The 55,964-nt window shown below is 66.4% G+C and carries 52 protein-coding genes, 2 tRNA genes and 1 pseudogene (2 of these 55 cut by a window edge); 14 read left to right on the top strand and 41 right to left on the bottom strand.

What is annotated here, in order from left to right:
* The 19 genes from carB to rpsB form a co-directional block, all read right to left on the bottom strand.
* A protein-coding gene (gene carB / locus ACAM55_RS10340; protein WP_369655921.1) for a carbamoyl-phosphate synthase large subunit crosses the window boundary here: on the bottom strand, window positions 1–1,064 show its 5' portion. It extends 2,185 nt beyond the left edge of the window; the window shows 1,064 of its 3,249 coding nt (coding positions 1–1,064); it begins with the start codon at window positions 1,062–1,064; the stop codon falls past the left edge of the window.
* Between the two features lies 1 nt (window position 1,065).
* Window positions 1,066–1,623 (bottom strand): ORF6N domain-containing protein, encoded by a 558-nt coding sequence (locus ACAM55_RS10335; protein WP_369655920.1) that lies wholly within the window; start codon window positions 1,621–1,623, stop codon window positions 1,066–1,068.
* Window positions 1,616–2,785 (bottom strand): glutamine-hydrolyzing carbamoyl-phosphate synthase small subunit, encoded by a 1,170-nt coding sequence (carA, locus tag ACAM55_RS10330; RefSeq protein ID WP_369655919.1) that lies wholly within the window; start codon window positions 2,783–2,785, stop codon window positions 1,616–1,618. Before carA ends, ACAM55_RS10335 begins: the two co-directional genes overlap by 8 nt.
* 198 nt (window positions 2,786–2,983) lie before the next feature.
* A complete protein-coding gene (locus ACAM55_RS10325; protein ID WP_369655918.1) occupies window positions 2,984–3,778 on the bottom strand; it encodes a TrmH family RNA methyltransferase in 795 nt (264 codons plus the stop codon).
* A gap of 8 nt (window positions 3,779–3,786) precedes the next feature.
* Window positions 3,787–4,506, bottom strand: a complete 720-nt coding sequence (gene rnhB, locus ACAM55_RS10320) for a ribonuclease HII (RefSeq protein ID WP_369655917.1) — start codon at window positions 4,504–4,506, stop codon at window positions 3,787–3,789.
* Window positions 4,478–5,626, bottom strand: a complete 1,149-nt coding sequence (gene lpxB, locus ACAM55_RS10315) for a lipid-A-disaccharide synthase (protein WP_369655916.1) — start codon at window positions 5,624–5,626, stop codon at window positions 4,478–4,480. The genes rnhB and lpxB overlap by 29 nt, the downstream gene beginning before the upstream one ends.
* A 13-nt stretch (window positions 5,627–5,639) precedes the next feature.
* Window positions 5,640–6,428: an acyl-ACP--UDP-N-acetylglucosamine O-acyltransferase gene (gene lpxA / locus ACAM55_RS10310; protein WP_369655915.1), complete on the bottom strand. Its 789-nt coding sequence runs from the start codon at window positions 6,426–6,428 to the stop codon at window positions 5,640–5,642.
* Window positions 6,429–6,451: 23 nt separating this feature from the next.
* Window positions 6,452–6,919: a 3-hydroxyacyl-ACP dehydratase FabZ gene (fabZ, locus tag ACAM55_RS10305; protein ID WP_307701376.1), complete on the bottom strand. Its 468-nt coding sequence runs from the start codon at window positions 6,917–6,919 to the stop codon at window positions 6,452–6,454.
* Between the two features lie 5 nt (window positions 6,920–6,924).
* Window positions 6,925–7,902, bottom strand: coding sequence for a UDP-3-O-(3-hydroxymyristoyl)glucosamine N-acyltransferase (lpxD, locus tag ACAM55_RS10300; protein WP_369655914.1), 978 nt, complete (start codon window positions 7,900–7,902; stop codon window positions 6,925–6,927).
* 15 nt (window positions 7,903–7,917) lie between these two features.
* On the bottom strand, window positions 7,918–8,463 hold the full coding sequence (locus tag ACAM55_RS10295) for an OmpH family outer membrane protein (protein WP_369655913.1): 546 nt from the start codon (window positions 8,461–8,463) through the stop codon (window positions 7,918–7,920).
* Window positions 8,464–10,899 carry an outer membrane protein assembly factor BamA gene (gene bamA, locus ACAM55_RS10290; RefSeq protein ID WP_369655912.1) on the bottom strand — a complete coding sequence of 812 codons (2,436 nt, stop codon included), beginning with the start codon at window positions 10,897–10,899 and terminating at the stop codon, window positions 8,464–8,466.
* A gap of 38 nt (window positions 10,900–10,937) precedes the next feature.
* The gene (rseP, locus tag ACAM55_RS10285) at window positions 10,938–12,308 is read right to left on the bottom strand and encodes an RIP metalloprotease RseP (RefSeq protein WP_369655911.1); all 1,371 of its coding nucleotides are present in this window, start codon (window positions 12,306–12,308) and stop codon (window positions 10,938–10,940) included.
* Between the two features lie 25 nt (window positions 12,309–12,333).
* Window positions 12,334–13,521 carry a 1-deoxy-D-xylulose-5-phosphate reductoisomerase gene (gene ispC, locus ACAM55_RS10280; protein WP_369655910.1) on the bottom strand — a complete coding sequence of 396 codons (1,188 nt, stop codon included), beginning with the start codon at window positions 13,519–13,521 and terminating at the stop codon, window positions 12,334–12,336.
* Window positions 13,518–14,363, bottom strand: coding sequence for a phosphatidate cytidylyltransferase (locus tag ACAM55_RS10275; RefSeq protein WP_369655909.1), 846 nt, complete (start codon window positions 14,361–14,363; stop codon window positions 13,518–13,520). The genes ispC and ACAM55_RS10275 overlap by 4 nt, the downstream gene beginning before the upstream one ends.
* A 29-nt stretch (window positions 14,364–14,392) precedes the next feature.
* Window positions 14,393–15,136, bottom strand: coding sequence for a polyprenyl diphosphate synthase (gene uppS / locus ACAM55_RS10270; RefSeq protein ID WP_369655908.1), 744 nt, complete (start codon window positions 15,134–15,136; stop codon window positions 14,393–14,395).
* An 8-nt stretch (window positions 15,137–15,144) separates the two neighbouring features.
* The gene (gene frr / locus ACAM55_RS10265) at window positions 15,145–15,714 is read right to left on the bottom strand and encodes a ribosome recycling factor (RefSeq protein ID WP_354399628.1); all 570 of its coding nucleotides are present in this window, start codon (window positions 15,712–15,714) and stop codon (window positions 15,145–15,147) included.
* A 13-nt stretch (window positions 15,715–15,727) separates the two neighbouring features.
* Entirely contained in the window at window positions 15,728–16,450 is a 723-nt protein-coding gene (gene pyrH, locus ACAM55_RS10260) for a UMP kinase (RefSeq protein ID WP_369655907.1), read from the bottom strand.
* 102 nt (window positions 16,451–16,552) lie between these two features.
* Window positions 16,553–17,476, bottom strand: coding sequence for a translation elongation factor Ts (gene tsf, locus ACAM55_RS10255; RefSeq protein WP_369655906.1), 924 nt, complete (start codon window positions 17,474–17,476; stop codon window positions 16,553–16,555).
* Between the two features lie 81 nt (window positions 17,477–17,557).
* Entirely contained in the window at window positions 17,558–18,313 is a 756-nt protein-coding gene (gene rpsB, locus ACAM55_RS10250; RefSeq protein ID WP_369655905.1) for a 30S ribosomal protein S2, read from the bottom strand.
* Window positions 18,314–18,534: 221 nt separating this feature from the next.
* Here rpsB and ACAM55_RS10245 point away from each other — a divergent pair, with 221 nt between their 5' ends.
* The 3 genes from ACAM55_RS10245 (at window position 18,535) to ACAM55_RS10235 (ending at window position 22,695) form a co-directional block, all read left to right on the top strand.
* Entirely contained in the window at window positions 18,535–19,860 is a 1,326-nt protein-coding gene (locus tag ACAM55_RS10245) for an amidase (protein WP_369655904.1), read from the top strand.
* Window positions 19,861–19,910: 50 nt separating this feature from the next.
* On the top strand, window positions 19,911–21,164 hold the full coding sequence (locus ACAM55_RS10240; protein ID WP_369655903.1) for a D-amino acid dehydrogenase: 1,254 nt from the start codon (window positions 19,911–19,913) through the stop codon (window positions 21,162–21,164).
* A gap of 76 nt (window positions 21,165–21,240) precedes the next feature.
* Entirely contained in the window at window positions 21,241–22,695 is a 1,455-nt protein-coding gene (locus ACAM55_RS10235) for an NAD(P)H-hydrate dehydratase (protein ID WP_369655902.1), read from the top strand.
* A gap of 11 nt (window positions 22,696–22,706) precedes the next feature.
* On the opposite strand, the gene ACAM55_RS10230 is transcribed toward ACAM55_RS10235, so the two are convergent.
* The gene (locus tag ACAM55_RS10230) at window positions 22,707–23,471 is read right to left on the bottom strand and encodes an SDR family oxidoreductase (RefSeq protein WP_369655901.1); all 765 of its coding nucleotides are present in this window, start codon (window positions 23,469–23,471) and stop codon (window positions 22,707–22,709) included.
* Window positions 23,472–23,526: 55 nt separating this feature from the next.
* Window positions 23,527–25,794, bottom strand: coding sequence for a ribonuclease R (rnr, locus tag ACAM55_RS10225; RefSeq protein ID WP_369656370.1), 2,268 nt, complete (start codon window positions 25,792–25,794; stop codon window positions 23,527–23,529).
* Between the two features lie 80 nt (window positions 25,795–25,874).
* Between rnr and ACAM55_RS10220 the strand changes: the two genes are divergently transcribed.
* From ACAM55_RS10220 to ACAM55_RS10210, 3 genes are all read left to right on the top strand, one after another.
* Window positions 25,875–25,959 (top strand) — tRNA-Leu (locus ACAM55_RS10220).
* Window positions 25,960–26,528: 569 nt separating this feature from the next.
* Entirely contained in the window at window positions 26,529–26,915 is a 387-nt protein-coding gene (locus ACAM55_RS10215) for a YkvA family protein (RefSeq protein ID WP_369655900.1), read from the top strand.
* A 79-nt stretch (window positions 26,916–26,994) separates the two neighbouring features.
* Window positions 26,995–27,273, top strand: a complete 279-nt coding sequence (locus ACAM55_RS10210) for a hypothetical protein (RefSeq protein ID WP_369655899.1) — start codon at window positions 26,995–26,997, stop codon at window positions 27,271–27,273.
* 328 nt (window positions 27,274–27,601) lie between these two features.
* Here the strand turns inward: ACAM55_RS10210 and rimO are convergent, their stop codons facing one another.
* From rimO to ACAM55_RS10180, 6 genes are all read right to left on the bottom strand, one after another.
* The gene (rimO, locus tag ACAM55_RS10205; RefSeq protein ID WP_369655898.1) at window positions 27,602–29,008 is read right to left on the bottom strand and encodes a 30S ribosomal protein S12 methylthiotransferase RimO; all 1,407 of its coding nucleotides are present in this window, start codon (window positions 29,006–29,008) and stop codon (window positions 27,602–27,604) included.
* Window positions 29,009–29,047: 39 nt separating this feature from the next.
* Window positions 29,048–29,608, bottom strand: a complete 561-nt coding sequence (phaR, locus tag ACAM55_RS10200; protein ID WP_369655897.1) for a polyhydroxyalkanoate synthesis repressor PhaR — start codon at window positions 29,606–29,608, stop codon at window positions 29,048–29,050.
* 87 nt (window positions 29,609–29,695) lie between these two features.
* Entirely contained in the window at window positions 29,696–30,064 is a 369-nt protein-coding gene (locus ACAM55_RS10195) for a hypothetical protein (RefSeq protein ID WP_369655896.1), read from the bottom strand.
* Between the two features lie 170 nt (window positions 30,065–30,234).
* A tRNA-Val gene (locus tag ACAM55_RS10190) sits at window positions 30,235–30,311 on the bottom strand.
* Between the two features lie 48 nt (window positions 30,312–30,359).
* Window positions 30,360–32,504: a bifunctional (p)ppGpp synthetase/guanosine-3',5'-bis(diphosphate) 3'-pyrophosphohydrolase gene (locus ACAM55_RS10185; RefSeq protein WP_369656369.1), complete on the bottom strand. Its 2,145-nt coding sequence runs from the start codon at window positions 32,502–32,504 to the stop codon at window positions 30,360–30,362.
* A 106-nt stretch (window positions 32,505–32,610) separates the two neighbouring features.
* On the bottom strand, window positions 32,611–33,570 hold the full coding sequence (locus tag ACAM55_RS10180) for an alpha/beta fold hydrolase (protein ID WP_369655895.1): 960 nt from the start codon (window positions 33,568–33,570) through the stop codon (window positions 32,611–32,613).
* A 67-nt stretch (window positions 33,571–33,637) separates the two neighbouring features.
* On the opposite strand from ACAM55_RS10180, the gene ACAM55_RS10175 reads away from it, so the two are divergent.
* A complete protein-coding gene (locus ACAM55_RS10175) occupies window positions 33,638–34,408 on the top strand; it encodes a 3-hydroxybutyrate dehydrogenase (RefSeq protein ID WP_369655894.1) in 771 nt (256 codons plus the stop codon).
* 46 nt (window positions 34,409–34,454) lie between these two features.
* Here ACAM55_RS10175 and ACAM55_RS10170 read toward each other — a convergent pair whose 3' ends face one another.
* Together ACAM55_RS10170 and ACAM55_RS10165 are read right to left on the bottom strand one after the other, a co-directional pair.
* Window positions 34,455–35,165, bottom strand: coding sequence for an SIMPL domain-containing protein (locus ACAM55_RS10170; protein ID WP_369655893.1), 711 nt, complete (start codon window positions 35,163–35,165; stop codon window positions 34,455–34,457).
* Between the two features lie 56 nt (window positions 35,166–35,221).
* Window positions 35,222–35,581: a hypothetical protein gene (locus ACAM55_RS10165; RefSeq protein WP_369655892.1), complete on the bottom strand. Its 360-nt coding sequence runs from the start codon at window positions 35,579–35,581 to the stop codon at window positions 35,222–35,224.
* Between the two features lie 172 nt (window positions 35,582–35,753).
* Here ACAM55_RS10165 and ompR point away from each other — a divergent pair, with 172 nt between their 5' ends.
* Together ompR and ACAM55_RS10155 are read left to right on the top strand one after the other, a co-directional pair.
* Window positions 35,754–36,485, top strand: a complete 732-nt coding sequence (gene ompR, locus ACAM55_RS10160; RefSeq protein ID WP_012747691.1) for a two-component system response regulator OmpR — start codon at window positions 35,754–35,756, stop codon at window positions 36,483–36,485.
* 75 nt (window positions 36,486–36,560) lie between these two features.
* Window positions 36,561–37,970 carry an ATP-binding protein gene (locus ACAM55_RS10155; protein ID WP_369655891.1) on the top strand — a complete coding sequence of 470 codons (1,410 nt, stop codon included), beginning with the start codon at window positions 36,561–36,563 and terminating at the stop codon, window positions 37,968–37,970.
* 1 nt (window position 37,971) lies between these two features.
* Here ACAM55_RS10155 and ispF read toward each other — a convergent pair whose 3' ends face one another.
* Complete coding sequence (ispF, locus tag ACAM55_RS10150) at window positions 37,972–38,460, bottom strand: 2-C-methyl-D-erythritol 2,4-cyclodiphosphate synthase (RefSeq protein ID WP_369655890.1); 489 nt, start codon at window positions 38,458–38,460, stop codon at window positions 37,972–37,974.
* Between the two features lie 31 nt (window positions 38,461–38,491).
* Complete coding sequence (gene ispD, locus ACAM55_RS10145) at window positions 38,492–39,205, bottom strand: 2-C-methyl-D-erythritol 4-phosphate cytidylyltransferase (RefSeq protein ID WP_369655889.1); 714 nt, start codon at window positions 39,203–39,205, stop codon at window positions 38,492–38,494.
* Between the two features lie 118 nt (window positions 39,206–39,323).
* Here ispD and mfd point away from each other — a divergent pair, with 118 nt between their 5' ends.
* The 3 genes from mfd to ACAM55_RS10130 are packed head-to-tail and all read left to right on the top strand — an operon-like array spanning window position 39,324 to window position 44,592.
* Window positions 39,324–42,818 carry a transcription-repair coupling factor gene (gene mfd, locus ACAM55_RS10140; RefSeq protein ID WP_369655888.1) on the top strand — a complete coding sequence of 1,165 codons (3,495 nt, stop codon included), beginning with the start codon at window positions 39,324–39,326 and terminating at the stop codon, window positions 42,816–42,818.
* Complete coding sequence (gene serB / locus ACAM55_RS10135; protein WP_369655887.1) at window positions 42,815–43,525, top strand: phosphoserine phosphatase SerB; 711 nt, start codon at window positions 42,815–42,817, stop codon at window positions 43,523–43,525. Before mfd ends, serB begins: the two co-directional genes overlap by 4 nt.
* Entirely contained in the window at window positions 43,522–44,592 is a 1,071-nt protein-coding gene (locus ACAM55_RS10130; RefSeq protein ID WP_369655886.1) for an Ldh family oxidoreductase, read from the top strand. Before serB ends, ACAM55_RS10130 begins: the two co-directional genes overlap by 4 nt.
* 9 nt (window positions 44,593–44,601) lie before the next feature.
* Here the strand turns inward: ACAM55_RS10130 and ACAM55_RS10125 are convergent, their stop codons facing one another.
* Entirely contained in the window at window positions 44,602–44,925 is a 324-nt protein-coding gene (locus ACAM55_RS10125) for a DUF6172 family protein (protein ID WP_369655885.1), read from the bottom strand.
* A 71-nt stretch (window positions 44,926–44,996) separates the two neighbouring features.
* On the opposite strand from ACAM55_RS10125, the gene ACAM55_RS10120 reads away from it, so the two are divergent.
* On the top strand, window positions 44,997–45,224 hold the full coding sequence (locus ACAM55_RS10120; RefSeq protein ID WP_012747682.1) for a hypothetical protein: 228 nt from the start codon (window positions 44,997–44,999) through the stop codon (window positions 45,222–45,224).
* Between the two features lie 7 nt (window positions 45,225–45,231).
* Here ACAM55_RS10120 and ACAM55_RS10115 read toward each other — a convergent pair whose 3' ends face one another.
* Window positions 45,232–46,419, bottom strand: coding sequence for a PLP-dependent aminotransferase family protein (locus ACAM55_RS10115; RefSeq protein ID WP_369655884.1), 1,188 nt, complete (start codon window positions 46,417–46,419; stop codon window positions 45,232–45,234).
* A 139-nt stretch (window positions 46,420–46,558) separates the two neighbouring features.
* On the opposite strand from ACAM55_RS10115, the gene nth reads away from it, so the two are divergent.
* Window positions 46,559–47,206, top strand: a complete 648-nt coding sequence (gene nth, locus ACAM55_RS10110; RefSeq protein ID WP_369655883.1) for an endonuclease III — start codon at window positions 46,559–46,561, stop codon at window positions 47,204–47,206.
* Between the two features lie 18 nt (window positions 47,207–47,224).
* Here nth and ACAM55_RS10105 read toward each other — a convergent pair whose 3' ends face one another.
* From ACAM55_RS10105 to ACAM55_RS10070, 8 genes and pseudogenes are all read right to left on the bottom strand, one after another.
* Window positions 47,225–48,121, bottom strand: a complete 897-nt coding sequence (locus ACAM55_RS10105) for an SDR family NAD(P)-dependent oxidoreductase (protein WP_369655882.1) — start codon at window positions 48,119–48,121, stop codon at window positions 47,225–47,227.
* Window positions 48,122–48,167: 46 nt separating this feature from the next.
* Window positions 48,168–49,052, bottom strand: a complete 885-nt coding sequence (locus tag ACAM55_RS10100) for a helix-turn-helix domain-containing protein (RefSeq protein WP_369655881.1) — start codon at window positions 49,050–49,052, stop codon at window positions 48,168–48,170.
* A gap of 33 nt (window positions 49,053–49,085) precedes the next feature.
* Entirely contained in the window at window positions 49,086–49,637 is a 552-nt protein-coding gene (locus ACAM55_RS10095; RefSeq protein ID WP_369656368.1) for a histidine phosphatase family protein, read from the bottom strand.
* Window positions 49,634–50,428 (bottom strand): adenosylcobinamide-GDP ribazoletransferase, encoded by a 795-nt coding sequence (locus tag ACAM55_RS10090; protein WP_369655880.1) that lies wholly within the window; start codon window positions 50,426–50,428, stop codon window positions 49,634–49,636. Before ACAM55_RS10090 ends, ACAM55_RS10095 begins: the two co-directional genes overlap by 4 nt.
* Before the next feature lie 6 nt (window positions 50,429–50,434).
* Window positions 50,435–51,484: a nicotinate-nucleotide--dimethylbenzimidazole phosphoribosyltransferase gene (cobT, locus tag ACAM55_RS10085; protein ID WP_369655879.1), complete on the bottom strand. Its 1,050-nt coding sequence runs from the start codon at window positions 51,482–51,484 to the stop codon at window positions 50,435–50,437.
* Window positions 51,481–52,920 carry a cobyric acid synthase gene (locus ACAM55_RS10080; protein WP_369655878.1) on the bottom strand — a complete coding sequence of 480 codons (1,440 nt, stop codon included), beginning with the start codon at window positions 52,918–52,920 and terminating at the stop codon, window positions 51,481–51,483. Before ACAM55_RS10080 ends, cobT begins: the two co-directional genes overlap by 4 nt.
* Before the next feature lie 81 nt (window positions 52,921–53,001).
* Window positions 53,002–54,500: pseudogene (locus ACAM55_RS10075) on the bottom strand (efflux transporter outer membrane subunit).
* Window positions 54,501–54,518: 18 nt separating this feature from the next.
* Window positions 54,519–55,964: the end of an efflux RND transporter permease subunit gene (locus ACAM55_RS10070; protein WP_369655877.1), read on the bottom strand. 1,830 nt of this gene lie beyond the right edge of the window; only the last 1,446 of its 3,276 coding nucleotides appear in the window; its start codon lies off the right edge, out of view; the stop codon is at window positions 54,519–54,521.

Genomic DNA, 55,964 nt, shown 5'->3' with positions numbered 1-55,964 from the left:
AACGACGCGGGGGTGGCGCCACCCGTGATCTCGTTGCGCAGCTCGTCGAGCGTGTAGCCCACGGCCAGCTTGGCCGCGACCTTGGCGATCGGGAAGCCCGTGGCCTTGGAGGCCAGCGCCGAGGAACGCGACACGCGCGGGTTCATCTCGATGACGACCATGCGGCCGTCCTTCGGGTTGATGGAGAACTGCACGTTCGAGCCGCCGGTGTCCACGCCGATCTCGCGCAGCACGGCCAGCGAGGCGTTGCGCAGGATCTGGTATTCCTTGTCGGACAGCGTCTGCGCCGGTGCCACGGTGATCGAGTCGCCGGTGTGCACGCCCATCGGGTCCAGGTTTTCGATCGAGCAGACGATGATGCAGTTGTCGGCCTTGTCGCGCACGACTTCCATCTCGTACTCTTTCCAGCCGAGCAGCGACTCTTCGATCAGCAGCTCGTTGGTGGGCGAGGCTTCGATGCCGCGCTTGCAGATGGTCTCGAACTCTTCCGGGTTGTAGGCAATGCCGCCGCCGGTGCCGCCGAGCGTGAAGCTGGGGCGGATCACGGTCGGGAAGCCGACCGACTTCTGCACCGCCCAGGCTTCGTCCATCGAGTGGGCGATGCCGGAGCGCGCCGAGCCGAGGCCGATCTTGGTCATCGCGTCCTTGAACTTCAGGCGGTCTTCTGCCTTGTCGATGGCTTCGGGCGTGGCGCCGATGAGTTCGACCGGCTTGTTGGTGGCCGCGCCGGTGTACTTGTCGAGCACGCCGTGGCGCCAGAGGTCGAGCGCGCAGTTGAGCGCGGTCTGTCCGCCCATGGTCGGCAGGATCGCGTCGGGGCGTTCCTTGGCGATGATCTTCTCGACGGTCTGCCAGGTGATCGGCTCGATGTAGGTCACGTCGGCCGTGGCCGGATCGGTCATGATCGTCGCGGGATTGCTGTTGATCAGGATGACCTTGTAGCCCTCCTCGCGCAATGCCTTGCAAGCCTGCACGCCGGAGTAGTCGAACTCGCAGGCCTGGCCGATGATGATCGGGCCGGCGCCGATGATGAGAATGGATTTGAGGTCTGAGCGCTTGGGCATCTTATTTGTCCTTGGTGAAACCGATGCCGCGGCCGCTGTAGGCGCCCGGCTTCGGTTCATCCATCAGTTGATGGATCGCGGTGAATACATCGCGGAAGTTCTGGTCGTATCGCTGTTCCAGCGCGTTCAGCTTGCGCTTGAGATCGGCGTGCTCCGACAGCATGCTGCGCAGCTTGACGAAGGTACGCATGATCTCGATGTTGACGGCCACGGCGCGTTCGCTGCGCAGCACGCTCGACAACATGGCCACGCCCTGTTCGGTGAAGGCCACGCTTCGGTAGCGCGCGCCGCCCGAGCCCGGCTTCTCGGGTTTTGAGATCACAAGTTGTGATCTCAAATTCTCGACGTCCTGGTTCTCCAGGGTGAAGGCGAAATCCGCCGGAAAACGATCGAGGTTGCGGCGCATGGCCTGCAACAGCACCCGGGTCTCGACGCCATAGAGCGCGGCAAGGTCCTGCGCCAGCATGACCTTGAGGCCCCGCAGCACATAGATCTTGCCCTCGGCATCGCGCAACGCGGCGATGACCGAGACGTCGAGCACCGCGGGTGCATCAGCCACGTGCCTGCTCCATGAGCGCGGTGAAGCGGTCGAACAGGTAGCCGATGTCGTGCGGGCCGGGCGAGGCTTCCGGGTGGCCCTGGAAGCAGAACGCAGGCTTGTCGGTGCGCGCCAGGCCTTGCAGCGTGTTGTCGAACAGGCTGATGTGGGTGGGGCGCAGGTTGGCCGGCAGCGACTTCTCGTCCACCGCGAAGCCGTGGTTCTGGCTGGTGATGCTCACGCGGCCGTTGTCCAGGTCTTTCACCGGGTGGTTTGCGCCGTGATGGCCGAACTTCATCTTGAAGGTCTTCGCACCCGAGGCCAGCGCCATGATCTGGTGGCCCAGGCAGATGCCGAAGGTGGGAATGCCGGTCTCGATGAGTTCCTTGACCGCGCTGATGGCGTAGTCGCAAGGCTCCGGGTCGCCCGGGCCGTTGGCCAGGAAGATGCCATCGGGCTTGAGCTTGAGCACATCGGCCGCGGGCGTTTGCGCCGGCACCACGGTGATGCGGGCGCCGCGCTGCGCGATCATGCGCAGGATGTTCTTCTTGACGCCGTAGTCGAAAGCCACCACGTGGAACCTGGGCGTGATCTGCACGCCGTAGCCCGCACCCAGCTTCCACTCGGTTTCGGTCCACTCGTAGGTCTGCCGGACCGACACCACCTTGGCAAGGTCGAGGCCGGACATGCTCGGCGCGGCCTTGGCGGCCGCAATGGCCTTGTCGATCAGCGCCTGCGTGACCGATTCGCCCGCCGCCAGGCCCAGGATGCAGCCGTTCTGCGCGCCATGGGTGCGCAGGTGGCGGGTCAGCTTGCGGGTGTCGATGTTCGCGATGGCCACCGTCTTGCCGGCCACGAGGTATTCGCTCAGCGTGGCGGTCTTGCGGAAATTGGATGCGACGAGCGGCAGGTCTTTGATGATCAGGCCAGCGGCATGGATCTTGTCGGCTTCGATGTCTTCCCCGTTGACGCCGTAGTTGCCGATGTGCGGATACGTGAGCGTCACGATCTGCTGGCAATAACTCGGGTCGGTGAGGATTTCCTGGTAACCGGTCATGGCGGTGTTGAACACCACTTCACCGGTCGTGGAGCCGGTGGCTCCGATCGAATTGCCTTGAAAGACCGTGCCGTCTGCGAGCGCCAGGATGGCGGGCGGGAAACTTCCCTTGAGAGACAAAAGCACTGGGTTCTCCGGATGGTTACGGTCGCCCGGAGCCCCAGGCGCGTTGCCTGCGGACTGCTGCTTAAGGGGAAGATGGCGTTGAAGGCGGCCGGGCGACGCTATTGCGAGTAAGCCCCCGATTGTAGCTCGGCGGCATCGCTCTCCCGCCTTGCCGGGCCGTAAAACATACGCCGCTCATGCCTTTATGGCATCGGCAAATCAGGAAACGGCCTGCGCAAGCCCGGCCGCACCGCTCGCGTGCAGGCAGATGGCCGCCGCGGCCGCCACGTTCAGCGACTCTTCGCCGCCCGGTTGCGCAATGCGGATGTGATGCGTGGCCCGTGCTTCGAGCGCCGGCGAAACGCCCTGCCCCTCGTGGCCCATCAGCCAGGCGCAGGGGTTCGGCAGTCGCGCCTGGTGCAGCCACTCGCCCCGGTGCGAACTGGTGGCCAGCAGCGGCACCTTCAGCTCGTCGAGCGCGTCGGCTTCCACGCCTTCGATCAGTCGGAGGCCAAAGTGTGCGCCCATGCCGGCGCGCAGCACCTTCGGCGCCCACAGCGCGGCCGTGCCCTTGAGCGCGATCACCTGCTGGAAGCCGAAAGCCGCCGCGCTGCGCAGGATGGAGCCGGCATTGCCGGCGTCCTGCAGCCGATCGAGCACGACGCTTGGCGCGTCGGGCAGGAGCGCAGGCCGGGAAGGCAGATCGAGCACGAAACCCATGGGAGCCGGCGATTCGAGCCCGCTGACCGCGCGCAAGAGGTCATCGTCAACCACTACCGTTTTGATAGCAGCATTCGACCATTCGGCCGGGGAAAGCGGCCAAAACGACTCCGAAAAAATGGCAATGGCGGGCTTGATCCCTCGCGCGAGCGCCGCGCGGCAAAGATGGTCGCCTTCGAGCCAGACGCGGCCGAGCTTGCGGTAGGCGCCTGGGTCCTGGGCCAGCTTGCGCAAGTCCTTGAGCAGCGGGTTGTCGCGCGAGCTGATGTGGCTCGCGCCGGTCGGGGTGGTCATGTGGCGGCTCAGCGCTCGGCGCGCAGGTCCAGGCGCACGGTCTCGACCATCGCAATGGCCGCCGGCACTGGCATGGCGGCTTCGGCCAACGCAGTTGCATCGGCCATTGTGCGCGCCAGCGCCGCGGCCACCGGACTGAACGACCTGCGGTGATGAACGCACGCACCGTGGCGCTGCAGCGCCTCCAGATGCTCCGGCGTGCCGTAGCCCTTGTGGCCGGCAAAACCGTAGTGGGGAAACTCGACGTGCAACTGCTCGCACAGCCGGTCGCGGTGGACCTTGGCCAGGATCGAAGCGGCGGAAATCGCCTTGATCCGGGCGTCGCCCTTGACGATGGCTTCGGCCAGCACGTCGAGCGTCGGCAGGCGGTTGCCGTCGACCAGCACCTTGGCGGGCTTCAGCCGCAGGCCCTCGACCGCACGGCGCATCGCGAGCATGGTGGCCTGCAGGATGTTGTGGGTGTCGATTTCCTCGACGCTGGCTTGTGCCACCGAGCAGCACAGCGCCTTGGCCAGGATCTGGTCGTGCAGGCGTTCGCGTTGCAGCGCCGTGAGCGTCTTGGAATCGGCGAGGCCCCGGATCGGGCGCTGGTCGTCCAGGATGACAGCCGCCGCCACCACCGGACCGGCCAGCGGGCCGCGGCCCGCCTCGTCCACGCCCGCAATGAGGCCCGGGGCGTCCCACACGAGGGCAGCCTGCTCAGCCTTCAAGAACTTTCTGGATCGCATCGGCGCAAAGTGTCGGCGTATCGCGCTGCAGTTGCACGTGCAGCTCTGAAAATTTTTGTTGCAGCGCCTGCGTCTTTTCGGGCGCATCGAGCCAGGCGAGCGTGGCCAGCGCCAGCGCCTGCGGCGTGGCCGCGTCCTGCAGGAGCTCGGGCACCACGAACTCGCGCGACAGGATGTTGGGCAGGCCGACCCACGGCTGGAGCTGCTTGCGCTGCATGAGGCGCCACGACAGAGCGTTCATGTTGTAGGCAATGACCATTGGGCGCTTGAAGAGTGCCGCCTCGAGCGTGGCGGTCCCGCTGGCGATCAGCGTGACGTCGCAGGCCGCCAGCGCCGCATGCGACTGGCCGTCGAGCAAGGTCACGCGTCCGGCGATGCCGCTGGCCTGCAACAGGGCCTCGACCTCGACGCGCAGGCCCGGCAGGATGGGCGCGACGAACTGGAGGGCCGGCCTTGCCTTCAGCATCTGCGCGGCGGCGGCAAAGAACCGGGCGCCCAGGTAGCGCACTTCCGAACGGCGGCTGCCGGGCAGCAAGGCGACGACCTCCGCGTCGGGTGCGAAGCCCAGCGCAGCGCGGGCCGCGCCACGGTCAGGCACCATGGGAATCACGTTGGCCAGCGGATGGCCGACGTAGCTGCCCTGCACGCCGTGTTCGGCCAGCAGCGGGGGCTCGAACGGGAAGATGCACAGCACGTGGTCGGCCGCAGCGCGGATCTTTTCGATGCGGTCAGGACGCCATGCCCAGATCGAGGGACAGACGAAATGCACCGTCTTCATGCCGCGGCCGCGCAATCCGGCCTCGAGATCGAGATTGAAATCGGGGGCGTCGACGCCGATGAAGAGCTCGGGCCATTCGCGCAGCAGCCGCGCCTTGAGCTGGCGGCGGATGCCGGCAATTTCGGCATAGTGGCGCAGCACCTCGATGTAGCCGCGCACGGCCAGTTTTTCTTGCGGCCACCAGCTCTGCAGGCCGTGCGCAAGCATGCGTGGCCCGCCGATGCCCACCGTCTGAAGCGACGGCCAGCGCGCCTGCAGGCCATCGAGAAGAAGGCCTGCCAGGAGGTCGCCGGAAGCTTCGCCCGCGACCAGCGCGAACCGCCGCTGTTCGTCCTTGCCCATGCCGACAGTTACTTCAACGCGCGATGCCGCGCGTCGAATTGGCCAGGAAGCGCTCCATCAGCGCCACGTCCTCGGCCGCCTCGGGCGTTTCGGCCGCCAAGGCGATGATGCCGGCGCGCGCCTCTTCGAGCGTCTTGCCCTGCCGGTACAGCAGGCGGTGCATCTGCTTCACCGCGGCAAGGCGGGGTGCCGAAAAATCGCGGCGGCGCAGGCCGACGACATTGAAGCCGCGCACCGCCAACGGATTGCCGTCGACCAGCATGAAAGGAGGCACGTCTTGCGACACGGCACTGGCAAAGCCGACCATCGCGTGGGCGCCGACCGAGACGAACTGGTGAATGCCCGTCAGGCCGCCGACCGTGACCCAGTCGGCCAGGTGCACATGGCCGGCCAGCGTGGTGTTGTTGGCCAACGTGGTGTGGTCATCGACGCGGCAGTCGTGCGCGATGTGCGTGTACGCCATGATCCAGTTGTCGTTGCCCACGCGCGTGATGCCGCCCGCCCCCGGCACGCCGAGGTTGAAGGTGCAGAACTCGCGAATGACGTTGCGGTCGCCGATGACCAGCTCGGTCGGCTCGCCGGCGTATTTCTTGTCCTGCGGCACTGCGCCGATCGACGAAAACTGGAAGATCCGGTTGTCGCGCCCGATGGTGGTGCGACCCTCGATCACGCAGTGCGCGCCGATGCTCGTGCCGGCACCGACTCGCACGTGCGGACCGATGATGGAGTAGGGTCCCACCGAGACCGAGGCGTCGAGTTCTGCCTTCGGGTCGATGAGCGCTGTCGAATGAACCTGCGTCATGCCTTGTCGTAACCGGCGCAAGATCAGTTGATCTGGCGCATGGCGCACATCAGCGTGGCCTCGCAGGCGAGTTCGCTGCCCACCAGGGCGCGGCCCTTGAACTTCGAGATCCCGGCTTTCATGCGCTCGATCTCGACTTCGAGCGTGAGCTGGTCGCCGGGTTCCACAGGACGCTTGAAGCGCGCGCCATCGATGGCTGCAAAGTAGTAGACCGTGTTGTCGTCGGGCACGATGTCCAGCGAATGGAACGACAGCAGCGCCGCCGCCTGCGCCATGGCCTCGAGCATCAGCACGCCCGGCATGACCGGTCGGTGAGGAAAGTGGCCGTTGAAGAACGGCTCGTTCATCGTCACGTTCTTGAGCGCCGTGATGCGCTTGCCCTTTTCCATGTCGAGCACGCGATCCACCAGCAGGAACGGATAGCGGTGGGGCAGCAGCTTGAGGATTTGATGGATATCGAGCGTCGTCGTCATGATTTTCTGTTCCTGCATCGTCTTCACTTTTTCTGGGGGGCCTTTTCCAGCGCCTTGAGTCGTTCGCGCAGGCTGTGCAACTGCTTGAGCGTTGCAGCATTTTTTTCCCAGCTCGCATTGTCGTCGATGGGGAACATGCCGGTGTACTGGCCGGCCTTGTGGATCGAGCGCGTGACCACCGTCGCGGCCGAGACATGAACGCCGTCGGCCACCGTGAGATGGCCCAGCACGATGGCGCCGCCGCCGAAGGTGCAGTGCGCCCCGATGGTGGCGCTGCCCGCCACGCCGACGCAGCCCGCCATGGCGGTGTGCTTGCCGACGCGCACGTTGTGGCCGATCTGGATCAGGTTGTCGAGCTTGACGCCATCTTCGATGACGGTGTCGTCGAGCGCGCCGCGGTCGATGCAGGTGTTGGCGCCGATCTCGACGTCGTTGCCGATGCGCACCGCCCCCAGCTGCTCGATCTTGACCCACGTGCCCTGGTGCGGCGCCAGGCCGAAGCCGTCGGCGCCGATCACCACGCCTGGATGCAGCAGGCAGCGCTCGCCGACCACGCAGTCTTCGCTGATCGTCACGCGAGACTTCAGGACCGTCCCGGCCCCGATGCGTGCGCCCCGCTCCACCACGCACAACGCGCCGATGCGCGCCGTGGCGTCCACATGGGCTTCGGGATGGATCACCGCGGAGGGATGGATGCGGTCGGCCTCGGGACGCGCATGGTGCGCCTTCCACAACTGGGTGAGGCGTGCGAAATAAAGATAGGGATCAGGAGCGACGATGTACGCCCCCCGTGCCGCCGCGGCTTCGCGCATGGCGGGCGAGACGATCACGCAAGCGGCCTTGGAGGCCGCCAGTTCCTGCTGGTATTTGGGATGGCTCAGAAAGCTGAGCGCATCGGGCTGTGCATTCTGGAGCGGCGCAAGCCGTTCGATGGACAGCGCCGCGTCCCCGTGGAGCTCGCCCCCCAGGGCGCTGACAATGGCTCCGAGCTGCAGTGACACGCCGTTTTCGCGGCGTTACTTGCCGCCCGTTGGCGAAGAAGGAGTCGAGGCGTTCAGCGCCTTGATCACCTTGTCCGTGATGTCGTGCTTCGGATTGATGTAGATCGCTTCCTGCAGGATGGCGTCGTACTTTTCAGCCTCGGCCACCTGCTTCACCACGCGGTTGGCACGCTCGTAGACCTGCTGGAGCTCTTCGTTCTTGCGCGCATTGAGATCCTCCTGGAACTCGCGGCGGCGGCGCTGGAAATCGCGGTCCTGGTCGACCAGCGCGCGCTGGCGCGAAGCACGCTGGCTTTCGGACAACGTGGGCGCCTCGCGCTCGAATTTTTCAGAGGCCGTCTTCAGTGCCTCGCCCTGCGTCGTGAGATCTTTCTCGCGCTTGAGGAACTCGGCCTCGAGCTTGGCTTGCGCGGCCTTGGCCGGCTGGGCTTCACGCAGCACGCGGTCCGGATTCACGAATCCGATGCGAAAGGTTTCCTGCGCCTGGGCCGCGGGCGCGGCAACCAGTGCAAAAACAGGAATCAACAACGCGCCAGCCGCAGCGCGAATCAAATGCTTCATTTAGAAAGACGTTCCAATCTGGAATTGCAAGCGCTGGATTCTATCCTTCGGGATCACGACGAAGCCGGTATTCGGATCCAGCACTTCCTTTTGGGACTTGACGGGGAAGGCGTAGGCAAGGCGCAGCGGACCCAGCGGCGAGATCCAGCTGATCCCGAGGCCGACCGAGGCGCGCAGCTTCTTCTGGGCCTTGTACTGCTCGTCGGTCAGGCCTTCGGCGCGCGAGCCGAACACGTTGCCGACGTCGAAGAAGCCGTAAAGGCGCAGAGTGCGGTCGTTGCCGGCGCCGGGAAACGGCGTGCTGAGCTCGGCATTGAAGACCGCTTTCTTGGTACCGCCCAGTGCAGCGCCTTCGGTCTGGCCGAGCAGCGGCACGTCGCGCGGGCCCAGCGAGTTCTGCTCGAAGCCGCGGATGGAACCCAGGCCACCGGCGTAGAAGTTCTTGAAGATCGGGTAGACCTTGCCGCCGAGCGGCTTGGCATAGCCCACGTCCGCATTGATTGCGAAGGTGTATTGCTTGTTGATCGCGAAGAACTGCTGGTACTGGTAGTTCGTCTTGATGTACTGCATGTCGCCGCCGACACCGAGTTCCAGGTTGGCCCGCTGCAGGCGCCCGGTGGTCGGAACCAGCGCGCTGTCGCGGCTGTCGCGGCCCCAGCCGACGGTGAGCGGCACGCCCCATACGCTCTTCTGGTCGCACTCGGTCACGAAGAGGCCGGTCGCGTCCTTGGAACACTTGAAGTAGCGAAGGTAGGACGCGGGCGTATAGAGGCCCGAGAACGACGTCGAGCTGTTCGGCTCGAATGCATAGCGCTCGAGGCCGGCGCCGAAGAAGACCGTGTCGACTTCGCTGAACGGCACGCCAAAGCGGATCGACGCACCCTGGTTGACCAGCTTGTAGTCGCCGTCGATGTTGGTCGAGTACGGACGCGTGGTCGTGTGGTACAGGCTGATCGTGCGCGAGATGCCGTCCTTCGTGAAGTACGGATCCGTGGTGGTCAGCGACAGCGTGCGGTTGTACTTGCTGGTGTTGACCTGCACGCCCAGGAAGTTGCCCGAACCGAAGACATTCTCCTGCGAGATGCCGAAGGTGAGAGCCACCTTTTCCGCGCTGGAGTAGCCGGCACCGAGCTGCAGGCTGCCGGTGGGCTTTTCCGCCACGTTGACGACCAGGTCGACCTGGTCGGGCGAACCCGGGATCTCCTGGGTCTCCACGTTCACTTCGGTGAAGAAGCCAAGGCGGTCCACGCGGTCGCGCGAGAGCTTGATCTTGTCGCCGTCGTACCAAGAGGCCTCGAACTGGCGGAACTCGCGCCGAATCACTTCGTCGCGCGTCTTGGCGTTGCCACCCACGGCGACACGGCGCACGTAGACGCGGCGCGAGGGCTCGGCCTGCAGCGTCAGGGTGACGCGGTTGTTGACGCGGTCGATTTCGGGGCGTGCCTGCACGCGCGCAAACGCGTAGCCGAAGGTGCCGAAATAGTCGGTGAAGGCCTTGGTGGTCTCGGTGACCTGCTCGCCGTTGTAGGGCTCGCCGGGCTTGATGGTCACTAGCGACTTGAATTCCTCGTCGCGGCCGAGATAGTTGCCGTCGAGCTTGACGCCGGCCACCACGAACTTTTCGCCTTCGGTGATGTTGACGGTCACCGACAGGTCCTGGCGATCCGGCGAGATGGCAACCTGGGTCGAATCGATGCGGAATTCGAGGTAGCCGCGCGTGATGTAGTACGAGCGAAGCGTTTCCAGGTCGGCGTTGAGCTTGGAACGCGAGTACTGGTTGGACTTGGTGTACCAGCTCATGAAGCCACCGCTGTCCTGGTCGAACAGGCTCAGGAGAGTCGATTCGCTGAATGCCTTGTTGCCGATCACGCGCACTTCGCGAATGCGGGCGGAGTCGCCTTCGGTGACGGTGAATGTGAGGTTGACGCGGTTGCGCTCGATGGGGGTGACCGTGGTCACGATCTGCGCGTTGTAGAGGTTGCGGCTCACGTACTGGCGCTTGAGCTCCTGCTCGGCGCGGTCGGCCAGTGCCTTGTCGTACGGCCGGCCATCGGCCAGGCCCACTTCACGCAGCGCCTTCTGGAGCGCGGCCTTGTCGAATTCCTTTGCGCCGACAAAATCGACGTCCGCGATGGTGGGCCGCTCTTCGACGATCACCACCAGCACATTGCCGTTGACGTCGATGCGCACGTCCTTGAACAACCCCAGGTCGAACAGCGCGCGGATGGCGGCGGAGCCGCGTTCGTCGCTGTAGGTGTCGCCGACACGCAGCGGCAGCGATGCGAAGATCGTGCCGGGCTCGACCCGTTGCAAGCCCTCGACGCGAATGTCGCGCACCGTGAAAGGCTCGACGGCCCAAGCTGCCGTGGCCGCCAGCGCGCTGGCCACCACCGCGGCAACGCTACGCAGGCGAAAGCGACTGAAGTTTGTGTTCATCTGTGAATTGGGCCGGCGCGGAAAGGGCCGGCAGAAAGTTAACCAAAGAGCCGCGTGACGTCGTTGAATAGTGCGACCGACATCATGACCAGCAGCAAGGCGACACCGCCGCGCTGCAGCCGTTCCATCCAGGCGTCCGAGACGCTCTTGCCGGTCAGGCCCTCCCAAAGATAATACATCAGGTGCCCCCCATCGAGGACCGGCAGCGGCATGAGATTCAGCACACCAAGGCTCACGCTGATGAGCGCGAGGAACACCAGGTACTGGGTCAAGCCGAGGCTCGCGGACTTGCCCGCATAGTCGGCAATCGTGAGCGGCCCGCTCAAATTCTTGAGCGAAGCCTCGCCGATCACCATCTTGCCCATCATGCGGACGGTGAGGGCCGAGACCTCCCAGGTGCGCACGATGCCGAGCCAGACACCGTCGACCGGCCCCTGCCGAACCGTGACCATCTCGGGTGGCGCACCGACATACGCACCGATACGGCCGACCTTCACGGCGCCCTCCTCGCGCAGTTCGGGCTTGACTTCGAGCTCGATCGACTGGCCGCCACGCCGGACTTGCCAGGTCTGCGCACGCGGCTGGTCACCATCGATCGACGTGCGGATCACTTCGCGCAATTGCTGTCCGTCGACAATGGCCGTGCTCCCCACGGCGCGAACCACGTCGCCGCTGCGAAGGCCCGCGCGGTCTGCTGCGCTGCCGGCCATCACCTGGCCGATCTCGGGCCGGGTCAATGGCGCGATCACGCCGATCTTGCGGAACATCTGCGGGTCGGCGTCCTTGGCTTCGATGCGGCTCAGGGGCAGGACGATCTGCCGCGCGGCCTGCCCGTCTTCGCCCGCCACTTCGAGCGTCAGGTCCCGGCCGTCGAGGGCGCCGCGCGTCATCCGCCAGCGCAGGTCTTCGAACGATTGCACCGGCTCCAGGTCGCCCTCGAAGCCAGCGCGCGTGACGTACTCGCCGCCGCGCAAGCCCGCGGCCTCGGCCAGCGAGGCCGCGACGGGCCGCGCCAGCTTGGCGACGGGCTCGTCCACGCCGATCCAGTTGACGGCCGTGTAAAGCACCACCGCGAGCAACAGATTGGCGATGGGGCCCGCGGCAACAATGGCGGCACGCGAGCGCAGCGGCTGCGTGTTGAAGGCACGGTGGCGCTCTTCCGGCGCTACCGGCCCCTCGCGCTCATCGAGCATCTTGACGTAGCCGCCCAGAGGGAACGCACCGATGACGAATTCGGTTTCCTGGCCCGGGTGCTGCCGCTTGGGCTGCCAGCGGTAGAGGGTCTTGCCGAAACCGACCGAGAACCGCAGGACCTTGACGCCGCACGCCACCGCGACGCGGTAGTGGCCGTACTCGTGCACGGCAATGAGGACGCCGAGTGCAACCACGAAAGCGATGACGGTGAGCATCCGGATCCTCTATCGACTGGGGTTGTCAGGCTGCAAAGCGCAGTGCCGCGGCATTGGCTGCCGCCCGCGCACTGGCATCGAGCGCCAGCAGGTCGGCCAGCGATGCGGGCTTGGAGGGGGCAATGGCCTCCAAAGTTTCCATGTTGACCGCATGAATGCGGTCGAAGCGCAGACGCCTGTCAAGAAAGGCCTCGACCGCGACTTCGTTGGCAGCATTGAGCACCGCCGTGGTTCCAGGCGCCGCGCGCAGCGCATGCCACGCCAGGCCCAAGCCGGGAAACAGCGCCGCGTCGGGGGCATCGAAGCTCAGCGCCGCCATCTGGCGGAAGTCGAGGCGCCCCGCGCCGCTTTCGATGCGCTCGGGCCACGCCAGGCCGACGGCAATGGGCACGCGCATGTCCGGGGTCCCGAGCTGGGCAATCACCGATGCATCGGTGAACTGCACCATCGAATGCACCACGCTCTGGGGATGGATGACCACCTCGATCTGTTCGGGCAGTACGCCGAACAGGTGGCGCGCCTCGATCACCTCGAGCGCCTTGTTCATCATGGTGGCGGAATCGACCGAAATCTTGCGGCCCATGACCCAGTTTGGATGGGCGCAGGCCTGCTCGGGGGTGACCGAACCGAGGGTCTCGGGCGCGCGCGTGCGAAACGGGCCGCCCGACGCGGTCAGGATGATCTTGTCGATGCGGCGCGACCAGGTCGACGGATCTTCCGGCAGCGACTGGAAGATGGCCGAATGTTCGCTGTCGATGGGCAGCAGCGTGGCGCCGCCCTCGCGCACGGTGCGCATGAACAGCTCGCCGCCGACCACCAGCGCTTCCTTGTTGGCCAGCAGCAGGCGCTTGCCGGCGCGCGCCGCGGCCAGGCAAGGGCCGAGGCCCGCGGCCCCCACGATGGCGGCCATGACCGCATCGACTTCTTCGTGCGATGCTATCTTTTCAATAGCATCGATGCCACTCAGCACTCGCGTTGGAAGATTGTTTTGCTTCAGTTTTTCTGCCAGCAGCGCCGCATGCACAGGGCTCGCCATGACCGCGAACCGGGGCGAAAAACGTACGCACTGCGCCAGCAGCTCGTCGACCTTGGTCGAGGCGGACAGTGCGAAGACCTCGAAACGTTCGGGGTGCCGCGAGATGACATCGAGCGTGCTGACGCCGACCGAACCGGTCGAGCCCAGCACCGTGATGCGTTGTTTGGGTGTGTTCACAAGGAAGCCAGCATCATTGCAATGGGAAGTACCGGCAAGAGGGCATCCACGCGGTCGAGCACGCCCCCGTGGCCCGGCAGCAGGCTGCTGCTGTCCTTGGCGCCGGCGCTGCGCTTGATCAGCGATTCGACGAGGTCGCCGACGACGCTCATCGCCGCCAGAAACACCACGCCAACGAACAGCAGCCACCAGCCGCGCTCATGCAGCCGGGTATAGAGGCTTGCCACCGTGGCGCCGGCGGCCTTGTCGGCCCACACCCAGGCGAAGGCCAGCACCACCACGCCGGCCATGCCACCCCACACGCCCTCCCAGCTCTTGCCGGGGCTGATGGTTGGCGCAAGCTTGCCGCGCGTGAACTTGAGGCCGAAGGCGCGTCCCGCGAAATACGCGAAAACGTCCGCCACCCAGACCAAGACGAGAATCGAGAGCAGAAAGTTGATGCCCACCATACGGGCCTGCACCGCCGCGAGCCATGCCACCCACAGCGCCAACAAGCCGCCCACCAGGCGCAGCCCGCGCGGAATACGAGGCCAGCCCGGGACCGCCACCCGCAGCAGCGCGGCCCCGCCGAGCACCCAGGCGGCGCTGGCCAGCAGCCACATGAGCATCAGCGGCTGCGCAAGCAGCCCGAGCCACCACGAAAGCGCGCACAGCGCGACTGTTTCGAGGCCGAGGAACACGGACAGCCGCTGCCCGTATCCGTTGAGGCGGCCCCACTCCCATGCCGCGGCGCCGATCAGTACCAGCATGACGCAGGCAAAGGGAACGTGCGATGGATAGAAGAGCGCCGGCAGCAGGATCGCCAGCAGGACGATGGCCGTGAGGATGCGTTGTTTGAGCATGCGGCTGAGGAGTCGGGCCGTGAAGGCCCTCAGGCCATCTGGCGATCTGAGGTGGAATCGCTGCCGGCCGTGACCTGCGCGGAAGTTTTGCCGAAGCGGCGCTCGCGAGCCTGGAACGCGGCAATTCCCGCGTCCAGTTCGGCCTCGTCGAACTCGGGCCAGAGTTTGTTGCTGAAGAAAAGCTCCGCGTATGCGCTCTGCCAGAGCAGGAAGTTGGACAGCCGCTGTTCGCCGCCCGTACGGATGAGCAGGTCGGGGTCGGGCACGTGCGCCAGCGCCATGGCGCGGTCGAGATTGGCCTCGGTGAGGGCCTCGCCCTGCTCCATCAGCTTGGCGGCGGCGCGCGCAATGTCCCACCGGCCGCCGTAGTTGAAGCAGACGTTGAGGATCAGCTTGGTGTTCTGCGCCGTGGCTTCCTCGGCATCGACCAGGCCCTGCACCATTTTCTTGGAGAGCCCCGCCCGTTCGCCGACGAAATGCAGCCGCACGCCGTCGCGGCTCAGCTTGGGCACCTCGCGTGCGAGCGCACCGACCATGATTTCCATCAGGCCCGAGACTTCTTCGGCCGGACGGTTCCAGTTCTCCGACGAGAACGCGAACACCGTGAGAATGCCCACGCCGCGATCGACGCAGGCCTTGACGCAACGCCGCAGCGACTCGACGCCCTGCTTGTGTCCCGCCACGCGAGGCAGGAACCGCCGCGTGGCCCACCGTCCGTTGCCATCCATGACGATGGCAATGTGGCGCGGAATCTGCGGCAGGGAGGGGGCCATGCGCAGCCTCAAACGGCCATGATCTCCGCTTCCTTGGCCGCGACCAGACGATCGATTTCCGCGATGTGGCGGTCGGTGACCTTCTGGATCTCGGCTTCGGCGCGCTTCTGGTCGTCTTCGGAGGCCAGCTTTTCCTTGACCAGTTTCTTGACGGCTTCGTTCGCGTCGCGGCGCAGATTGCGCGTGGCGATCTTGGCGGTTTCGCCTTCGTTGCGGACCAGCTTGGTCATTTCCTTGCGGCGCTCCTCGCTCATGGCGGGAAGCGGCACGCGGATCAGGTCGCCCATCGAGGCCGGGTTCAGGCCCAGATCGCTTTCGCGAATGGCTTTCTCGATCTTGGCGCCCATGCCTTTTTCCCAAGGCTGGACGCTGATCGTGCGCGAGTCGAGCACCGACACGTTGGCCACCTGGCTCAGCGGGACTTGCGAGCCGTAGTACTCGACGTGGATCGAGTCGAGCAGCGCGGAGTTGGCGCGGCCGGTACGGATCTTGGTGAGGTTGTTCTGGAACGCAGCGAGCGACTGGTTCATCTTCGCATCGGTCGTGCTGCGAATTTCTGCAATGGTGGGGGTCGTCATCTCAATTTACTCCTCAGGCATGCACCAGCGTGCCTTCGTCCTCGCCCATGACGACACGCTTGAGCGCACCGTTCTTGAAGATCGAGAACACCTTGATCGGCAGCTTCTGGTCGCGGCACAGCGCGAAGGCCGTGGCGTCCATGATGCCGAGATTCTTCGCGATCGCCTCGTCGAAAGTAAGCGACGTATAGCGCGTTGCATCGGGGTTGGTCTTCGGATCGGCGGAATACACGCCGTCGACCTTGGTGGCCTTGAGCACCAGCTCGGCACCGATCTCGGCGCCGCGCAGCGCAGCGGCCGTGTCGGTGGTGAAGAAAGGATTGCCGGTACCCGCGGCAAACACCACGACCTTGCCTTCTTCGAGATACTGCAATGCCTTGGGCCGCACATAAGGCTCGACCACCTGCTCGATGGCGATGGCGGACATGACGCGCGCCACCAGCCCCTGCTTGTTCATGGCGTCGGCCAGTGCCAACGAATTCATGACCGTGGCCAGCATGCCCATGTAGTCGGCCGTGGCACGGTCCATGCCGACGGAGCCTCCCGCGACGCCGCGGAAGATGTTGCCGCCGCCGATCACGACTGCAACCTCCACACCCATGTTCACCACCTCGGCCACCTCTTCGACCATCCGAACGATGGTGGCGCGATTAATACCAAAGGCATCGTCTCCCATTAACGCCTCGCCCGACAGCTTCAACAAGATTCGCTTGTGGGCTGGGCGGGCATCAGACATGGGCAATTTCCTTACTTGGGGTTGGCGGGGCGAGTGTAGAACGAGGCGGTGAAAAAGCGGCGGCACACACACGTGCGCCGTCGCTTTGGGGCGTAACAGTTTTTACGCGGCGGCCTTAGCGGCAGCAACCTGGGCTGCAACTTCGGCTGCAAAGTCGTCGACCTTCTTTTCGATGCCTTCGCCGACCACATACAGGGTGAAGCCCTTGATGCTGGTGTTGGCGGCCTTGAGCATCTGCTCGACGGTCTGCTTGTCGTTCTTCACGAACGGCTGGTTGTGCAGCGAGACTTCCTTGAGGTACTTCTGCACGCCACCTTCGATGCGCTTGGCAACGATGTCGGCAGGCTGCGGCTTCTTGCCTTCGGCTTCGGCCGTCTTGCGGTCTTCCTCGGCCTTGCCCGCGGCAACCGCGCGCTCTTTTTCGATCAGGTCGGCGGGCACGTCGGCAGCCGAGATGGCAACCGGCTTCATGGCGGCGATGTGCATCGCAACGTCCTTGGCCGAAGTGTCGTCGCCTTCGAACTCGACCATCACGCCGATACGCGTGCCGTGCAGGTACGAAGCCAGTTGGCCATTGCCGCCGAAGTGCTTGAAGCGGCGGAAGCTCATGTTCTCGCCGATCTTGCCGATGAGGCCCTTGCGCACGTCTTCGAGCGTGGGACCGAAGCCGTCTTGCTCGTAGGGCAGCGCGCCCAGCGCGGCGATGTCCGCAGGGTTGTGCTTGGCGACCAGCATTGCGGCAGCGTTGGCCATGGCCAGGAAGCTGTCGTTCTTGGTGACGAAGTCGGTTTCGCAGTTGATCTCGATCATGCCGCCGGCCGAGCCTTCGACAAATGCCGTGACCACGCCTTCGGCGGTGATGCGGCCCGATGCCTTGCCAGCCTTGTTGCCGAGCTTGATGCGCAGCAGCTCTTCGGCCTTTTCCATGTTGCCGTCGGCCTCGGTCAGGGCCTTCTTGCATTCCATCATCGGCGCGTCGGTCTTTGCGCGCAGTTCGCCGACCATGCTTGCGGTGATTGCAGCCATTGTTCTATCTCCGTGTCCAAAAAATCAGATTAAAAAAAAGGGGCACCAAAGCCCCTTCTTCAGGCGCGTAAGAGCACTCGATCAGGCCGAGGCGCCCTCTTCGACTTCCACGAATTCGTCGCCGCTGCCTTCGGCAATGGCCTTGACCACGTCACCGGTGGCGCTGTTGCGGCCTTCGATGATCGCGTCGGCGATGCCGCGAGCGTAGAGCGTGACGGCCTTCGACGAGTCGTCGTTACCCGGAATGACGTAGTCGATGCCTTCGGGCGAGTGGTTGGAGTCCACCACGCCGATCAGCGGAATGCCGAGCTTCTTGGCTTCTGCCACGGCGATCTTGTGGAAGCCCACGTCGATCACGAAGATGGCATCCGGCAGCGCGGTCATGTCCTGGATGCCGCCGATGTCCTTCTCGAGCTTCTCGATTTCACGCGTGAAGGTGAGCTGCTCTTTCTTGCTCAGGCTGTCGAGGCCGGCTTCTTGCTGGGCCTTCATGTCCTTCAGGCGCTTGATCGAGGTCTTGACCGTCTTGAAGTTGGTCAGCATGCCGCCGAGCCAGCGGGTGTCCACGAACGGCACGCCGGCACGGCGCGCTTCGGCGGCCACGATTTCACGGGCCTGGCGCTTCGTGCCGACCATGAGGATGGTGCCGCGGTTGGCGGTGAGCTGCTTGGCGTACTTCATCGCGTCCTGGAACATCGGAAGCGACTTTTCCAGGTTGATGATGTGAATCTTGTTGCGATGGCCGAAGATGTACGGGGCCATCTTGGGGTTCCAGAAGCGGGTTTGGTGGCCGAAGTGGACACCGGCTTCCAGCATTTCGCGCATGGTGGTAGACATTGAAAATTACTCCAAAGGTTGGGTCTAAAATCCAGCCCGTTTTGCGCCTCCTTCGAATGGAGTCGCAACACCTTGATTGGGCCGGTTTGCGGATGTGTCTTGCTGTGTGTGGCGGTAGCCGTCACGCGGTCAGCGAAACCCAAAGAGTATAGCACGGCCCTCCCTGACTTTTCTCCTTGGCCCACCCCGCAACCAAGCCGTCCGCGCCCTCGCAACCGCCCATGAATGACCTTCACGCCACCCGTCTGAACTTGTTGGCAGGTGGCACCGATGCACGCACCGAATTGGAGCATGCCATCGGCATCGCCCAATCTCCGGCCTGCAGCCACGTCTTCACCCGCACGCTGTTCGACGAAGCCCGCCAGCAGGTCGCGCTGTCGGCGCCGCAAAGCAGGCTGGCGGGGCTCGCCTTCACTGCCAAGGACCTGTTCGACATCGAGGGGCAGCCGACCCCCGCCGGCTCCGTGGTGCTTTCGCATGCTCCGGCAGCCAGGGCCGACGCAGTGGCGGTCGCGCGGCTGCGCGCCGCGGGCGGCGTGCTGACCGGCCGCACCAACATGACCGAGTTCGCGTTCTCGGGCGTGGGAATCAATCCGCACCATGGCACGCCGGCCAACGTGAGCGACGCCGTCACGCCGCGCATTCCGGGCGGCTCGTCGTCCGGCGCCGCCATTTCGGTCGCGACCGGGGCGGCTTTCATCGGGCTCGGTTCGGACACGGGCGGCTCGATCCGCATTCCGGCGGCACTGAACGGCATCGTGGGATTCAAGAGCACCGCCCGCCTGGTGCCGGCCGATGGTGCGCTGCCGCTGTCGACCACGCTCGACACGGTCTGCGCCATGACGCGCTCGGTCCGCGACGCCATCGCCGCGCACGAAATCCTTGCGGCCCGCCGTGTGACCGCCGGCGCCGCCTCCCTGGGGGCCTACCGGCTCGCCGTGGTGAAGAACGTGTTCTTCGACGACATCGAGCCCGCGGTGGCCGGCGCCTTCGAGAACGCGCTGCAAACACTGCGCAGCGGGGGCGCACAGGTCGAGGAAATCGAGCTGCCGGAACTGGCGGAGCTGCAAGCCATCAACGCCACGGGCGGGTTTTCGGCAGCCGAGTCCTATGCCTGGCACCGGCTGCTTCTGGAACGCAGCGGCGCCGGCTACGACCCCCGCGTCGCCCAGCGCATCATCCGGGGCGCTGGCATGAAGGCGCACGAATACATCGACCTCGTGAATGCCCGGCGCGCATGGATCACCCGCGTCGAAGCGGCGCTGGCATCTTTCGACGCCGTGCTGTCGCCGACGGTGCCCATCACCGCACCCTCCATCGCCAGCGTGGCGCCGGGTGCCGAGCGCGACGACGAGTTCTTTCGCGTCAATGCGCTGCTGCTGCGCAACCCGTCGATCGTCAACATGCTCGACGGCTGCGCCATTTCCCTGCCCTGCCATGCCGCTGGCGAACTGCCGGTCGGCCTGATGCTGTGGCACGCCGCGCTGCACGACGACGCCGTTCTCGCAATTGCCCTGCAAGCGGAACACGCACTGCGAAGACAATAGCTCCACGCCCGTCGACGGGCGTCAGCCATCTCTTCTTACTCAAAGATTCAATGAAAATCGCGATCGTGGGCGCCGGCATCATCGGCGTCACCACCGCCTGGGAACTGGTTTCGGATGGCCATGAAGTCTCCGTGTTCGAGCGCCGCGGCGCTGCTGCCGAGGAGGCCAGTTTTGCGAATGCAGGCGTGGTCGCACCGGGCTATGTGACGCCATGGGCGGCGCCCGGCATGCGGGCCAAGGTGCTGCGCTCACTGCTCTCTCCGCACGGCGCCATCAAGTTGCGCTGGCCGCTGAGCACACGCGATCTGGGCTGGATGTCGCGCTGGCAGAAGGCTTGCAAGCTCGAAACCTACCTCGCCAACCGCGCGCGCATGCAACGCCTGGCGTTCTACAGCCGCACCCGGCTGCACGAGGTGACAGAGGCGCGCGAGCTGAGCTACGAGCGCAGCGACGGCTACCTCGTTCTGCTGCGCTCCAAGCGCGAAAAGAAACTGGTCCAGCCCGGGCTCGAGGTGCTGCGCGCGGCCGGCAGCGTCTTCAAGGAGGTCGACGCCGACGAAGCCCGGCGCATCGAACCCGCCCTCAGCACCGACACCGCGCTCGCAGGCGCCATCCACCTGCCCGAAGACGAGGTGGCCAACTGCCGCCAGTTCGCGCTGCTGCTCAAGTGGGAGGCCGAGGCACTCGGTGCCCAATTTCATTTCAATTGCGACATTGCGCCGCTGAGCCGCGCCGAGCCCACCTCCGTCTCACTTGCAAGCGGGTCGCCGCCGCTGCGCTTCGATGCGGTGGTGGTGTGCGCCGGGCTCGCCTCGGCCCAGCTGCTGCGCCCGCTCGGCCTGCGGATTCCGCTGGCACCGGTGTATGGCCACTCCATCAGCGCGCCGATTCGCGAATCGCTCAACGCCCCCCGCAGCGCCGTGATGGACGAACGCTACAAGGTCGCCATCTCGCGCCTGGGCCAGCGTGTGCGCGTGGCCGGCAGCGCCGAGATCGGCGGCTCGCTGAGCACCATGAACCCGTCCGCGGTGCAAACGCTCTACAAGGTGCTTCACGACTGGTTTCCCGGCGCGGTCACGCTGCAGTCGGGCGTGCAGCAATGGAAGGGTGCGCGGCCGATGCTGCCCGATGGCCCCCCGGTGCTCGGTGCCAGCGGCGTGCCGGGGGTCTGGCTCAATCTGGGCCACGGTTCGAGCGGTTGGGCGCTGTCGTGCGGCAGCGCACGCGTGGTGGCCGACCTGGTCGGTGGCCGCGATGCCGGTGTCGATCTCGAAGGCCTGGGCGTCGAGCGGCTCAGCCTCTAGGGTCTGACCCGCCGAAGCCTTCGCGGCTCCTGGTCAAGCGTTTCGTTCATCGGCCGCCGAGCGGCAAAATGGCCCGATGCAACGCATCACCTCCGCCACCGCCTTTGACCTGTTCGACATCGCGGCGACGCGTCGCATCGAGCATGCATCCGCGGCCACCCTGCCCTCCCACACGCTGATGCAGCGCGCGGGCCTGGCCGTGGCGCGGCTGGCAATGGCGCTCGCGCCGCATGCGCGCACGATCTGGATCGCCTGCGGGCCGGGCAACAACGGTGGCGATGGCTTCGAGGCCGCGGCGCAGTTGCAGCACCGGGGCTTCCTGCCGGTCGTCACGTTCGCGGGCGACGAAAACCGCCTGCCGCCGGATGCCAGGGCCTCGCTGCAACGGGCCAGGGACGCCGGCGTGATCTTCGCGCCGCAGCCGCCTCCCACGCATGACCTGGCCATCGATGCGCTGCTCGGCATCGGATCGACCCGGCCGCCCGAGGCCGTCATGGCCGAGTGGCTGCGCCGGATGCATGCAGGGGGACAACCGGTGCTCAGCGTCGACCTGCCCTCCGGGTTGAATGCCGACACGGGGGTCTGGAACGCCGCCCATCCAGCGGCCGACATCTCGGCCTGCCTGACCTTCCTGACCCTGAAGCCAGGCCTGTTCACAGCCCAGGGCCGCGACGCGGCGGGCACGGTGTGGTTCGACGACCTGGGTTGCAGCAGCATGGCCGAGCCGCCCGCTGCACGCCTTGCAGGCGCGCCAACGAACCGGGCGCGCAGCCACGCGTCGCACAAGGGCAGCTATGGCGATGTTGCGGTGATCGGTGGCGCGCATGGCATGGCGGGCGCTGCGCTGCTGGCCGGATCGGCCGCGTTGCACGCGGGCGCCGGACGCGTTTTCGTCGGGCTGCTCGACCCGAGGGCAGCTCCCGTCGACCTGGCGCAACCCGAGCTGATGCTGCGAGACGCCAACGCGCTCGATCTTTCGGGCGTGACTGCGGTCTGCGGATGCGGCGGCGGTGCAGACGTCCGTGCGGTGCTGCCGCGCGTGCTGGCGACAGCGGCGGCACTGGTGCTCGACGCCGATGCGTTGAACGCGATTGCTGCCGACAGCGGGTTGCAAACGCAACTGGCGTCGCGCGCCCGGCGCGGAAAGCCGACCGTGATCACCCCGCATCCGCTCGAAGCTGCGCGCCTTCTGAATTGCACGGCCGCCGACATTCAGGCGGACAGGCTCGCAGCAGCCCGCCAGCTGGCGTCGCGCTACGGCGCGATTGCCGTGCTCAAGGGCTCGGGAACGGTGATTGCCGACGGCAGCGGCGCGCCGCCGGTGCTCAATGCGACCGGCAACGCCAGGCTCGCGACCGCCGGCACGGGCGATGTGCTGGCCGGAATGATCGGCGCCGCGCTGGCGACGCAAAAACCGGCTTTCGAGGCGGCGCACGAAGCCGTCTGGCGCCACGGCCACATCGCCGACACATGGCCGGCCAACGCGCCGCCGCTGACGGCGGGCGCCTTGGCGCGCCAGGCGCCCTGCTGACGAGGTTTTGTCTAGCCGCGCCCGACGAAGGGCATCTTCGTTGCCATGACCGTATGGAACAGCACGTTGGCTTCCAACGGCAGGTTCGCCATGTAGAGCACCGACTGGCCCACGATCTTGACGTCCATCAGCGGCTCGATGGCGAGTTCGCCGTTGGCTTGCGGCACGCCCTTGGCCATGCGCGCCGCCAGTTCGGTCATGGCGTTGCCTACATCGATCTGGCCCACCGCGATGTCGTACTTGCGCCCGTCGAGCGAAGCGGTCTTGGTCAGGCCTTCCACGCCGTGCTTGGTTGCGGTGTACGCCGCCGAATTCGGCCGGGGGGCGGTGGCCGAAATGGAGCCGTTGTTGATGATGCGGCCGCCGCGGGGCGTTTGCGCTTTCATCGTGCGGAACGCCTGCTGGATGCAGAAGAACATCCCGGTCAGGTTGATGTCGACCACGCCGCGCCATTGTTCCGGCGTCCAGTCTTCGAACGGGCCCGGCGGATTGCCCACGCCGGCATTGTTGAACAGCAGGTCGACACGGCCGAAGCGCTCCACCGCGGCGGCGAACAGCGCCTGTACCGATTCGGCGTTGGACACGTCGGTGGGCACCGCGAAGGCCCGCGCGCCAGCGCCCGACTCTTCCGTCACCTGCTCCAGCGGCTCCAGGCGGCGCCCGGCCAGGGTCACGTTCCATCCGTCGGCCAGGAGTGCCAGCGCCGCGGCGCGTCCGATGCCCGTGCCAGCGCCCGTGACGATCGCGATGCGGCCCTTGTTGTTTTCCACGCTCATGTTCAGTGTCTCCTTCTCGGTGTGTCTGTAGGGGATAGGTGCAGTGCGTTGCTCGTCATGCACGGCGAGGCTTGCGCCCCTTCATCTTGTTGGCGGCCTTCTTGACCGCCGATTTGAAGGCCTGCATGGCCGACTGGGGGCCTGCCGCAACGGCGCTCGCGCCGCGTTCGATACGCGGCTCGGGAACGGCTTCGGCCTTGTGGCGCGAGCTGCGCTTGGCCGATGCCTTGACCGGCACGCCGGCCGAACCCACACCCTTGTCTTTCATGGCGCGCGCGGTGAGCTCTTCGCCTTCGCGCACCAGGCGGAAATCGATCTTGCGCCCGTCCAGGTCGACGCGGCTCACCTGCACCCGCACGCGCGTGCCGATGGCATAGCGAATGCCGGTGCGCTCGCCGCGCAGTTCCTGGCGCATTTCGTCGAACTTGAAGTATTCGCCGCCGAGTTCCGTGATGTGCACCAGGCCTTCGACATACATGGCGTCGAGCGTGACGAAGATGCCGAAGGTGGTGGCCGCAGTGACCACGCCGCCGTACTCCTCGCCCAGGTGCTCGCGCATGTACTTGCACTTGAGCCATGCCTCGACGTCGCGGCTGGCTTCGTCGGCGCGGCGTTCGTTGGCGCTGCAATGCAGGCCGGCAGCTTCCCAGGCCAGTACTTCCTTGGTTGGCGCGACGGTGGCTTTCTGCGGCTTGGTGGTCGGCGCCTTGACACGCGAAGCCAGCCGCTTGGCCAGCTTGGCATGCGCCTCGCCCGGCGTCGGCAGCATCGGCAGTTGGTAGCGCGTCTTGCCGAGAATTGCCTTGATCACGCGATGCACCAGCAGGTCCGGATAACGCCGGATCGGGCTCGTGAAGTGGGTGTAGGCCTCGTACGCCAGGCCGAAGTGGCCGCTGTTGATCGGCGTGTAGATCGCCTGCTGCATCGAGCGCAGCAGCATGGTGTGGATCTGCTGCGCGTCGGGCCGCTCCTTCGTGGCCTCGGCAATCGCCTGGAACTCGCCGGGCCGCGGGTCGTCGGTGATGCTCAACCCAACGCCCATGGCCTTCAGGTAGCCGCGCAGGATCTCCTTCTTCTCGGGCGTCGGGCCTTCGTGCACGCGGAACAGGCCCGGATGCTTGCCTTCGGCGATGAAGTCGGCGCTGCACACGTTGGCGGCGAGCATGGCCTCTTCGATCAGGCGGTGCGCCTCGTTGCGCGTGCGCGGCACGATCTTCTCGATGCGGCCCGCGTCGTCGCAGATGATCTGCGTCTCGGTGGTTTCGAAGTCGACCGCGCCACGCTTGCCGCGCTGCTTGAGCAGTGCCTTGTACACGTCGGCCAGGTTCAGCAGGTCCTTCACGCGGTCCTTGCGCTTGGCCGCCTCGGGGCCCCGGGTGTTGCCAAGAATGGCAGCCACTTCGGTATAGGTGAAGCGTGCATGGCTGAACATCACCGCCGGATAGAACTGGTAGGCGTAGATTTCGCCGTCGGCGGCCACGAGCATGTCGCACACCATGCACAGGCGCTCGACCTCGGGGTTCAACGAGCACAAGCCGTTCGAAAGCTTCTCCGGCAGCATCGGAATAACGCGGCGCGGGAAGTAGACACTGGTGGCGCGGTCGTACGCATCGATATCGATCGCCGAGCCGGTCTGCACATAGGCGCTGACGTCGGCAATGGCAACCAGCAGACGCCAACCCTTGCCGCGGCCAACCTTCGCGGGCTCGCAATACACGGCGTCGTCGAAGTCGCGCGCGTCCTCACCGTCGATGGTGACCAGCGGCACGTCGGTCAGGTCGATGCGGCCCTTCTTGTCGGCGGGCCGGACCTTCTCCGGCAGCGCCTTGGCCTCGGCCAGGCATTCCGCGGAGAACTCATGCGGCACGCCGTACTTGCGCACCGCAATCTCGATCTCCATCCCGGGGTCGTCGATCTCGCCAAGCACTTCTTTCACGCGCCCCACGGGCTGGCCGAACAGGGCCGGCGGCTCGGTGAGTTGCACGACCACGACCTGTCCCACCTTGGCGGGACCGGTCGCGCCCTTGGGGATCAGTACGTCCTGGCCGTAGCGCTTGTCTTCGGGCGCAACGAGCCAGATGCCGCCTTCATGCAACAAGCGGCCGATGATCGGCTGCTCGGGGCGTTCGACGATTTCGACCACGCGTCCTTCGGGGCGCCCGCGCCGGTCTTGCCGCACCACGCGCGCCTTGACGCGGTCCTTGTGCAGCACTGCGCGCATCTCGTTCGGGGGCAGATAGATGTCGGCTTCGCCGTCGTCGCGCTGCACGAAACCGTGCCCATCGCGATGTCCTTGAACAGTTCCTTCAAATTCATCCAGCAGACCGCTGGAATGGCCATTATTTTTGATATGATTCTCTCTTTCCTGAAATTCAAAACATAACTGCTTCGGCAGCTATGTGGGCCCAGATGGCGGAATTGGTAGACGCACTAGTTTCAGGTACTAGCGAGTAACATCGTGGAGGTTCGAGTCCTCTTCTGGGCACCACCCCTACCAAGCTGAAACCCCTGTGAATCAACGATTTACAGGGGTTTTTTCTTTGCCCTGGGAACATGATCGAGGGATGCTCTCCCTCTCGAAAGCCGATCGTGGCCAAACAAGGCCCGACCGACAGCAAGCCGCCGCATTCGCACACGCCTTCGCGGTCCCGAGTGGGGACATCCTGCGAGATTGTTTCGGGCGGCGCGGATTCAAACAGATGCAACGGGCTTCGTCTCATGAAATGCTGCGGCGGCCGCCCATGGAGAGCGGCTTTCTCGCCATTCTGACGCAGTACATCGACGAATGATCGCGCACAGTCTCAAGAAGCGGGGTAACCGGATCAATACACCGTGTTGCCAGTAAAGGTGAACCGCAAACCCAACCTGATGGGCGCGGCGTTCAACTCGCCAAAGTGATCACGGTCGGATCTGCGGGTTGCAGCGGCCTGTGAAGCCGACGTACACCTTACCACGCCGCGGTATCGCGGCTCCGACGATCTGGCTGCCAGAGCCTGGCCTGCCAAACTGCGCCATAGTCTGCGCCGGCACATCGCGCTCTGCGAGTCTCTACTTTTCATGGCCCTTTTTCAAAGCATCAGGCAATGGGCGTCGCGGATCAAGCGCGACGCCGTCACGTTGTGGTTTGCCTACCGCCATCCCGACACGCCCTGGTTCGCCAAGGCGCTTGCCGCCTTTGTCGTCGCCTATGCGCTGAGCCCGATCGATCTCATCCCCGATTTCATTCCGGTGCTCGGCTATGTCGACGACGCCCTGCTGCTGCCCGCCCTCATCTGGCTGAACATCCGCCTCATTCCGGCAGTTGTGCTCGAAGAATGCCGCGGCCAGGCCGACAAGTGGATGAAAGAGCAAGGCGCCAGGCCTCGAAGCGTTGCGGGCGCAGTGATCATCGTCGGCCTCTGGATCGGCACGTCCATTGCCCTTTGGGCCTGGTTCGACAGCTAGCTTTTGCCCGATGGCCGGGCCTCGACAGTTCATGAAATTACTGTACATTTATACAGTCTTTTCACAAAGGATAACTGCCATGTCCACGCCTGAAGAAGCCCCTCCCGCACGCAACCATGCCTTGGCAGAAGCCTTGGCGTGGATTTCGAAATTCGCGCATGCATGGAAGGCGATCGAACCCGCGCCTCATGCGCTGAGCATCGATGGATTCATCATCTGGGGGCCGGTGCTCTATGAAAAGCACGGCAAGGAAGATCCCGTGGCACTCGCCGCGCAGCTGTACGGCAAGTCAGGGGACTACTTCAAATACCTCTATCCGGGTCGCATGCACGACGCTGGCGAAGCGCTCCCGTTTTAGCCAGGAGGCATGAAGCAGGGCTGCGGGCAGTCTCTCTGCACGCACGCTCAGACGAGAAAGTCGTGTCAAAAATCACGCTTTTGAGCCAAATATGCGTCTAAAAGTAACGGAATGGCGCGCACAATGTTACCTTTGGTTTGAGTAACTCAAATTTAAGGAGCCCATTGTGATCACAGCATTTACTTTGCTAGGCGGCATGTTTCTTGGAGCGTTGTTCATGAGCCTTCTGGTCATCTCACGTTCGGATGACTAGGAACAACCGGGCCCTGCCCGCCCCGATCAAGCCTCTTCGGAAAGCCCGCTTCAAGCGGGCTTTTCTTTTGGCGGGTCAGATCGGCAGCGCAATCAGATCGTGGCCCTCGGCACCCACGATGCGGGCCTTGGTGAATTCACCCACCTTGAGCGTCTTGCTGATCTTCTCGGGCGGCAGCAAGCGAACGGTGCCGTCGATCTCTGGTGCGTCGGCGTAGGTACGGCCTACTCCGCCTTTTCGACCCATGCCCGGCGCGGAATCCACGAGCACCTGCATGGTTGCGCCGATGCGCTGGCGCAGCTTGGCAATCGACACCGCCTCCGCCACTTCCATGAACCGGGCGCGGCGTGCTTCGCGCTCGGCCGGCGGCAGCATGCCGGGAATGTCGTTGGCCGTGGCACCTTCGACGGGGCTGTAGGCAAAGCAACCGGCCCGGTCGATCTGGGCCTCGCGAATGAAATCGAGCAGATGCTCGAACTCCTGCTCGGTTTCGCCGGGGAAGCCGGCAATGAAGGTGCTGCGGATCACGAGCTCGGGACAGACCTCGCGCCAACGCGCGAGCCGCTCAAGATTCTTCTCGCCGCTGGCCGGCCGCTTCATGCGCTTGAGCACGTCGGGATGGCTGTGCTGCAACGGCACGTCGAGGTAAGGCAGCACCTGCCCGCTCGCCATCAACGGAATGATTTCGTCCACGCTCGGATACGGGTAGACATAGTGCAGCCGTACCCAGGCGCCGTAGGGCTCCGCGATTTCGCCCAGCGTGCGCACCAGTTCGAGCATGCGCGTCTTGACTGGTTTGCCGTCCCAGAAACCGGTGCGGTACTTGACGTCCACGCCATAGGCCGAGGTGTCCTGGCTGATGACCAGCAGTTCTTTCACGCCCCCTTCGAACAGGGCCTTGGCCTCGCCGAGCACGTCGCCGACAGGACGCGACACCAGGTCGCCACGCATCGACGGAATGATGCAGAAGGTGCAGCGGTGATTGCAGCCTTCGCTGATCTTCAGGTACGCATAGTGCCGCGGCGTGAGCTTGAGGCCTGCGATGCCGAAGGTGTTGGGCACCAGGTCGACGAAGGGATCGTGCGGCTTGGGCAGGTTGGCATGGACCGCATCCATGACCTCTTGCGTGGCGTGCGGACCGGTCACGGCCAGCACGCTCGGATGCATCTGCCGCACCAGGTTGCCGCCCTGGTCGCCGGTCTTGGCGCCCAGGCAGCCCGTGACGATCACGCGGCCGTTTTCCGCCAGTGCCTCGCCGATGGTGTCGAGGCTTTCCTTCACGGCATCGTCGATGAAGCCGCAGGTGTTGACGATCACCAGGTCGGCACCTTCGAAGGTCTTCGCCGTCTGGTAGCCCTCGGCGCTCAGCTGGGTCAGGATCAGTTCGGAATCGGTCAGGGCCTTGGGGCAGCCCAGGCTCACGAAGCCGACTTTGGGGGCAGCCGGCGTGGCCGTACGTTCAGGGGAGGCAACTTCGCTCATATGCCTCTATTGTCCCAGCTATCGGCCGGGACCGGGATTTCAGGGGCGTTTGATGCCGAATGCGCCCAGAACCTGCTCGGTGTTCTTCTGCATCTGTTCCTGCATTTGCAGGAACACGTTCTTGGACTGCTCGACGTAGTTGCCCATCAGCCCCTGGAGCATCGGCGACTGCATGGTCATGAAGCGCGACCACATCTCGGGCGTGAGGCCTTCGGCCTTTTCGGTGAGCTGGGCCTGCACCTCGGTCATGGCCTGGATGTTCTTCTCGAGGTACGGGCCCATGTAGCCCTGCATCGCCTGTCCGTAGAAACGGATGATGTTGGACAGCACCTGCTCGGTGAACATCGGCGCGCCACCCGCTTCTTCTTCGAGAATGATCTGCAGCAGGATGCTTCGCGTGAGGTCGTCGCCGGTCTTGGCATCGCGCACCACGAACTGAGCGTTCTGTATAACCAGCTGCTTCACCTCGGTCAGGGTGATGTAGGTGGATGTCTCGGTGTCGTAGAGCCTTCGGTTGGGGTACTTCTTGATTACACGTTGCACCGGCTTGACCCCGGACTTCTTGCTCTGCACTGCGGACTCCTTCACATGGATGCCCATGTCATCCGATCAATTCTAGGTAGCGGTTTTGCTGCATCGCGACAAGGTTTACCCTGACCACCCCTCGGTCAGCAAGATCCGCGTCCTTCAGTCGAGCGTTGTCGCGTACTCGGCGCCGCATGCGGCGCAGGTCGCCGTCTCGGGGCGTTCTTCCGTCGCATCCCTGAAACGCAACGGGCTCTTGTGCCCGTAGACGACCCAGCAACGCGGACAGTGCTCCTGGCCGGTGGTCGGCAGATACGCGCGAGCACGCTGTTCGGCGCGCTCTTGCGTCACGGGCGTGCCCTGCCGCTGGGCGCGCGCCACCTCGCGTGCAGCCATGGTGTCGGTGCGGCCGCCTGCGTGGTCGTTGATGCCATAGACCGCGCGCGCAAATTCAATGGGGGCTTGCCTGAGCAATGCGGCCAGGCGCTTGTCGGCATGAGCCCGATCAACCAGCGTTGATCGCGTATTCATCAGATCGCTTGTCAAGAAAATTGGAAAAGGTTTGCAGTGCGGCCAAGGTAGCACAACAACGTGGCCATGGTCTTTGTCTGCTTCACCGCTGGGACGATCAAGACACCGGGGAACCCGGTGAAAGCTCTGTTCAACAGACCCGGTGGTTGGCCGGATGTTGGAACAGAAATTGGTAGGCGCGATTGGACTCGAACCAACGACCCCCACCATGTCAAGGTGGTGCTCTAACCAGCTGAGCTACGCGCCTAAGGATGTGTCCGAGAAGCAGCTATTGTAGCAGGAGAAAACGCGCTTTTTAGCGCCGACGTGCAGATCGCACACCTGCAACCGCCGTGACGATGCCGAGCACCTGCGTCAGCCGCGCCGCATCGGTGATCTCCACAGTGAACGTCATCCATGCCGTGCCCTTGACCGATTGCGTCTGCACGCCGATGACATTCATCTTCTCGCGCGCAAAGACATCGGAGATATCGCGCAGGAGGCCTTGGCGATCTGCCGCTTCCACGGCCACGTCGACGGCATAGACCGGCGCCTCGCCGCCCTTCTTGGCCGCGCCCCATTCGACATCGATGACGCGCTCGCCGTCGCGCGCGGCCATCGTGCGGAAGTTGCTGCAATCGGTGCGGTGCACGCTCACGCCGTGTCCGCGCGTCACGAAGCCGCTGATGGCATCGGGCGGTGCCGGCTTGCAGCACTTGGCGAGCTGCGTCATCAGCGATGACACGCCCACCACCAGCACACCGCCCTTGCCCGATTTTTCGCTCGCGCGCGGCTTCTTGATCTGCACGCCATCGTCCGGATTCGGCGCGGGCTCCGGCGGCCGCAGCAGCACCTCGATGTTGCGCAGCGAGAACTCGTCCTTGCCAACCACTTCGAACAAATGGTCCGCCGACTTGAAGCCCAGCTGCGAAGCCAGGTCCTCGAGCCGCGTCGACGTCTTGCCTTCGCGCTGCAGCAGCTTCTCGACGGCCTCGCGCCCTCGCGCCACGGTCTCGTGCGTGATCTGCGCGTTGAACCACGCGCGCACCTTGGCACGCGCGCGGTGGCTGGCAAGGTAGCCCAGCTCGGCATTGAGCCAGTCGCGCGACGGGCCGCCCTCCTTGGCCGCGATGATCTCCACCGTCTGCCCATTGGACAGCGGCGTGTTGAGCGGCACCATCGCGCCATCGACGCGCGCACCGCGGCACCTGTGGCCGAGCGTCGTGTGCACGGTGTAGGCAAAGTCGACGGGCGTCGCGCCCTGCGGCAGCTCGACAATGGCCGCGTCCGGCGTCAGCACATAGATGCGGTCGTCGAACAGCCCCTGGCCTTGCGAGCCGCCCGAAAGATCGCGCTCCCACGCCAGAAGCTGCCGCAGCACGGCGATCTTCGCGTCGTACTCTCCGCTCGCCCACACGCCCGCATAGCCCTTGTGCCCGGCTTCCTTGTAGGCCCAATGCGCCGCCACGCCGTGCTCGGCATGGTCATGCATTTCTTCCGTGCGGATCTGGATCTCGATCGGCTTGCCGGGCTTGCCATCGACCATCTCGCGCACCACGGTGTGCAGCGACTGGTAGCCGTTGGGCTTGGGCCGCGCGATGTAGTCGTCGAACTCTTCGTCGATCGGCAGGAAATGCGAATGCACCCAGGCCAGCGCCGCGTAGCAATCCTTCACGTCGGGCACCACCACGCGCAGCGCGAGGATGTCGAACACCTGCGCGAAGTCGAGCGACTTGCCACGCATTTTCTTGACGATGCTGTAGATGTTCTTCGGCCGCCCCTGCACGATGGCGCGCACGCCCTCGGCCTGCAGCTCGCTTTCGAGCTGCGAGCGCAGCTGCTCGACATGGCCTTCGCGCTCGACCCGCTTTTCGTCGAGCAGGCGTGCAATCAGCTTGTAGGTTTCGGGTTCCAGGAAGCGGAACGAGAGATCCTCGATCTCCCACTTCACCTGCCAGATGCCGAGCCGGTTGGCCAGCGGCGCAAACACCTGCAGCGATTCGCGGGCCACGCTTTCGGGCGCCGGCCGCTTGCTGGCCGCGGCGTGCCGCAGGGTCTGGAGCCGCGAGGCGAGGCGCAGCATCACGACGCGCAGGTCGCGCGAAAACGCGAGCAGCATCTTGCGCACGTTCTCGGTCTGCGCGCCCGCGCCTTCCGACAGATGGTGGCCCTGCGAAGCCGAGCGGGCCTGCTCCTGCACGCGGACCAGCTTGGTGGTTTCGACCGCCAGCGCCGCGAAGTTGTCGCCGAACACCTTGGCAATCACTTCCTGCGGGCGGTTCAGGTGCTGGCAGGCATAGACCAGATAGCTCGCGGCCTGCATGGCCTCGGAGCCGCCCATCTTGGCGACGATGGCCGCCACGGCATCGGCGTGCGCCAGCGTGTTCTCGCCGGTGTCGAGCTTCTCGTCGGCAATCAATGGCTCGGCAAATGCGCGCGCCCGGGCGAGCATGTTCTCCATCACCGGGGTGCGATCCGCCGTGGCGGCGGACAGCGGATAGTCCGCCACTGCCGAATCGGGGGTGTGTGCCGTTTGAAGGCTCGAAGAATCGCGCTTCACGCTGCCCTCAATCGAACAGGAAGGATGTGACGGCCAGGACTTGCGCAGGGTCGACGAAGGTCGGCGCATGGCCCACGCCTTCGAATTCGATCAGCGCCGCGCGGGGCCCGCGCTGCGTCATGGCCAGCGCCGTTTCGCGCGACAGCAGATCCGACTGGGCGCCACGCGTCACCAGGGTTCGCGCCTCGATGGCGTCGTACAGGCTCCACATCACCGCGCCGCCCTGGGCCGCGGCCTCGGGCGTGATGGCGCGCAGCGACACGGCAATGGCTGGGTCGTAGTGGAGCAGGCAGGGACCGGCTTCGCCGCCGCCGGCTTCATCGGCCTCCAGCTTGCACGCACCGTCAGCCGTGCGCCGGGATGCCGGCACCACCATGTGCTTGGACAGCGAAAGCCATTGCTCAGGCGTATGGGGACCGAAGCTGGTCGAAATTGCCCACATGGCGTCCGCCGCTTCCTGCAGGCTCGCATAGCGGCCGCCCTGGCCCACGTAGGCGCCAATGCGCTGGATGGCCACGGCCTCGATCGTCGGGCCGACGTCATTCACGATGAAGCGGCGTATGGGCCGGGGCAGCGGCAATTGCCTGTGGCCGGCCAGCACGAAACCGATGAGTCCGCCCATGCTGGTACCCAGATAGTCGAGCGTATCGATCGGCTGTTCGCGATGCAGCTGCGCCAAGAGCGCCACCATGTCGGCCGCATAGACCGGCACCTGGTAGAGCGCCGGATCGCGCAGCCAGTCGCTTCGGCCGCGCCCTGCGACATCGGGACAGACCACGCGCACGTCGCCGCCGGCGCGGGCCACGATGGCCTGGGCCAGCACGTCGAAATCTCGCCCCTGTCGGGTCAGGCCGTGCACGCACATCACCAGACGCGCACTGCGCGCGCTGCCCCATTGCCAATAGGCCATGCGATGCCCGCCTTGGGGGTCGTCGCACGCCACGTAATGAAGCGTCGGTTCTGTCATGAAAACGAAGTCGTCCTGGTGCGGATAATGTCTCGTCGCATCCTAATTCATCCGGAGATTGAACTTCATGCTCAAAGGCAAAACCGCGCTTGTCACGGGGTCCACCAGCGGCATTGGCCTTGCCATTGCCGAGGCACTTGCACAACAAGGCGCGCACATCGTGCTCAACGGTTTCGGCGATGCCGAGACTCCCAAGGCCCGCATCGAAGCGCTCGGCGTGCGCGCCGAATACCACGGCGCCGACATGAGCAAGCCCGACCAGATCGAGGACATGATGAAGTTCGCCGCGTCCAGGTTCGGCCGCGTCGACATCCTCGTCAACAACGCCGGCATCCAGCACGTGGCAAAGGTCGAGGACTTTCCGCCCGAGCGCTGGGACGCCATCATTGCAATCAACCTCACGAGCGCGTTCCACACGACGCGGCTCGCGATTCCGGCCATGCGCGAAGCCAATTGGGGACGCATCGTCAATGTCGCGTCGGCCCACGGGCTGGTCGCTTCGGCGCAGAAGTCCGCCTACGTGGCGGCCAAGCACGGCATCGTCGGCTTCACCAAGTCGGTAGCGCTCGAAACCGCGACCACCGGCATCACCAGCAATGCGATCTGCCCGGGCTGGGTGCTGACCCAGCTGGTGCAAAAGCAGATCGACGACCGCGCGGCACGCGAAGGCATCTCGGCCACGCAGGCGCAAAACGAACTGCTCGGGGAAAAGCAGCCTTCGCTGCAGTTCACCACGGTCGAGCAGCTCGGCGGACTGGCGGTGTTCCTGTGCTCGCCGGCCGCCGACCAGGTCCGCGGCGTGGCCTGGCAAATGGACGGCGGCTGGACCGCACAGTGATCAAAGGGGGAGCGGGCCGCGCCCTCCCCCGCGCCTGCCTGCCCCTCTACTTGAGCTGCACCGAACCCGACACGTTCACCACCACGCTGGTCTTCCCGGCTTCCACCGGCACTGGCGCATCGGGGGAAAAAGATTTGGCCGATGCGGCCATGGCGCGCGGCCGGATCGGGCCGCTGTCGTTCGCGTTCACCGAGACCTCGCGCAGCGTATAACCGGCAAAGCCGAAGCCCTTGGCCAGCTCGGTGGCCTTCTGCTTGAAGTTTTCGATCGCGATGGTCTGGGCCTCCGTTTCGCTCCTGGCGCGCTGCTCGCGGCTCAGCGCGAAGCCCACATTGCCGACGTTGAGCGTGGTGATGCGCCCTGCCGTCTGCGTGATGCGCGGGAAGTCGCGGCCCTCGAGCACCATTTCAGCGGAGCCCTGCCAGCCGTTGATCTTTCCTTCGCGGGTGTAGCGCGGCGACAGGCTGAAGTTGCCGGTGCGCACGTCGAGTTGCCCGGGCTGGGCGTTCTTCTTGGCTTCGGCCAGCGCCGCATCCACCGCGGCCTTGAGCTGCGACTGGACGGTGGCAGCATCGGTGGCGTCGCGCGTGGTGGTGAGTGTCATGCTCAGCAGGTCCTGCTGCACTTCGACCGTGCCCGAGGCAGTGAGTTGCAGCACGTTCTGCGGCGGCGGGGCCATGTTCTGCGCCGTGGCACTGCCTGCGGCCGCTGCCGCGGCCAACGCGGCGCAGGCCGCGATCCAACTGATTTTCTTCAAGACGAGTTACCCCCTGGATTGGTATTCGAGAACGCAAGACCGCGCGCCGCGCCGCCTCAGCGGCGCTGGCTGCGGGGCAAGGTCAAGGCGCGGGCCGCCGACATCGGCGGCGGCGCGATTCGCTCGGCCGGCTGCGATTCTGCCGAATTCATTGCCCTGGGGGGTGTGCCGGGCGGTGTCCACTGGCCGCGCACCTGCTGGCGCAATTCGAAGAGTTCGGCCGCCGTCAGGCGCCTGCCGGCCGCCGCCTCCTCCCGCCGGATCTCGTCGCGCTGTGCCGCCCGGTGAGCCGCCACGGCTTCGCGCACTTCGTTGCGGCGCGAATCGCCGACCTTGAGGAAATCTCCAGCCGTGGCCCAGGTCGAGCCGCAGCTGCAGGCAACGAGGATCGGCAACGCGGAAAAGAGGGTTCTCATTGAACGGAAGTCATAAGACAAGTGCACTTTGCCACCGCCGGACGAAGGCCGGATGGCTAGACAGCTAGCGACCGCAAGTTTTGTAACTTAGTGTCAAACAATAAGTAAAACTGGCTCAGCGAGGGCTCAACGCCTTCAGAATCGGCGCTGTTACAAATTCAACGTTGTAGAAATGACTCAAGTTCCCGCTCGCACCGACAAGATCGTGATCGTCGACGACGACGCCCGCATCCGCGACCTGCTTCGCCGCTACCTGACCCAGGAAGGTTTCGAAGTGATCGTGGCCGAGGACGGCAAGGCGCTCAACCGCATCCTGTTGCGCGACACGGTCGATTTGATCGTGCTCGACCTGATGATGCCCGGCGAGGACGGCCTCTCGGTCTGCCGCCGCCTGCGCGCCGCCAACGACCGCACGCCGATCATCATGCTCACCGCCAAGGGCGAAGATGTCGACCGCATCGTCGGTCTTGAGGTCGGCGCCGACGACTACCTTGGCAAGCCCTTCAATCCCCGCGAACTGCTGGCGCGCGTGCACGCCGTGCTGCGCCGCCGTCCGCCGCTCGAGGCGCCCGGTGCCCCATCCACCGAGAACGAAACCGTCACTTTCGGGCCGTTCGCCTTCGACCTCGGCTCGCGCACGCTCAAGAAGGACGGCGAAGAGCTTTCCCTGACCACCGGCGAATTCGCGATGCTGAAAGCGCTGGTGCGCCATCCGCGCCAGCCGCTCTCGCGCGAAAAACTGGCCCAGCTGGCACGCGGCCGCGAATTCGAGCCCTTCGACCGCAGCCTCGATGTGCAGATCTCGCGCCTGCGCAAGCTGGTCGAAGCCGACGCCGCGGCGCCCCGCTACATCCAGACGGTGTGGGGCGTAGGCTATGTCTTCGTGCCGGACGGCACGGCCTGACGACATCCCGAGGTGGCCATCGGCCTGAATTCAGCCAGACCCAGCCCAGCCCAGGAGGACGGCGCCCAGGTCACGATGCCGAGCCCTCTGGAGGGCGCCGGCCAGCGTGACCGGCGACCGGGCCTCAAGCTCGGCTTCAGCCTTTTCTGGCGCACATTTTTCCTGCTCGCGCTGCTGCTGATCGGCTGCACGGTCGCGTGGCTGCAAACCTTTCGCTCGCTCGAGTACGAGCCCCGTGCCATCCAGACGGCGCACCAGATCGCCTCGCTGGTGAACCTTACGCGCGCGGCGCTGGTGTATTCGGACGCGATCACGCGGGTGTCGCTGATCAAGACGCTGGCCGATCAGGAAGGCGTGCGCATCCTGCCGCGCGAACCCAACGACCGCTTCCAGCCCTACACCAGCGGCGCGCTCGACCAGCGCGTGACCGAGGAACTGATCGACCAGCTCGGCGAAGGCACCACCGTGGCCAGCCGCGTCAATGACGAGCCCGGCCTGTGGATCGGCTTCACCATCGAAAGCGACGCCTACTGGCTGCTGCTCGACCCGACCCGCTTCAGCCGCGTGGGGGGCCGCACGTGGCTGGTCTGGCTCAGCACCGCCATGGCCTTGTCCCTGGCCGGCGCGGCGCTGATCACCCGGCTCATCAACCTGCCGCTCAAGCAGCTGTCGCGCGCCACCATGCAGGTGCGCGAGGGCGAGTACGAGGCGCACCGGCTCGACGAAAGCGCGCGCACCAACGAGATCCGCGCGGTCAACATCGGCTTCAACCGCATGGCCGACCAGCTCGCCAAGATCGAGCAGGACCGCGCCATCATGCTGGCCGGCATTTCGCACGACCTGCGCACCCCGCTGGCGCGCCTGCGCCTGGAAACAGAGATGAGCGTGGCCGACGAGGACGCGCGCGACCACATGGCGGCGGACATCGCCCAGCTGGACGCGATCATCGACAAGTTCCTCGACTACGCACGGCCCGACCACGTCGATCCCAAGCCCGTGCTGCTGCGCGACGTGGTCGATGCCTGCACCTATGCCGTGCAGGATTACGAAGAAATGAAGATCCGGGTCGATGTGCCGTCCGACCTCCGCGTGCTGGGCGACGAGGTCGAACTCACCCGCGTGATCTCCAACCTGGTGGAGAACGCGCGGCGCTACGGCAAGACGCCCTCCACCGGCGTGGCCGACGTCGTGATCCAGGCCCAGGCCAACAACGACGCGGTGCTGATCAAGGTGCGCGACCACGGCGCGGGCGTCGAACCCGCCCTGCTCTCGCAATTGACCAAGCCGTTCTTCCGGGGCGACGTGGCGCGCACCTCCGCCGCCGGCGCCGGCCTCGGCCTGTCGATCGTGGCCAAGAACATCGAGCGCATGGGCGGCACCTTTGCGCTCACCAGCACGCCGGGACGCGGCCTGGCGGCGCACATTCGCATGCCGCGCGCCATGCCCGAGCCCAGGCCCATGGATCCCCCCGGCCGGCGCGCCTGACTCAGCGGTGCAGCAGAACCACCGCGCGGGCTTCCATCGCGCGGCCCTCGCCGACCGGCCCGAGCTTCTCGGCCGTCTTGGCCTTCACGTTGACCTGATCGGGCGCGAGGCCCAGCGCCCCTGCGATACGCTGGCACATGGCCTGAATGTGCGGGGCCAGCTTGGGCGCCTGCGCGATCACCGTGCTGTCGACATTGCCGATCTCCCAGCCCGCGGCGCGTACGCGGCGCGCCGCCTCGCCCAGCAGCACGGCCGAGTCGGCGCCGCGAAACTGCGCATCGGTGTCGGGGAAATGCCGTCCGATGTCGCCCAGGCCCGCCGCACCCAGCAATGCGTCGGTGATGGCATGCAGCAGCACGTCGGCGTCGGAATGACCCAGGAGGCCGGTGGTGTGCGGCACCTCGACGCCGCCCAGGATCAGCTTGCGCCCCGCCACCAGCTGGTGGACATCCCAGCCCTCGCCGACGCGGATGTTGAACGGAGCGCTCATTGAAGTACTCCTCGGAACGCCCGGGCGGGGCTCATGCCCTGGCCTTCTTGCGGCCCAGCAATACCGCTTCGGCCAGCGCAAAGTCTTCCGGAAAAGTCACCTTGAAATTCTGCGCGCTGCCCGGCACCAGCAGCGGCGCGAGGCCGATGGCCTCGATGGCGCCGGCTTCGTCCGTCACCGAGTCGCCCACGCGCTCCAGCGCATCGAGCAGCATGCCGATGCGGAACATCTGCGGCGTCTGGGCGAGCCACTTGTCGGCGCGCGGCAGCGTCTGCAAAACCCGGCTGTCTGCCGAGGACACCTTGAGCGTGTCGGCCAGGCGCTGGGCCAGCAGGCCGCCGACGGCATCGTGCTCGCAGGCCGCGATCAGCGCCTCGATCTGGCTCGACGTGACCAGGCAGCGCGCGGCGTCGTGCACCAGCACCCAGTCGTGCGCGCCAGCCCCTTTCTGACGGAGCGCCGCCAGGCCGTTGCGCACCGTGGCCGCGCGCGTGACGCCCCCCACCTGCAGCAGGAACTCGCCCGTGGCCGGAAAGCGCGGCAGCGCCGCCTGCACGTCGCGGTCGTCCGGCGCCACCACCACCGCCAGGCCGGCAAAGCGCCCCGCCAGCGCACGGAACGCCTCCACCGTGTGGGCCACCAAGGACGCGCCCGCAAGGCGCTGGTATTGCTTGGGCTGCGCGCCACCCGCGCGGTGGCCGGAGCCGGCGCAAGGAATCAGAACGAAAAGTCGGGAGGAAGACATGGGCTCCGGCACCGGGCGACGGCCGGCAAGCGAACAAGGGGCCGCCATTCTAGAATCGACCGCTTCGCACACCCCTCGCCAGCCGGCGCGGGGTGTCGTGCATTTTCAGTAAGCATCCATGGACCTCCCCCACCTCACGGCGGGCAAGCGATTCACGCTGCCGCGTCCTCCTTTGTCGGCCGATGCCCTGCTGCTGGCGCAGCTGGGCATGCGCGAGAAGGCTGCGGGCCGCGCCACGGCGGTGTTCACGGCCGACGCCAATGACGCCCAGCGCCTGATCGACGAGATTGCGTTCTTTGCGCCGGACCTGCGCTGCGCCCTGTTCCCCGACTGGGAAACGCTGCCCTACGACAGCTTCTCCCCGCACCAGGACCTGATCAGCGAGCGCCTCGCCACGCTCTGGCGCATCAGCCAGAAAGAGGCCGACGTGGTGCTGGTGCCCGCCACCACCGCGCTCTACCGGCTGGCGCCGCCGTCCTTCCTGGCCGGCTACACCTTCCACTTCAAGGCCAAGCAGAAGCTCGAGGAATCGAAACTCAAGGCCCAGCTCACGCTGGCCGGCTACAGCCATGTGACGCAGGTGGTGAGCCCCGGCGAGTACGCGGTGCGCGGCGGTCTCATCGACCTGTTCCCCATGGGCTCGCCGGTACCCTTTCGCGTCGACCTGTTCGACGACGAGATCGACTCGATCCGCACCTTCGACCCCGACACCCAGCGCAGCCTCTACCCCGTGCCCGAGGTGCGCCTGCTGCCCGGCCGCGAGTTCCCGATGGACGACGACGCCCGTGCGCGCTTTCGCAGCCGCTGGCGCGAACTGCTCGAAGGCGACCCGACCAAGAGCCGCATCTACAAGGACATGGGCAACGGCGTGGCCACCGCCGGCATCGAGTACTACCTGCCGCTGTTCTTCGACGAGACGGCCACAGTGTTCGACTACTTCGGACCCGATGCCACCGTGGTGCTGCACGGCGATCTCGAACCCGCCTTCCAGCATTTCTGGCAGGACACCAACGAGCGCTACCGGCTGGTGCGCGGCGACCCCGAGCGCCCGGCGTTGCCGCCCGAGGCGCTGTTCCTCAACGCCGAGCAGTTCTACCAGCGGGCCAAGCCGCATGCGCAGCTGGCAATCCGCGGAAATGCAGGTGGCGACATTGCCACCGACACGCCCTACGCCGAATTCGAGAGGCTCCCGCCGTTCGCAGTGGTGCGCGGCGCCGAAGATCCGCTGGTCGGCCTCAAGGCCCACATCAAGGCCACGCCGCACCGTGTGCTGCTGATTGCGGAGAGCGAGGGCCGGCGCGAGAGCCTGCTCGACTTCCTGCGCGCGAGCGGCGTCAGTCCACCGGCCTTCGACTCGCTGGCCGAGTTCGAGGCCTCGACGGACGAAAAGATCGGCATTGCCACCGCCGCGCTGGCCTCGGGCTTTGCATGGCGCGAACAGGGCATCGACCTCGTCACCGAAACCGAGCTCTTCGCCACCGCGCCCACCACGCGCCGCCGCAACAAGAAGCAGGAACAGGTCAGCGACGTCGAGGCGCTGATCAAGGATCTCTCCGAGCTGAACGTGGGCGACCCGGTGGTCCACACCGCCCACGGCATCGGCCGCTATCGCGGCCTGATCCACATGGACCTGGGCCAGGGCGTCGATGCCGAAGGCAAACCGCTGCTGCAGGAAATGCTGCACCTGGAGTACGCCGACAAGGCCACGCTCTACGTGCCCGTTTCTCAGCTGCACCAGATCAGCCGCTACACCGGCGTCAGCGCCGACGAGGCGCCGCTGCACAAGCTGGGCTCCGGCCAGTGGGAAAAAGCCAAGCGCAAGGCCGCCGAACAGGTGCGCGACTCCGCCGCCGAGCTGCTCAACATCTACGCCCGTCGCGCCGCGCGCCAGGGCCACGCCTTCCGCTTTTCCGCCGCCGACTACGAGGTGTTCGCCAACGACTTCGGCTTCCAGGAAACGGCCGACCAGAAGGCCGCGATCCACGCCGTGGTGCAGGACATGATCTCGCCGCAGCCGATGGACCGGCTGGTCTGCGGCGACGTGGGCTTCGGCAAGACCGAGGTCGCGCTGCGCGCCGCCTTCATCGCGATCACCGGCGGCAAGCAGGTGGCGTTCCTCGCGCCCACCACGCTGCTGGCCGAGCAGCACTACCAGACACTGGTCGACCGCTTCGCCAAGTGGCCGGTCAAGGTGGCCGAGATGAGCCGCTTCCGTTCGGCCAAGGAAATCACCGCAGCCGCCAAGGGCCTTGCCGAAGGCACGGTCGACATCGTGGTCGGCACGCACAAGCTGCTGTCGCCGTCGATCAAGTTCAAGAACCTGGGCCTTCTCATCATCGACGAGGAGCACCGCTTCGGCGTGCGCCACAAGGAGGCGATGAAGGCCATGCGCGCCGAGGTCGACGTGCTCACGCTCACGGCCACGCCCATTCCGCGCACGCTGGGCATGGCGCTCGAAGGCCTGCGCGACCTGAGCGTGATTGCCACCGCGCCGCAGCGGCGCCTCGCCATCAAGACCTTCGTGCGCAATGAAGGCACCGGCGTGATCCGCGAAGCCGTGCTGCGCGAACTGAAGCGCGGCGGACAGGTGTACTTCCTGCACAACGAGGTCGAGACCATCGAGAACCGGCGCCAGAAGCTCGAAGAGATTCTTCCCGAGGCGCGCATTGCCGTGGCCCACGGCCAGATGCCCGAACGCGAGCTGGAACGCGTGATGCGCGACTTCGTGGCGCAGCGCTACAACCTGCTCTTGTGCTCGACCATCATCGAGACCGGCATCGACGTGCCGACCGCCAACACCATCGTGATGAGCCGCGCCGACAAGTTCGGCCTGGCGCAGTTGCACCAGCTGCGCGGCCGCGTGGGGCGCTCGCACCACCAGGCTTATGCGTACCTGATGGTGCCGGACACCGAGGGCCTCACCAAGCAGGCTGCGCAGCGGCTCGACGCCATCCAGCAGATGGAAGAACTGGGCTCGGGCTTCTACCTTGCGATGCACGACCTGGAGATTCGCGGCACCGGCGAAGTGCTGGGCGAGAACCAGAGCGGCAACATGATGGAGATCGGCTTCCAGCTCTACAACGAGATGCTGAGCGAAGCCGTGCGCGCGCTCAAGGCCGGGCAGGAGCCCGACCTGCTCGCGCCGCTGTCGGTCACGACCGAGATCAACCTGCACGCCCCCGCCCTGCTGCCGGACGACTACTGCGGCGACGTGCACCTGCGCCTGTCGTTCTACAAGAAGCTGGCCACCGCCAAGACGCCCGAGCAGATCGACACGCTGCTGGAGGAAATCGTCGACCGCTTCGGCAAGCTGCCGCCGCAGGCGCAGACGCTGATCGACACGCACCGGCTGCGCGTGCTGGCGCGGCCCTATGGCGTGGTCAAGGTCGATGCGGCACCGGGCGTGATCCACATCACCTTCAAGAAGGATCCGCCGGTCGATTCGATGGCCATCATCCATCTGATCCAGAAGAACAAGCACATCAAGCTCGCCGGCAACGAGAAGCTGCGCATCGAGCGTGAACTCAAGGAACCGAAGGAGCGTGCGCAAATGGTGCGCGACGTGCTGCGCAGCCTCGGTCAACCCATCGTCAAGGAAACTGTTCCTGCATGAACGCCATCGAATTTTCTCCCGGTCTCGTCGTCCAGCGCGTGAAGCCGCCGCTGGCGCTGGCCGACTTCAAGCTGATTGCATTCGACATGGACTCGACGCTGATCAACATCGAATGCATCGACGAGATCGCCGACGCCGTCGGCAAGAAGGCCGAGGTGGCCGCGATCACCGAAGCCACGATGCGCGGCGAGATCAAGGACTTCAAGGAAAGCCTGCGACAGCGCGTGGCGCTGCTGAAGGGCGTGCCGGTCGAGGCGCTGCAGCAGGTGTACGACGAGCGCCTGAAGCTCAATCCGGGCGCGGCCGAACTGGTGGCGGCCTGCAAGGCAGCGGGGCTCAAGGTGCTGCTCGTGTCCGGCGGCTTCACCTTCTTCGCCAACCGCGTGAAGGACCGCCTGGGCATCGACTTCGCGCGTTCCAACCTGCTCGACGAGGCCGACGGCAAGCTCACCGGCCAGGTGGTGACGCAGAGCTGGGGCGACATCTGCGACGGCGCCGAGAAGCGCCGCACGCTGCTCGAGGTCGCATCGCTCATGGGCATTTCGCCGCAAGAGGCCATTGCCGTGGGCGACGGCGCCAACGACCTGCCGATGATGGGCGAAGCCGGCCTCTCGGTGGCCTACCACGCCAAGCCCAAGGTGCGCGAGCAGGCCAAGGTGGCCATCAACGAAGGCGGCCTCGACCGCCTGCTGGAGATTCTTAAATGAACGACGACACCGCCGCCCCGCTCTACCGCGCCGACGCGCTCAGGGACTACGCCAGCGCATTGCTGCAGAAGGCCGGCCTCGCCGCGTCGATGGCCGACAGCGTCGCCCGCACGCTGGTCGAGGGCGACCTGCTGGGCCACGACACCCACGGGCTCGCGCTGCTGGCCGGCTACGTGAAGGAAATCGAATCGGGCGGCATGACGCCGGGCGGCGCGCCCGAGGTGCTGTCGGACCGCCCGGCGGCCGTGCTGTGGGACGGCAAGCGCCTGCCCGGCCCCTGGCTCATGGACCAGGGCCTGGACCTGCTGCTGCCGCGTGCGCGCGAACTCGGCACCGCCTCGCTCGTGATCCGCCGCAGCCACCACATCGCCTGTCTCGCCGTCTACATGCTGCGTGCGCTGCAGGAAGACATGCTGATGCTGCTCGCCTGCTCCGACCCCAACGCCGCCAGCGTTGCGCCCTTTGGCGGCACGCAGGCCGTATTCACGCCGAATCCGCTGGCCATGGGCTTTCCGCTGTCGCAGGGCGGTGTGATGGTCGACATCTCGGCGTCCATCACCACCAACGGCATGAGCAACCGCAAGCGCGCGGCCGGCGAGACCTTTGCCGAGGAATGGCTGATCGACGCCACCGGCAAGCCGACCAACAACCCGCAGGTGCTGTTCGACCAGCCGCCCGGCACGCTGTTGCCGGTGGGGGGCCTGAGCCATGGCCACAAGGGCTACGGAATGGCGCTGCTGGTCGAGACGCTGACGGCCGGCCTGGCGGGCCATGGCCGCGCCGATCCGCCCGAGGGCTGGGGCGCGACGGTGCACGTCACGCTGCACGATCTGAATGCTTTCGGCGGCAAGGAAGCGTTTCTGCGCCAGATGGACCACGTGGCGGCGCAGTGCCGCAACAACACGCCGATCGATCCCGCGAAACCGGTGCGGCTGCCGGGCGAAGGCGGCTTGAAGCGCCGCGAAGCGCAATCGAAGAACGGGGTGCGCCTGCATCCGTCGATCGCGCGTTCGCTGCAGGATGCCGAGCAGCGCCACGGCCTGCGGCTGGCCCAGGCGCTGATCTGAAAAGGCTGATCAGTCCTCTTCGGGCGGTTCTTCCACCCGCTCCCCGGCCGGACGCGGTGTGCGCTTGCCGGGCTTGGCCAGGATCTCGACGTAGAACTGCTTGCCGGCGTCCTTGACGACGCCGTCGATCAGGCCCGTGATGGCCGAAAGATGCACGGCTTCGGCGGTTTCCGCCGCAGTGCCGAACTTGCAGTCGAAGTCCCAGAAGTCGCTGCCCTCGGGCAGGACGCGGCGCCGCTCGCGCTTGATGTACTTGCGGATCTCGTGCTTGATGGCTTCGAGGAGACGGTCGGGGTGCTTGCCCTCGACCTGAAGCTGAAAGGTTTTTCTCATGGGTGATGGTAACCAATGCCATCCGGCTGTCCTGTGTACAGTCGGCGGTTCAATTGAAAGCAGGTGAAGACATGGCGCGCGCAAACGACTGGGCAAGCAAGGTGATGGCATTGGTCAACGGTGGCAATGCATCGGCGGCCATCGCGCAGATCAAGGTCGCGCCCTCGGTCAAGGACCTGAAGGCGCTCCAGACCATCATGACGCTATCGAAAATGAAAGGCCGCTATCCGAACGTGGATGCGGCCATTGCGGACAACCTGGCGCTGCTGGCGGCGCCGCGGCTGCACCGCTCGCCCTGACTGAAGATTACAGGGCCTGGCCGAGGCGCTTCACGCCCTCTTCGATCTTCGCCACGTCGGCGGTCGCAAAGCTCAGCCGCAGCGTCGCCATATCGGGCTTCTCGGCATAGAACGGCGCCCCCGGCACGAAGGCCACGAGCTGCTCGATGGCGCGTTTTGCCAGTTCGCCGGCATCGGCCAGCTTGCCGTTGGCACCCGTGAGGCGGGCCCAGAAGAACAGGCCGCCCTGCGGCTGCGTGAAGCTCACGGCATCGCCCAGTTCGCGCTTGAGCGCCGCGCCCATGGCCTTCGCGCGCTGGCCGTAGACCTCGCGCACGTGCGCCAGCGTGCCCGGCATGCGGCCGCTCTTGAGGTATTGGGCGGCCGTGGCCTGGGCAAAGGTGCTGGTGTGCGCATCGCTGAACTGCTTGCACATCGTCGCCTTGGCCAGCAGCTCGGCGGGCGCGATCATCCAGCCGATGCGCAGGCCCGGGCTCAGCACCTTGCTCAGGCTGCCGCAGTGCGCCAGCAGCTCGCGGCTGCCCGGTACGTCCTTGCTCAAAGCCAGGATCGAAGGCGGCGGCGCTTCGCCGAAGTAAAGGTCGCCGTAGGGGTCGTCCTCGACGATCAGCGTCTGGTACTTGACCGCCAGCTCGAGCACCTTCTTGCGGCGCTCCAGCGTGAGCATGGCGCCGCTCGGGTTGCCGAAGGTGGGAATCAGGTAGACGAACTTGGGCTTGTGCTCGGCAATGAGTTTTTCGAGCTCGTCGGTCTTCACGCCGTTGGCGTCGATGGGCGCGCTGATGAGCTGCGCGCCGTACAGGCGAAAGCACTGGATGGTGGCCAGGAAGGTCGGGCCCTCGACGATCACCTTGTCGCCGGGCGAGATCATGGTCTTGCCCAGCAGGTCGAGCGCCTGCTGGCTGCCGGTGGTGACGATCAGGCCACTCGGGTCCACGTCGACGCCCTTGGTCTTCATGAAGGCGCTGAGCTGGGTGCGCAGCGGCTCGTAGCCTTCGGTGGCGCCGTATTGCAGTGCGCCGCCGGGTTCCTCGGCCAGCGCCTTCTGGCTCGCCTCCTTCAGGCCCTCGACGTCGAACATGGCGCTGTCGGGAAAACCGCCCGCAAAGCTGATGATGCCGGGCTTGCCCAAGAGCTTGAAGAGTTCGCGGATGGCGGAGGTTTCGACGTTGTCGAGGCGGGAAGCGAATTGCATGGAAGGTCTCACTTTCTGGACGCCATTGTCGCGAAAGCCGCGGGCAATAAAGCTGCGTAAGGCTACCGCCTTTCAACGATATATTGCGTCTATCGCCGCCCTGCCTGGCATGGAGCCGAGCGCGTGTTTCCCAGACCCCATGAAAAAAGACAACATCCCCCTCTTCTTCGCCACCCTGCAGGCGGCCAATCCCACCCCCGAAACCGAGCTCGAGTACGCCACGCCCTTCGAGCTGCTGGCCGCCGTGCTGCTCTCGGCGCAAGCCACCGACGTGGGCGTGAACAAGGCCACGCGCAGGCTGTTTCCGGTGGCGAACACGCCGCAGGCGATGCTGCGGCTGGGCGTGGAAGGCCTGGAGGAATACATCAAGACCATCGGGCTCTACCGCAGCAAGGCCAGGCACCTGATCGAGACCTGCCGCATTCTGGTGGAGCAGCATGGCGGCGAAGTGCCGCGCACGCGCGCCGAGCTCGAGGCGCTGCCGGGGGTCGGCCGCAAGACCGCCAACGTAGTGCTCAACGTCGCGTTCGGCGAGGCCACCATCGCGGTCGACACGCACATCTTTCGCGTCGGCAACCGCACCGGGCTGGCACCGGGCAAGACGCCGCTCGAGGTCGAACTCAAGCTCGAGAAGCGGGTGCCGTTCGAGTTTCGCCTGCATGCGCACCACTGGCTCATCCTGCACGGGCGCTACATCTGCGTGGCACGCACACCGAAGTGCTGGGAATGCGCGGTGGCGCCCTATTGCGACTACAAGCCGAAGACGCCGCGACCCAAGTCGGCCTGAACCCGGCCCGTTCTCCGGCTACATCTCGAACGCCTCGACCTGCCGGCCGTCGATGTCGGTAAAACCATATTCGCGCGCGAGGTCTGCCACGCGGTGCACGCCGCCGCTTTTTTCCATGACCCGTGCATCGCCGGCCAGCGCGGCCACGGCACGGCCGAGATAACGCGGCGATTCGGTTCGCGCCAGCGCCGGGCGCTCGTGCCAGTGCGCCTCGTCGGTCTTGTGGCCGGCCAGCACGAACTCGGTTCGCATCCAGCCCGGCGACACGGCGAGCGAAGCGACGCCATGCGGACGCAGCTCTTGCGCCATGCCGAAAGCCAGCCGCGTCATGGCGGACTTGGCAAGGTCATAGAACAGGTTCCCGCGCAGGTAGTTGCCGCGGTCCCAGAAGGTGGTGGTCACGATCAGCCCGCTCTTGTGCGCCACCATTGCGGGCGCCGCGCACCGGCTGGCCAGCAGGTGGTTGCGCACGCCGCGGTCGAACATCGAATCCCAGTTGGAAAGCGGATGCTCCCAGAACGGCGCCTCGAACACGCCGGTGAAAGTCTCGTGGCCGCCCCAGGCGTTGTTGACGAGCAGATCAACGCGGCCTTGCTCGCGCTGCACCTGTGCAAAGAGCTGCTTCACCTGGTCTTCCTGCGTGTGGTCGCAACGCACCGCGATGCCGCGTCCACCCATGCGGGTGACTTCGTCGGCCGCTTCGTCGATGCTGCCCGGCAAGACTTCGAGCTGCGAGAGCGCGAGCAACTGGCCGTAGGTGTCGGCCGGCTGCTCCCTCGTGCTTCGCCCGGTGACATACACGGTGGCGCCGCCGGCGCCGAGTTCTACCGCGATGCCGCGGCCAGCGCCGCGGCTGGCTCCGGTCACCACGGCCACGCGGCCTTTCAACGGCCGTTCATTGCTTTCGACATGCATCACTTTTGTCCTTTCGTTCCGAGTTCGAAGCGACAGTAAGGCCGCTTCAGCCCGCCGTCTTGGAAGAACCCGAAATCGCGCGGCCCAGAAACTCCGTCGGTGTGAGGCCGCAGAGCGCCTGGAACTCGTTGACCAGGTGCGATTGGTCATAGAAACCGCCGTCCAGCGCAAGGCTGGCCCAGGCAGGCGCGCGCTGCAGGCGCAAGGCGCGCAGGCAGGCATGCAGCCGCGCGAGCCGGCTCCAGGCGCGGGGCGGCAACCCCACCTGCTGCTGAAAGACCTGCTGCAGCCGCCGCTCGCCGAGCCCGACCGCAGCCGCCACCTCGCGCAGTGGACGCCGCCCGCCGGACATCGCGATGATTTGCGCCGCGCGCATCGCAGCCGGGTGAACGGTGGCATCGGCATCGGCCAGCTGCCGCCGCAGTGCGGCGCAGAGCACCGACACGCGCGAGGCGTCGTCCGGCTGCCCGGTCATGCGCTCCAGCAGTTCGGCACCACGGCCGCGCCACAGTTCGTCCAGGTGCACGGCGGTGCCTGCGATCTCGCTGGCCGGCATTCCCAGCAGGGCCCCGGCCGCGCCGGGGCGCAGGGTCACCGACAGCCCTTCCATCTTCCGGCGCAGGCGCACCAGGACCGGGGCTGCGGAAGCGCCCAGGGCCTCGACAGGTTGCCCGGCGCTTTCGCCCGCCGACGGCGCATCGCCCAGATTGAAGACCAGCCGCACCGCCCCGTCGGGCAGCACGCGCTCGACAACCTCTTGGCCTTCGGGCAGGGCTTCCCTATAGAGAAGAATGTGCGCGACATGCGCCGCGAGCGGTGCTGCAACCGGAAAGGCGCACAGCGTGCCCGCGGGCATGTCGGCCTCCGGCCCGTGCAAGGGGTCGTCGTCGAGGCGTACGTAGAGGCGTTCGTTCGTGGACGGTTTCGGCATCGCGCTGGCGGCAAGCCGCCTTGTCGCTTCTCATCAGCCGCATTCGATCAGCTGGCACGCCCCGTAGTCAATGGGCGCCGACGGCCATTGCGTGGAGTCGTCGATGCGCCGCACGCCGCGGTGCAGCAACTCCACCGCGCGCATCACGCCCGCATGGGTGACCCACACCGCGTCTTGCCCCGACGCGCGCCATTCGTCGAAAGCAGCACCCGTGCGTTGCATGAAACGGGCCGTGCTTTCGCCGTGGCCGCCCGCAAGCCCCTCGGCGAAATTGCAGGTCCACGCATCGAACTCGGCGCGAGCGATCGACGACCAGGGCCGGCCTTCCCAGGCGCCGAAATCCATCTCGGCCAGGCGCGGGTCGGCCCGCACCACGAGGTCCGGGCGCAGCATGCCGATGGCCTGTGCCAACTCGGCACAACGCCGCAAGGGCGAGTGGGCCAGCGCGATGCCCCCTGGCAGGCGGGCCATCACGGCGTTCGCAACCGCAAGCGTCGCCTCGGCCGGAACGCCCACATCCATCGCGCCGTAGCAAAGACCCGGTGCGGCGTCGGTCTGCGCATGGCGCACCAGCCACAGCTTCATGCGTGCCATGCCAGCGCAAGATAGATCGCAAGCTCGCACACCTGCTGCGTCGCACCGAGCCCGTCGCCGGTGAACCCTTGCAGCCGGCGCCGGAACATGCGCGCCAAGACCAGCGCCGCAAGAGCGCATGCCACCGCCGTGCAAAGCGTTCTTCCGGGGCCTTGCGTCAACAGCACCAGCCCGAGAGCGGGAACCGACCAGAGCACGCCGACCAGCAAGGCGCCGCCACCGATCGCATCGGCCAGCGGCTTGGCCTTGCTCGCGCCGGCATCGCCCACGTATGGCAACCAGCGAATCAGGAACAGCGGCGCCAGCCGCGAAAGCACATGCGCACCGACGATAGCGCCCGCCACCGCCTGCGCGCCCTGCCCCGCCATCGACGCGAGCAGCGCCGCCTTGAGCCCGAGCGCCAGCACCAGCGCGATGGCGCCGAAGGCACCGATGCGCGAGTCCTTCATGATCTCCAGCGCGCGGTTCCGGTCGGACGCTCCGCCCAGCCCGTCGGCCACGTCGGCGAGCCCGTCTTCATGAAACGCGCCGGTGAGCAGCACCGTCGCGGCCATGCTCAACAGCGCTGCGGCCAGCGCACCGGCCATGCCCGGCAAGCCCTGCAGTGCGAGCACGAAAACAGCCGCACCGACGCCACCCACGAGCCAGCCGACGCCGGGAAAATGCGCCGCGCTCGCGCGCAGCATCTGCGGGCTGAATCCGATCCACTCGGCGAGCCGGCCGGTCACCGGCACGCGCGTGAAGAACTGCAGGGCCAGCAGGTAGTGGCGAACACCGTTCATCAAAGTTCAGCTGTCCTTGCGCGACACGCCCGCCGCCTCGAAGCTCGCCATTTCGCGCAGGATGCGGCAGGCCGATTCGAGCAGCGGCCAGGCCAGCGCCCCGCCCGAGCCTTCGCCAAGGCGCAGGTCCAGGTTCAGCAAGGGCTCCAGCCCGAGGTGCTTCAGCAGCAGCGCATGCCCAGGTTCCGCCGAACTGTGCGCTGCCACGCAGCGCTGTGCCACATGGGGCTGCAGTGCCTGTGCGACGAGCACCGCGGCACTCGCAATGAAGCCGTCGACCACGATCACCCGGCGTTCCTGCGCCGCTTGCAGCACCGCGCCGACCAGCGTGGCAATTTCGAAGCCGCCGAACGCAGCCAGTGCGTCGAGCGGCGAAACCGCCGATGCATGCAGCGCCAGCACTTCGCGCAGCACCGCGCGCTTGCGCGCGAGCCCCGCGGCGTCGAGCCCGGTGCCCGAGCCGGTGCAGGCATCGATATCGAGTTGGGCCAGCCGCGCAAGCAGCATCGCCGCCGCCGAGCTGTTGCCGATGCCCATCTCGCCTAGCAGCAAGGCATTGCCGGGCAGCACGCGCACCACCTCGCGGCCGTTGGCAATGGCCTCGGCGCATTGCGCCGACGTCATCGCAGGGCCGGCCGATGCGTCGGCGGTGCCGGCGGCGATCCGCCGCGACACCAGGCCCGGGCGGGCCTGAAAGTCGCGCCGCACGCCGCAGTCGACCACGGTGAGTGCGAGCCCGTGCTGGCGCGCCAGCACGCTCACGGCCGCGCCGCCGGCCAGGAAGTTCTCGACCATCTGCCACGTCACGTCGCTCGGAAATGCCGAGACGCCGCGTGCCGCCAGGCCATGGTCACCCGCACACACCAGCATCTGGGGCGCATCGAGCATCGGTGTTTCGCTGCCCAGGACGAGGCCGAGCCGCAAGGCCAGGCTCTCGAGCCGGCCCAGCGCGCCGAGCGGCTTGGTCTTGTTGTCGAGCGCGCTTTGCAGGCGCGCCGCGAGGGCGTTGTCGTGGATGTCGGCGATGGAGGGAATGGTGTCGTTGTTGTCGGTCATGCGATCAGGCCCTGCAATACGCCGGGCTCGAAGTGGGTGTCTATGAAATCGGCCAGGCCGTCGAAGGTGGCATCGAGTGTGGGGGCCGTGGCGCCGAAGAGCGCGTGCAGCGCGGCCGCATCCTCGAACAGGCCGTGCAGGTAAAGGCCCAGCACGTTGCCGCGCGCGTTCTGCCAGGCCAGGCCCTCGGGCATGACGGCATGGCCGTCCTGCGCCATCTGCGGGTGGATCGCGGTGTGGCCGTGATGAATCTCGTAGCCGGCCACCGGCACGTTCGAAAGCGCAGCCCATGGCCCGCTCAACTCGCCGAAGGCAGCGGACCGGTGGCGCACGGTCTTCTCGCGCTCGAACACGGTCACCAGCGGCAGCAGGCCGAGGCCGGGCGCATTGCCGTCGATGCCATGCGGATCGACCAGCGCCTCGCCCAGCATCTGCAAGCCGCCGCAGACGCCCAGCACGGCACCGCCGCCGGCTGCGTGCGCGGCGATGGCGCGGTCCAGCCCCTGCGCGCGCAACCATGCGAGATCGCCGCTGGTGTGCTTGGACCCGGGCAGCACGATCCAGTCGGCGCCGGCCACGTCCGCCGGCGCGCGCGCCCAGATCAGGCGGACACCGGGCACGTTCTTGAGCGGCTGGAACTCGTCGAGGTTGCTGATGCGCGGATACGCCACGACGGCCACCGTGCGGGTGACGGGGCCGCTCGCATGGCTCCGGTCGTCGAACACGCCGTCTTCCTCTGGCAGGCCGTGCTGCCACCACATCGGCAGCGTCGCGACGGTGGCGACGCCGGTCAGCGCCTGCAACTGCTGCGGCGCCGGGGCCAGCAGCGATGCATCGCCGCGAAACTTGTTGAGCACGAAGCCGCGCAGCAGCGCACGGTCGCTCTCGGGCAGCAGCGCCCAGGTGCCGTAGAGGTGCGCGAAGGCGCCGCCGCGGTCGATGTCGGTCACCAGCAGGCAGCGGGCGTCGGCATGGCGGGCGACGCGCAGGTTGACAATGTCGCTCGCCATCAGGTTGATCTCGGCCGGCGAGCCCGCCCCCTCGATCACCACCACGTCGTTCTCGGCGCGCAGCGAATCGAATGCTTTGGCGATCTGCGGCCAGACGCGCTCGCTGCGTCCGCGCCAGGGCATGGCCGTGAGCTCCGCGCTCACCTGCCCCATCAGCACCACCTGGCTGTGGGTGTCGCGCTCCGGCTTGAGCAGCAGCGGGTTCATGCGCACGTCGGGCACGGCGCGCGCCGCCAGCGCCTGGAAATATTGCGCGCTGCCTATCTCGCCGCCGTCGACCACGCGGGCGTTGTTGCTCATGTTCTGCGCCTTGAAAGGCGCCACCTTGAGGCCCTGCCGCGCATACCAGCGACACAGTGCCGTGACCAGCCAGCTCTTGCCGGCGCCACTGGTCGTGCCTAAAACCATCACGCATCGGGTTGTCATGCGGCTATTGTCCGTTGTCGCCGCATGCCGTTCCGAAGCGTGGAGCGGCAAAGAAAAAGGGGTTTGCGCCCCTTTGGTGTTTCAGCGTGCCGCGGTGTGTACCGCGCCCACCCCGTCGGGCCGGGGCTGGGCCTGCGCCGTAGCGGGCGGCACTTCCCAGCCGCCGCCGATGGCGCGGATCAGCCCCACGGCCGCCTGGTACTGCGCCGACTTCACCTGCAGCGCCTGGCGCCGGTTGCGCAGTTCGCTGCGGCGCGCGTCGAGCAGGTCGAGCTGGCTGATGTAGCCGTTGCGGTAACGCGTGTCAGACAGGCTGGTCGCGCGCTGGGCCGACGTGACGGCCTGCGCCTGCACGGTCGACTGCTCCTGCAGGATGCGGATGGCAGAGAGCTGGTCTTCGACCTCCTGGAACGCCACCAGCACCTGGTTGCGGTAGTTGGCAAGCGCACCATCGAGCTGCGCATTGGCGCCCTGCACGCCGGCTTCGCGGCGGCCGCCGTCAAAGATCGGCAGCGAGAGCAGCGCACCCACGCCCCAGGAGCGGGCCGACCACTTGAACAGGTCGCCGATTTCGGGCGATGCATAGCCGGCCGAGCCGGTCAGCGAGATGTCCGGAAACCACGCCGCCTGTGCCACGCCCACCCGGGCCTGCGCCGCAAGCACCGCGTTCTGCGCGGCCGACACGTCCGGGCGGCGCGTGAGCACCGTGGCCGGCACGCCGGGGGGCACGGATGGCAGCGCGGTAGCCCAGTCGTCGGTCCGCAGGCCGAAGCTGGAGGCCGAATCGCCCACCAGCACCGCGAGCGCATGCTCGACCTGGGCGCGCTGCCGGTCGAGCGCGAGCGCGTCCGACTCGGTGGACGACACCTCGGTCTGCACGCGCGCCACGTCGAGCTCGGCGATGTCGCCGGCCTGCTGCCGGCGCTGCGTCAGGCGCAGCGTGTCGCGGTAGGCCTCGACCTGCTCGCGCACCAGGGCACGCTCGGCGTCGAGCGCGCGAAGCTGCAGGTAGGTCTGGGCCACCTCGGCCTGCACCGCGAGGCGCGTGCTCTGCAGCAGGCCTTCGCGGCCCGCCGCATCGAGCTTGGCCGCATTGCTCGCGCCCGAGAGGCGGCCGAACAGGTCGAGCTCGTATGAGAACGTGGCGCCGATGTTGGTCATGGTGGCCGGCCTGGTGCTGGCCGTCGCCTTGTCGAGGCCAGCACCGCGGTTGGCACCGCCGCTCAGGCCGATCTGCGGCATACGGTCGGCGTTAGCGCTGCGTGCCAGGGCGCGGGCTTCCGCGAGCCGAGCCGCGGCGGCCTGGATGTTGTTGTTGTTGACGTCGGCCTTCTCGACCAGCGCATTGAGCACCGGGTCGTTGAATGCCAGCCACCAGGCGCCGCGCGTCTGCGCTTCGGAAGGCACGGCACGCGTCCAGCCGGCCGGCGGCGCGGCGCCCTGCTCCTTGAACTGGGCGGTGGTCTGGATCTCCGGCACGCCGGAGGGAACGCTCGCGCAGCGGCCAGCGCCAGGGCGGCCACCAGCGGCAGCAAGGCGGTGCGAAGTGGCTTGACCCAAGGTTGTACTGAGAATTTCATGATGAGCTTTCTTCTCGATCAGTCATGCGAGCCGTGCGAAGGACGCGGCGAGGCGGGTAGCGGGTGCAGCCCGCCACCGCCGGAACCTCCGTGGGACGGCGCAGCCGGATGGGCCGCCGAAACGAAGTCTTCTCCGTGCGGCACGTCGCCGTGCAACTTGAGCGGACGGTTGCCCGCGAGGCGGCGCATCAGCACATAGAACACTGGCGTCAGGAACAGGCCGAAGGCCGTCACGCCGATCATCCCGGCGAACACCGCCACGCCCATGGCCTTGCGCATCTCCGAGCCCGCGCCGGTCGACAGCACGAGGGGCAGCACACCCATCACGAAGGCCAGCGAGGTCATGAGAATCGGGCGCAGGCGCAGGCGGCTGGCTTCGATCGCAGCCTGGATGGGCGTGCGTCCGGCGAACTCGAGCTCCCGTGCGAACTCCACGATCAGGATCGCGTTCTTCGCGCTCAGCCCCACCAGCACGATCAACCCGATCTGCGTGAAGACGTTGTTGTCACCCCCCGATATCCATACGCCCGTCATCGCGGCCAGGATGCCCATGGGCACGATCAGGATGATGGCGATCGGCAGCGTCAGGCTTTCGTACTGCGCGGCAAGCACCAGGAACACCAGCAGGATGGCCAGCGGGAACACCAGGAAGGCGGAGTTGCCGGCCAGGATTTCCTGGTAGGTCAGCTCGGTCCACTCGAAGCTCACGCCCTTGGGCAGCGTCTCGGCCGCGATCTTGGTGATCGCGTCCTGCGCCTGGCCCGACGAATAGCCGGGCGCCGGCCCGCCGTTGATGTCGGCCGCGAGGTAGCCGTTGTAGCGCATGGCGCGTTCCGGGCCGAAGGTCGAGTTGACCTTCATCAGCGCGGACAGCGGCACCATCTCGCCCGAGGTCGAGCGCACCTTCAGCATGCCCACGTCTTCGGCACGGGCGCGGTAAGGCGCATCGGCCTGCACCCGCACGCTGTACGTGCGGCCGAACTTGTTGAAGTCGTTCGCATACAGGCTGCCGAGGTAGATCTGCATGGTGTCGAAGATGTCCGTCACCGGCACGCCGAGCTGGCGCGCCTTGGTGCGGTCGATGTCCGCATACAGCTGCGGCACGTTGACCTGCCAGCTCGTGAACATGCCCGTGAGCTCAGGGGCGGCATACGCCTTGGCCATGAAGGCTTTCACCGCCGCGTCCATCTGGTCGTAGCCGACCGAGGCGCGGTCTTCGATCTGCAGCTTGAAGCCGCCCGTGGTGCCCAGGCCCGCCACCGGCGGGGGCGGGAACATCACGATGAACGCATCCTGGATGCTGGCGAAGGCGCCGTTGAGCTGCCCGGCCACCGCACCGCCGCTCTGGTCGGGGCGCTTGCGCTGGTCGAAGGGCTTGAGCGTGGCAAACACGATGCCGGAGTTCGAGCTGTTGGTGAAACCGTTGATCGACAGGCCCGGGAAGGCAATGGCGTCTTCCACGTT

It is taken from the genome of Variovorax sp. V213 (assembly GCF_041154455.1).
Lineage (GTDB): Bacteria > Pseudomonadota > Gammaproteobacteria > Burkholderiales > Burkholderiaceae_C > Variovorax.
The sequence above is the reverse complement of the archived record's forward strand: the minus strand, read 5'-3'. Positions and strand labels throughout refer to the sequence as shown.

What these genes read in the sequence shown, in the direction of transcription:
- ACAM55_RS10325 (WP_369655918.1), bottom strand. Translation starts at nt 3,778, where the DNA reads ATGACCACCCCGACCGGCGCGAGCCACATCAGCTCGCGCGACAACCCG.
- rnhB (WP_369655917.1), bottom strand. Translation starts at nt 4,506, where the DNA reads ATGCGATCCAGAAAGTTCTTGAAGGCTGAGCAGGCTGCCCTCGTGTGG.
- lpxB (WP_369655916.1), bottom strand. Translation starts at nt 5,626, where the DNA reads ATGGGCAAGGACGAACAGCGGCGGTTCGCGCTGGTCGCGGGCGAAGCT.
- lpxA (WP_369655915.1), bottom strand. Translation starts at nt 6,428, where the DNA reads ATGACGCAGGTTCATTCGACAGCGCTCATCGACCCGAAGGCAGAACTC.
- fabZ (WP_307701376.1), bottom strand. Translation starts at nt 6,919, where the DNA reads ATGCAGGAACAGAAAATCATGACGACGACGCTCGATATCCATCAAATC.
- ACAM55_RS10295 (WP_369655913.1), bottom strand. Translation starts at nt 8,463, where the DNA reads ATGAAGCATTTGATTCGCGCTGCGGCTGGCGCGTTGTTGATTCCTGTT.
- bamA (WP_369655912.1), bottom strand. Translation starts at nt 10,899, where the DNA reads ATGAACACAAACTTCAGTCGCTTTCGCCTGCGTAGCGTTGCCGCGGTG.
- rseP (WP_369655911.1), bottom strand. Translation starts at nt 12,308, where the DNA reads ATGCTCACCGTCATCGCTTTCGTGGTTGCACTCGGCGTCCTCATTGCC.
- ACAM55_RS10275 (WP_369655909.1), bottom strand. Translation starts at nt 14,363, where the DNA reads ATGCTCAAACAACGCATCCTCACGGCCATCGTCCTGCTGGCGATCCTG.
- uppS (WP_369655908.1), bottom strand. Translation starts at nt 15,136, where the DNA reads ATGGCCCCCTCCCTGCCGCAGATTCCGCGCCACATTGCCATCGTCATG.
- frr (WP_354399628.1), bottom strand. Translation starts at nt 15,714, where the DNA reads ATGACGACCCCCACCATTGCAGAAATTCGCAGCACGACCGATGCGAAG.
- pyrH (WP_369655907.1), bottom strand. Translation starts at nt 16,450, where the DNA reads ATGTCTGATGCCCGCCCAGCCCACAAGCGAATCTTGTTGAAGCTGTCG.
- tsf (WP_369655906.1), bottom strand. Translation starts at nt 17,476, where the DNA reads ATGGCTGCAATCACCGCAAGCATGGTCGGCGAACTGCGCGCAAAGACC.
- rpsB (WP_369655905.1), bottom strand. Translation starts at nt 18,313, where the DNA reads ATGTCTACCACCATGCGCGAAATGCTGGAAGCCGGTGTCCACTTCGGC.
- ACAM55_RS10245 (WP_369655904.1), top strand. Translation starts at nt 18,535, where the DNA reads ATGAATGACCTTCACGCCACCCGTCTGAACTTGTTGGCAGGTGGCACC.
- ACAM55_RS10240 (WP_369655903.1), top strand. Translation starts at nt 19,911, where the DNA reads ATGAAAATCGCGATCGTGGGCGCCGGCATCATCGGCGTCACCACCGCC.
- ACAM55_RS10235 (WP_369655902.1), top strand. Translation starts at nt 21,241, where the DNA reads ATGCAACGCATCACCTCCGCCACCGCCTTTGACCTGTTCGACATCGCG.
- ACAM55_RS10230 (WP_369655901.1), bottom strand. Translation starts at nt 23,471, where the DNA reads ATGAGCGTGGAAAACAACAAGGGCCGCATCGCGATCGTCACGGGCGCT.
- ACAM55_RS10215 (WP_369655900.1), top strand. Translation starts at nt 26,529, where the DNA reads ATGGCCCTTTTTCAAAGCATCAGGCAATGGGCGTCGCGGATCAAGCGC.
- ACAM55_RS10210 (WP_369655899.1), top strand. Translation starts at nt 26,995, where the DNA reads ATGTCCACGCCTGAAGAAGCCCCTCCCGCACGCAACCATGCCTTGGCA.
- rimO (WP_369655898.1), bottom strand. Translation starts at nt 29,008, where the DNA reads ATGAGCGAAGTTGCCTCCCCTGAACGTACGGCCACGCCGGCTGCCCCC.
- phaR (WP_369655897.1), bottom strand. Translation starts at nt 29,608, where the DNA reads ATGGGCATCCATGTGAAGGAGTCCGCAGTGCAGAGCAAGAAGTCCGGG.
- ACAM55_RS10195 (WP_369655896.1), bottom strand. Translation starts at nt 30,064, where the DNA reads ATGAATACGCGATCAACGCTGGTTGATCGGGCTCATGCCGACAAGCGC.
- ACAM55_RS10185 (WP_369656369.1), bottom strand. Translation starts at nt 32,504, where the DNA reads ATGGAGAACATGCTCGCCCGGGCGCGCGCATTTGCCGAGCCATTGATT.
- ACAM55_RS10180 (WP_369655895.1), bottom strand. Translation starts at nt 33,570, where the DNA reads ATGACAGAACCGACGCTTCATTACGTGGCGTGCGACGACCCCCAAGGC.
- ACAM55_RS10175 (WP_369655894.1), top strand. Translation starts at nt 33,638, where the DNA reads ATGCTCAAAGGCAAAACCGCGCTTGTCACGGGGTCCACCAGCGGCATT.
- ACAM55_RS10165 (WP_369655892.1), bottom strand. Translation starts at nt 35,581, where the DNA reads ATGAGAACCCTCTTTTCCGCGTTGCCGATCCTCGTTGCCTGCAGCTGC.
- ompR (WP_012747691.1), top strand. Translation starts at nt 35,754, where the DNA reads ATGACTCAAGTTCCCGCTCGCACCGACAAGATCGTGATCGTCGACGAC.
- ACAM55_RS10155 (WP_369655891.1), top strand. Translation starts at nt 36,561, where the DNA reads ATGCCGAGCCCTCTGGAGGGCGCCGGCCAGCGTGACCGGCGACCGGGC.
- ispF (WP_369655890.1), bottom strand. Translation starts at nt 38,460, where the DNA reads ATGAGCGCTCCGTTCAACATCCGCGTCGGCGAGGGCTGGGATGTCCAC.
- ispD (WP_369655889.1), bottom strand. Translation starts at nt 39,205, where the DNA reads ATGTCTTCCTCCCGACTTTTCGTTCTGATTCCTTGCGCCGGCTCCGGC.
- mfd (WP_369655888.1), top strand. Translation starts at nt 39,324, where the DNA reads ATGGACCTCCCCCACCTCACGGCGGGCAAGCGATTCACGCTGCCGCGT.
- serB (WP_369655887.1), top strand. Translation starts at nt 42,815, where the DNA reads ATGAACGCCATCGAATTTTCTCCCGGTCTCGTCGTCCAGCGCGTGAAG.
- ACAM55_RS10130 (WP_369655886.1), top strand. Translation starts at nt 43,522, where the DNA reads ATGAACGACGACACCGCCGCCCCGCTCTACCGCGCCGACGCGCTCAGG.
- ACAM55_RS10125 (WP_369655885.1), bottom strand. Translation starts at nt 44,925, where the DNA reads ATGAGAAAAACCTTTCAGCTTCAGGTCGAGGGCAAGCACCCCGACCGT.
- ACAM55_RS10120 (WP_012747682.1), top strand. Translation starts at nt 44,997, where the DNA reads ATGGCGCGCGCAAACGACTGGGCAAGCAAGGTGATGGCATTGGTCAAC.
- ACAM55_RS10115 (WP_369655884.1), bottom strand. Translation starts at nt 46,419, where the DNA reads ATGCAATTCGCTTCCCGCCTCGACAACGTCGAAACCTCCGCCATCCGC.
- nth (WP_369655883.1), top strand. Translation starts at nt 46,559, where the DNA reads ATGAAAAAAGACAACATCCCCCTCTTCTTCGCCACCCTGCAGGCGGCC.
- ACAM55_RS10105 (WP_369655882.1), bottom strand. Translation starts at nt 48,121, where the DNA reads ATGCATGTCGAAAGCAATGAACGGCCGTTGAAAGGCCGCGTGGCCGTG.
- ACAM55_RS10100 (WP_369655881.1), bottom strand. Translation starts at nt 49,052, where the DNA reads ATGCCGAAACCGTCCACGAACGAACGCCTCTACGTACGCCTCGACGAC.
- ACAM55_RS10095 (WP_369656368.1), bottom strand. Translation starts at nt 49,637, where the DNA reads ATGAAGCTGTGGCTGGTGCGCCATGCGCAGACCGACGCCGCACCGGGT.
- ACAM55_RS10090 (WP_369655880.1), bottom strand. Translation starts at nt 50,428, where the DNA reads ATGAACGGTGTTCGCCACTACCTGCTGGCCCTGCAGTTCTTCACGCGC.
- cobT (WP_369655879.1), bottom strand. Translation starts at nt 51,484, where the DNA reads ATGACCGACAACAACGACACCATTCCCTCCATCGCCGACATCCACGAC.
- ACAM55_RS10080 (WP_369655878.1), bottom strand. Translation starts at nt 52,920, where the DNA reads ATGACAACCCGATGCGTGATGGTTTTAGGCACGACCAGTGGCGCCGGC.